Here is a 54738-nt window from a genome sequence, read left to right as displayed (position 1 = left end):
ACCCGCCCCTCAAACTGGGCGGATACCAGCTCAAGCCCCTCCACGTCTGCCAACTTCTTCGTCAGAAGAGCTCGCCACGACGCGGGCGGTTCGGATTCAAATTCGACGATCACCGCGGTATCACCGCACTCCAGCGGCATGATTTCGACGCGAAGGGCGTGGGGCGACGCTGCCGGCAAATCGGGGGCGGATCGGGCCATAGTGGGAGTGTCCAGGCGGGAGGGGTGGGGATTGAGTATCCAGCCCTCGCGGCAAAACCGCGTCAAGGCGCGACGGCGCCCTCGCCTTCCCGTGATTGCCGTCATCACAGGGATGCACCAGCGCTTTACTCCCAGTCCTGCATGATTCCTCGAATTTTTGATCAACCAGGTTTGCTATGACTGCCTCTCGTACCCTCGCATCCTTCTTGTAGAGCACGACGTCGCCATCCGCGAATCGATGCAGGACGTTCTCAAAGACAGCGGCTATGACATCACTGCGGTCGGAGACGCTGAAGCGGCTGTGGAGCGCTTGGCGCAGCAACCCGCCTTCGATCTCCTCATCTCCGACGTGGGCCTGCCGGGGATGAACGGGCACGATCTCGCCAAGCACGCCATGGCACGCCACCCTTCCGTGACGGTCCTGCTGGTCACCGGTCACGGGGGCGTTCCCGGCGCAGACCCACACTTCCTCGAAAACGACGTTATGCTGCTCAAGGAGCTTTCACGCTGCTGGAGTTGCTGGGAACGGTTCGTTCGACGCTTTGACGGCTTCCAGCAACAACTCGGTCACTCTTCTTTCCAACTCCCCCGCGGCGAACGGCTTGGTGAGTATCTCCATGCCAGACTCAAGCTGGCCGGCTCCTACCGCGACGCTTGCTGCATAGCCGGTGATGAATAACACCGGCGTGTCGGACGGCGCTGCCGGCCCGCGTCCGCCACCTGCCGCCCATTGAGCGAGCCCGTCAGGCCCACGTCCGTAATCAGCAAATCAAAGTGCTTTTCGCTGGCATGCACAGTGAGGGCGTCGCTGCCGTTTGCAGCCGCCTTCACGCGGTGGCCCAAACTGCTCAGCACCTCTTTCACCAGCGTGCGCATGGCGGTCTCGTCTTCTACCAGAAGGACCGAGCGACCAGGCGACGTGGCTGGGGGAAGCGCGGGCGTTTCCTGGATTCGGTCATCGGTATCAGCCGTGCTTTGCGGCAAATAAAGGTGCATCGTGGTTCCCACCCCAGGGATGGAGTCAACCGCCACCTGACCGCCGGATTGGCGCGTGAATACGTAGATCGGCAAGCCCCACCCCGTGCCCTACCCGATCGGCTTGGTCGTGAAGAAGGGCTCGAACACCTTTTCAACAACGCTCGCGTCCATGCCGGTTCCCGTGTCTCGGACCGACAAGCGAACATAGGGTCCAGGCGTCAGCACCAAACGCTCCGCCAGTCCGCCATCGACGTGTGAGAGCTCGGCCTCAATCGAGATGCGCCCTCCATCCGGCGTCGCATCGCGCTCGTTGATGCAAAGGTTGAGAAGGGCGTTTTCCAGCTGCGGAGCATCCACCCGCACGACGTCCTCCACTTGATCCGACCGCGTCTCGATCTCAATGGAGGGCCCGATGGAGCGGGCCAGGATGTGGAGCGTCCTGTTCACCATGGCCGACACGTGGATGGCCGACGGTGCCAACGTCTGCCGGCGAAAGAACGCCAACAGTCGTTGGGTTAACGCTGCAGCTCGGTCGGCCCCCGTTCGAGCCATCTCCACGTAGCGACCCAGGTCCTCCAAACGGCCTTGGCCAACGCGCATCTCCAACAGCTCCAAGCCCATGGAGACCCCGGTGAGCATGTTGTTGAAGTCGTGGGCAATGCCGCTGGCCAGTTGGCCGGGGGACTCCATCTTCTGGCCCTGTCTCAGCCGTTCCTCCATCGCCATCAGTTCGTCAGTGCCGGCCTGCACCCGCTCTTCAAGCGTTGCGGTCAACTGCTGCAAACGCTCTTGAGCCACGCGGCGATCGGTGATGCCGGAGGCTGCACCGAACCACTCGCTCACGTTGCCTTCGCTGTCCATCAACGGGACTGCCCGCAACTGTATCCAGCGGACGGAGCCGTCTGGCAACAAGGCGCGGTGTTCTACCTCCAACGGCGACGCCAACTCCGCGGCATGAGCAATGGCCAATTCCACCGCGGGCCTGTCCTCGGGGTGGATCAGCTGTTGACGCCAGTTGCCCCCAGTGGCCTTGAGCTCGGCCATGTCCCCTTGGCGATAAATCTGCTCCTGCTGCCAATCGGGGGAGATTGAGTAACGCGACTGGGTGGCCGCGGCCACAAATGCCCCCAGGGGCCGCTCGCTTGCGCCTAGGATTGGCACAATTGGCGCAATGGAAGCGTGCTGGCCTTGCGTTGAGCCTTTCCATCAACCTCTCCGCTCGGAATGTCGCGCGGCAAGGAATGGCCGATGAACTCGTGGCCAAAATCCACGCGCAGGGGTTGGATTGCCAGGACGTGGAGGTCGAGATCACCGAGGGAGAATGGCTGCGGGTCAACTCGCTGCCGGGCGAGCAACTCAAGCGGATGGCCTCGTCAGGCATTCGGCTCGGGGTGGATGACTTCGGCAGCGGCTACAGCAATTTCGGGTACCTGACCGAGTTGCCCATTCACACGCTCAAGCTCGACAAGTCGCTGATAGACGATATTTCCGAAGACCAACGCGCATTGCTCAAGGTCCAAGCGATCGTCGGTCTGGCCCATGATCTGGGCTACTCGACCGTCGCTGAAGGAGCCGAGACGAACGGTCAGGTCGCCAAGCTCCAAGGCCTTGGGTGTGACGAAATTCAAGGTTTCGCGCTTTCCAGACCCATCAGCGCCATTGAGTTGGCCGAGCTCCTTGCGCCCTGACCCGAGGGAGTTTGATACTCGGTCTTCCAGCCGACGAACCGTCCCGGATGGAAGCACGCGGAAGGATCCTGCAGCGTGCGTATCGCTTTCAGGAAGTCTGCGAGATCGCTGAGGCCGCTGACTGCCTCTGGCCTATTTCAGGACCCTACCCGTGGCTAATACCGGCTTTTATTTTGCTTCGCTTTGTCAATGGAGAACTGACCTCCGACGGCGCTCTGGCGCGTCTGCATGCTGTTGAGGCCACTTGTAGCAGCTGTGGTCTCACCTCGCTGCTAGCACCGGGCGAGGGCCTGACGGACTTGGAAGGCGCCGGTGTGATGGTGTGCCCACACTGCCAGAACCACCAAGCGGTGAGCCGGATGAGGTTGGAAGAGTTCATGAAGCGAATGGCCGGCACGAACGCTACAGCCACCGCTAACCCATCGTCTTCGGACGACGGGCAGGTCTTGTCAGAGTGAGGCCCTTGGCCTGCCAATCTGAACGCCTCGGATTTCTTAGGGCATGAATTGCCACGGTGGACACATTAAGGGCATGATGCGATCGCCCTTTGGTCTTTGCCCACAGAAACCATGACCGTTCCCCTGCCTTATGATCCATTTCTGCAGGCCTCATCAGAGCCATTGCTGGAGCTGGTGATTGTGCGTGTGGGCTGCGATTTGTTCGGTGTGGATGTCGAGTCGGCCGTGGAAATACGCGGACCAGAGACGCTGACCCGAACCCGGGACCGCCAGTTTGTAGTCTCGATCAGAGGGCAAGACGTCCCTGTGGTTGATCTGGGCTTGATCACCGGAGGCGATGCAGTCGGGACGGGTTGTCCAGCAATGCTGTTGGTTCAATCCGCGGTTCAGCTGTTCGCCCTTGCAGTGGACGAAGTCTTGGTCATCGAGAGCCTGTCTGCCTGGCGTGCCGAGCCTGCCGCTCACAGCGACCGATTCGCTGAGCTCTGCCCGCAGGGCGTGCAGCTGGGAAACGGCAAACGCGTCGCCGTCATTGACCCTGGTCGTGCCCTATCCATTCAGCAACGGCTGGAGATCGATTCAGGTTGATTGCCCAATGCTGCACGGTGCTGCCGCTTTCAGTTGCAACCGATTCGCGCGCGTTCCAAGTTCCACGCTTTGCGGTAATCTCTGGCTGACACCGCGATTCCGTGCATGAGGCGCTCGATGGAGAAATTCGACGGAGCAACGTGGTTCCCACTGGACAGGTTTGAAGTCGGCATTGACGCCGAAACAGCAGTGGTTGCACTCGGGCTTTACCAAGTTCGCAACGCGGCCGGTGACTCGACCATGTGCGGCTCGACGATGACTCCGACGCAAGCGGAGCGAACTGGCAATGCCCTTTTGATCGCCGCCAACCGTGCTCGCCTGACGATCCCGGGCTCAAGCAGCAGCCACTGATCCTCTTCTGTGTTGATGTGCCTGCTCGCGGAGGGCTTGGTGAACGACGAGGTCAGGGACGCATTTTTGCGTCTTCAAGAAGCAATGAATCGCATGCATATACGTGTTGCGGCGCTGGAAGCGGCCACAGTGCTCCTGCTTCGCACGAACGCCGGCAACGCCAACGTCGCAGACGAGTTTGAGCGCAGCATTCGGCACTACCTCCAAGGGATGGACCAGCACCGGGACCATGTCTTCGCGTTCGAGGAGATCGTCGAGCCATGGCTGGGCATCCTGAGGGAACCATTGGCTGGCATTCCCCCGTCTCCGAGCCGCTGAACTGCCAAAGCGGAGCGGCCATCGGGCGGCCGTAACCTCGGCCAATGCCATTGCCGCCTCGCCGCCTCACGGCGCAAGGCGCCGAGCTTTCGGCGCGCTTGCGGGTCTGAGGCCGCCATCCAGGCGGCCTCACCCACGGTGACTTCAGCGGCAACTTCGGTCAACCATGCCCTGCGAGCGACCATGCGTTCGCACTGGCCTTGGAAGGGCGGTTAGAACTCCTGCCAGTGCGCTGCGTCCGCAGATACCTGCCGTGCGGGACGAGCTGGCAATGCCTTCGGCGGGGTTGGCTTGCCCGCGTAGGCGGTTTGAGAAAGGCGGGAGCCGTCCACAGCACCTGGCTTGGTCAAGCTTGCACTGGCCGTGGCTGGCGTCTTTCCCTGCGCGCGTTCATTCACCTTGAAGACCGCGACGGCGGTTGCCAGCTGTACCGACTGGTCTTCCATGGATCGGGCAGCGGCGGTCGCTTCTTCCACCAACGCGGCGTTCTGCTGGGTCGTTTCGTCCATCTGAGAAACAGCCTGGTTCACTTGCTCGATGCCCGACGCCTGCTCCTGAGAGGCGGCAGATATCTCACCAATGACGTTGGACACGCGCTCAACCGAGCTGACAATCTCAGACATCGTCTGGCCAGCCTGGTCAACCAGCGCCGATCCTTGAGCGACCTTGGCCACAGAGTCCTCGATTAGCCCCTTGATCTCCTTGGCTGCAGAGGCAGAGCACTGTGCCAACGTGCGCACCTCGGAGGCCACCACGGCGAACCCTCGACCCTGGTCCCCGGCTCGAGCCGCCTCCACGGCCGCATTGAGTGCGAGGATGTTGGTCTGGAAAGCAATGCCATCGATCACGGAGATGATGTCCCCGATGCGGCGCGACGAGGCTTCGATACCCCCCATCGTCTCCACTACTTTCCCGACCACTCCACCGCCCTGCCCGGCCACGCGCGAGGCCCCACTCTGGCCAACTCGCTGGCCTGGCGTGCATGCTCGGCGTTTTGGCGCACGGTGGAGGTAAGCTCCTCCATGGACGCCGCCGTCTCTTCCAAGTTGGCCGCTTGTTGTTCGGTGCGTCGCGACAAGTCGCCATTGCCCGCGGCAATTTCCGTCGACGCGGTATTGATTGCCGTGGATGCCTGCTGGATGCGGGAGACGATATCGGTCAGCTGAGCCACGGTCGCGTTAGCGTCTTCGCTCATCGTCGCAAAGACGCCGCGGAAGTCGCCTTCCATGCGGTGGGTCAAGTCGCCAGAGGCAATGGCCTGAAGCAAGGTGGAGACGGCGCTGAGGCTGTGGTCAGCTGTCTCCATCAGACGGTTGAGGTCCGAAACCATCAATTCAAAGTCGTGCTGGAACGCAGACGTGTTACCGCGGGCGGAGAAGTCGCCGTCGGCAGCCGACACTGCCAACCGCTTGATCTCCGTGTTGATCGCCAGCAGACTTGCTTTGGCAGCGTCCATCGATTCGTGGAGCACGCCCGGGAGCCGGGCAGGCGTCGCGCGTCACGCCGCAGGTCACCGGCCGCATACTCGTTGAGCACTTGGATGGCATCCAGGATGGCCTCAAGGTGCTCGAACACCATTGTGTTCATGCCCTTGGCCAGCTCGCCGTAGACACCGGGCAGGTCCTCCGGAATCCGGTGCGAGATGTCTTCGGCCTCGTGAAGCTTGACCATGACCTTGGTGTCGTTCGAAAAACGCTCCAAGGTGGCAACCATTTGACGGAGGGAGAGCAGCATCTGGCGCGCCTCATCGCGGCTCTGGTAGTCGGTTCGCACGTTGAGGTCGCCATTGGCCACGCTGCGGATAGCGGGCAACGCCTCACCAATGGGCCGGGTGACCGAACGGCTGATCGCCCACCCCAGCACGCTTGCGACCAAGTACAGCACCGCCAAGACCAAGCCTGTGATCGACATCAGGTTGTTGAGGCTTGCTGCGTTGGTTGCGAGTTCAGCCTTCATGCCGCGAAGGTTGTATTCGCTGACTTTCTCCATGGCGTCGAACAGCGCCACGCGCTTTGCCCTGGATTCTGTCACCGAGATCGTCTGCGCGGCCTCGGCATCGCCAGCGAGGAGCGCAGCGTGAAGCTGATCGTGGATGACAAAGTAATCGCTCAACGCAGCGCTGACCGGCTTGAACAACGCGGCATCTTCGCCATCGGCGAAGGACCGCAGGTATTGCTTCACCAGCTCGTTGATCTTGGCCTTGCCCGCCACGATCCGCTGTTCGTATTGCTTGACGGCCTCAGCGGAAGTGGCTTCGCTGACCTGGGAGGTTTCGTAGATGCGGAGATCGCCGAACTGCGCACGCATCTCTCCGATGGCATAGCTGCCAGGCGCCCAGACGGACTCAATCCTGGACAACTCCTGCTTCGAATGTGACGCGCGGACAATAGTGAAGATGCCCAACGCCAAGGTCATGCTGGTCGTTATGGCGAATGCCAGCATCAGTTTTTTGGAGATGCTTCCGACGTGGCTTCTTCGGCGCACAGGAAGAACACGGCGTCGCCGTGGCTTGAAGCACTCAACGCGCTATGAATGGAGATAAGCGCGGCGAAAGGAGACCTGACGAAGGCCTCCTGGTAACTGTGGCCTTTGATCTCGCTCGCCGTGGCCAACAGCGCGCTTGGCCTGCTCCGCTCGATCAGAAAGCGGCCGATTGCTGGAGTCGGGAAATCCAATGGCGAACGACGTATTCAGGAGCCAGTTCTTGAACGCTGTCTGCAGGACAACGATCTGGTCGCCGTCTTGAAAGTGACGGTGCTGAACGACAGTGCTTCTGATGATGCAAGTAGCGCGCATTGATGGGCAGCAGCGACGTTCGCTTCCAGCGTATCCACTGTAAAGAGGAAGGCTTGCGGTCCAATGCACTCCAAAGGGCGGATGCATGTTGCCAGTCAGCTAGCGCACGTGCGCGCCTGCCGGTTCGCCTCTGCAATCTTTGCCAAGCGCCTCGATCCAGGAAGCGATCTGTTTGACGCCGTAGGGCTTGGACAAAACACCCCGATCCCGGTGCCGGCTGATCACATCGTTCGGATGAAGCGTGGAGGTAAAGAAGACAGCGATGCCATCGCGCCGAAGTTCGTCTGCCAACTTGTATGCACTGCGCCGGGCGTCAGGGCTGGCGGGCACATCCAGAATGACGACGTCGACGTGCCCCGCTTGCGCTGCGCGCAAGGCTCCTGAGCTGAATTCCAAGCATTCGACGTCATAGCCGAGCTCTCTTAGTTCGACTCCAACCACCTCACAGATGGAGGTTTCAATGTCCACGAAGAGAACGTTCATGTGGATTGCCGTTCCACAAGGTCGGGTCAAATTTTCCACACGGTCAGCAGCTGGTTCAAGCTAGTTGGGACGACTTCTGCTTTCGGCAGACGGAATCTGCTCAGCTTTGCCAACGCTTCATCGGGAGCGCGAGAGGAGCTCCCAGCATCCTTCCGCCGGGTGACAGACCAGTCGCCACGATGTTCATTTCGCCTCCCCTTCGCTGAGTGGTTTCGAGAGGGGCCCCACGTAGACTGAGGCAGACGGCCCTCCCGTGAAGCGCACAAGGAGATCCATCGCCGTTGCATTCATTGCGTCCGCATCGCCCCGCTGAGAGAAGCTGGCCCAGTCTGCCATCGCGATGCTCTGCAGCTGGCCCTCCTTGGCCAAAAACAGCCGCATAGGCCACCGCGGCAGCCGACGTTGCGAGACACGCCCGCGTGCCAACTCGATGAAGTTCAGGTGGCTGCGCGCTTCGGATGCCCTGGCGTAGGCAACGCGAAGGCCATCCGGTGGACCCTCCAGGTAGGACAGGAACCGGGCCCCGTCGTACAAGGTCACCCCGGTCACGCCGGCCTGTCTGTTGAACCGCTCCGCGTCGGCTATCAACTCAACCAGCCGCCCAAGGCTAAGGTAGGGGCTGGCCTCACTCACAAAAACCACCGCACGGTTTGGCATGACACGCTCCTAAGATTGCTTCAGACCCAACAACCTGACGGGTCGGGAAGAGCAACAAGTGCTACACGGCAACCTTTGATTTTGCCTTCCAGGCGCCTGTTTCCAGATCCTTCCGCAGCACCCAGTCCTTCGCCGGAATCTTTGCCCCACGGGCGGTCAGGTAGTCCGGCATGAATAGCATGATCTCCCCCCCTTGAATCAGACAGCTGGTCGAGAGGACCACGCCGTCACTGAGCTCGACCAAGCAGGTGGCTCTCTCGCCCAGTTCAGCCTGCTCGCCTGTCAGGGACGCGGTGGCCCCTGGGTAGATGTGGCTGTGAGTAAATTCCAACCGCATGGCATGCCCCTGTCGAATGCCTCAAATTCATGACTCCCCTGCTTCCACTGTGCAACGTGAATCGGGCGGCCTACAGAGGAAATCCGTTACCCATCACTGCGGAACGTCATCGAGACGATTGCCGACCAATGCGGCAAGCCGCTCCATCCCCGTTTCTGGGATGAATTTCCCTCCGAAGCGTTGGGAGAAATTCACCCAGTTCGACCTCATCAGTGCTTTGAGCTCGGCTTCTGAAATCCGCAGGAAGAGCAATGCATGCGCAGGGAACCGCAACTGCTGGATGGATCCCCGCGCCAGCTCAACGATTTCGGTATGCAGGGTGAAGGACTGGGTGTAAACGGAGCTCGCAGCCACCGCACTCGCTGTGCCTTCCAAATATGTTAAAAACCTGCTGCCGTCGAAGCATACAACTGCACGCGAGCCGCACTTGGCATTGAACTCTCGGCCTGCACGCATGACTTCGGGCAAGCGCTCCTCACCGATCTCTTCCACAGCCGCGCTTACGAACACCACCGCACACTTAGACATTACGGGCTACCTTTCACTCGGCACCAGTGCAAGCCGGCCAACGTGGATCAGCTGTGTACAAAACGCAGGCCAGCTTGAATTTCAGTTTTCAGTTGCGCTATTCCTGAACCTTTAAGAGTGCACCATGGCTAGCCCCGTCCCCGACTCAAGTTGGCTGCAAGAGCGATGACCTCGCTAGGGATCACGGCCCCGAGGTGCGCGAGAACCGCGGCTTGGACGACCTCTGTGTTGCAGAGGAAGAATATCCCGTCTCGCGGCCCAGCCGACGTCAGAGACCGGTTGACACTGATCACCGAAGCTGGCACATCGCTCACGAACACTTCGTGAAACTTCGACCCCGCAAAGCGCGCTTCGAGGGCTCTCCGACTTGCTTTCGTGTCCTGCCGTAGCGCCACACCGTATTTTCCAGACAATCCGATGCCACTGGCGGTAAATACGTAATGATCTTTAAACGAGGTCAACCACACCAGAATCGGTCCGCCCTCGGCGAGAACGCGTCTGTGAGCAAGCTTGCTACGTATCATCGGGCTGCTCGTTGTTGGCCTGATTGATCGATTCGCCCCTCTTGTGGCTCCGTGGGCGGCGCGAATTGCGAGCTACGAACGATGGACAGGATCAGTATCCGACAGCGGCAGAGGTGAGGGCAACGCCTGCGCGCCGCCCTTCATTTCGGCCGTCCGGGTAGATGGGCTCACCGCACCACAAACGGCCGATCTGTAAGCGAAACAAACCGAGCGGGCTGTGTAGGGCTTAAATCCTTTGGCGGCCCGCCAGGCTCAGCCGAAGCGCTCATTGCTCCGCCGATTCATCCCCCCCCGGTGCACGCGAGACAAACGCCATCCACGTGCGACCTGAAATAGCCGGTGTCGCCCGTCAACGAATAGCGGACTCCGGCCCAAATCGATGTCGCTGTGGGGCTGTGCCAAGCGCGAGTCCTCTGGCAGGCGTGGCGAAACGAACGTATCATTTCGCTCTCCTGCGGCGCAACCATTCCCGGCAGGACAGCGCCTTGAAGAGCGCGATTACAAGTTGGAGCAGCGCCAGACCAGTTGCGCAGGCCAAGATAACCATAGCAAGAGGCAAAAGTAGCTCCATGATGGGATCCTACAGGCCCGCGGGTTGGCAGCAAGTCAAGGCGCCCGGGCCATTGGCGCTCAGCAATCTCCTGTTCGCTTGGGGTGAGATCACCACAACCGCGTGACAGTGGCGTGAAAGTCGTGTGGCGATCGCAAGTAGCTGGCGCATAGCGAGCTGCCGTCCGAACGCAGGTTGGCTCCCGTGTGCGCCGCCATGACGGCAGCCCCCAACAGGTGCACCTGGGTGCGCCCGTTGTCCTGCCACCCTTTGGGCAGCGATTCAATGGCCGCCAAGGCTTCTTGCCCTGACAGGCATTGGATGCAGGTCAGGTAGGACCATTGAAGGCCCACTTCCTCGCGCAAGCGCCTGCCGGCGGCCTTCTCGTCCAATCGGCCCTCGGCACTGTCCAGCAGCACGTGGGCGGCCGCAATGGCTTTGCCTTGGGGCGAGAGCCGGCTCTTCTTCTTGGGGAACAGGCCGCGCATGATCAGGCCTTCTTGCTGGCCTTCTTGGCGACGGCATTCTTCGCAAGTTTCTTGACGGCCTTCTGGGCGGCCTTCTTCACCGGCTTGCCCGTCTTCTTGGCCACCCTGGCGGGAGCTTTCTTCACCGTCCCATCAGCCGACGGGAACTTCGCTCCGGGGTTGGCCTGAGCCCACGCCTTGCCCTCGGTGGACTTGGCCCACGCGGTGAAGACCTTGGGGGCCAAACCCCGACCGGCCCACGTCTCACCGGTTGGGAGGCGATACTTCGGCGCCACCTTGCCAAGCTTGCGGCCCTTTCGGGGTCCCGGGGCAGCCTTGGCGGCACGCGCCGGCTTGGCGTCGATCGTTTCCCCGATGAGCTTGGCCACCTGCCGCCGCTGGGCCGGACTGAGGACCTTCGCATACTTCTGCAGGACCGCCAGGGCTTTGGGCACCTCGCCGTCGCGCTTCTCCACCAGCTTCTTCTGGGCTTCGAGCTGTTTGATTTCGGCGTTAAGGGATTTCAGGGTAGTCAGGGCCAAAGGAGCACTCCGGTCGGGAATCCAACGGTTATAGCCCATCGCTCCGGGCATGGCCACCCGAATGGGCCCCATCTTGACACCCACCAGCCTGGGGCGCGATAACTCCCTTGCCGCGAGGGGAAATGCCCCCGGCGTATTGCCTGCTTAGCTCAAGGCAACAGGTCCCGATTCGATCGCACAAGCGACGACGGGATGGTTTTTCCTGTCTTTTGAGATCTAAGCATGCCCAACCTCCAACGGTTGAGAACCGAGGCTTTCCTCGCCCAGAAGGGCCGGTGCTGCTATTGCAGCGTGCCGATGTGGAACGCCTCTCCCGATGAACTAAAGCCGTTCGGCCTGCGCGCCAAAACGGCCACGCCGCTTCGCTGCACCGCCGAGCACCTGGTGGCCCAGCAAGAGGGCGGAAAGGACGTGGCCGGCAACATTGCTGCCGCCTGCTGGCTCTGCAACACACGCCGGCACAAACGCAAATCGCCGCCCTCCCCCGAGGCTTACCGCGCCTTCGTGCAGAATCGCCTGGCGAAGGGGAAGTGGCACCCGCCGAGCGTGGCCAAGTTGCGCCTCAGAACGTGTGGAACGCAACCACCCGACGGATGAGTTCCGCCACGCTCACATGCTGCCGCTGCGCCTCGTGGCGGGCGCGGTCGGCCAGGTCTCGGGAAGCCCGGATAGGCGGCAAGCGGTCGTCCCTGCGGCCGGCAACGGGAGAGCGCAGCAGCGGGGGGCGCGCAAGGTAGGCGGTGAGCCATTGGCGCACGGCTTCGCTCTCGCTCACCCCGGCTGCTCTAGCGCGTGCGGCCAATGCCTGGCGCAAGGTTGAAGAAAGGGACACTTTCGGCAGCACGGCCGTCAAGGGAGGCTTGGACGTCAGCGTCACAGCCTCTGCCTCAGTCGGCCCACGGGGGCTGGGCGGAAGAAGCGCTCCAATCGTTTGGTCTCCAGCAACGCTTCCATGAAGGCCCCCATGGCGTGGGTATAAGCGTCCTCGCTGGCCGCCAACCGCAAGCTCAGCGCAAGCCGTTCCCACTTTCCGTTCGGTGCGCATGCGATGGCGAACAACCAGTGGTGCGTCCAGTCATCCTCCAACCGATCGGATGCAACGAAGAGCACCCGGTGATCACGCTGGAACGGCAGGGACGACAGCGCCTGGTCAACCGCATGGCGGTGGGCAGCCTGTAGCCGTGCCCTCTCCTCGCCGTCGGTATCCAGCAGCGCGGCGAACCCTTTTGGCAGGCGCAACGAAACGCGGTAGCCCGCCGCCCGGGCGTGGTGGCCCTCGCCTTCCCACAACCGCGGCTGCCCATCGAAATCCTGGCCCATAGCGAAGCGCCGCATGGCCTCCTCGGTCACTGGCCCACCGGGCTTCAACTGGGTCAACCACGCACCACCCCAGCGCAACGCGGCCAAGGGCGCCTCCAGCAGTTCTGCGAAGGCGAACCCATCGGCGAACACGTCCTCCCGGCAGAGGCAGGTGAGTTGCAGGTTCATGGGATCACCCTCATAACCGTGCCCTACTATTCGGAACGGCTTTCGTTGCGCCAGGGAGAGTCGCATCCAAACGCAGGGCCTCTTGTTCCGTTTCCCATCTCCATAGGCGATCGCGTATTTGCGGACGTTGCTGTTCGAGCCACGCATCGGGACGTGGCTCTGCATTGACAAACTGCAACCAAGCCTTCGAACGCGGATTGGCCCCTGCCTGCAACAACAGGTCGAGCAGCTCCACGTTGCCCGCCAGATAGGCGAAATAGATTGGTGACCGCCTTATCTCGCCACAGTCGTAATCCGCGTCCGGATCTGCGCCAGCTTCGAGCAGCACGCGACAAACCTCGAGCCACCTTCGCCCATTTTCTTCCCATGGACTGTCCTGCATAACAGCAAAAATAAGTGGCGTTTTTCCATCTTTTCGCTCCCGAGCGTTCACATCAGCGCCATCTGCAATCAACTGCTCAAGCTCCCTCAGCTGGAACCCTCCTTCGCGCTCGAATAGCTGAAAGATGGGTGGCATCCGGCGATGTCTCCTCCATTTACCCATGCGTTTCTCAATGACATAGCGGGGGATCAGGATTGGAGACAGCAGCGTCAATACAAGGAACTCCACGCGAACCTTCCAGATCGGCTCTTGAAATAGATTTGGTGGGTCACGCAAATTCTTTAACCATCCCCGCACACCCTTTTTGATACTTGCCACGAAATTCATGTCAGCCCCCATGGAATACATTTGTATCCCTTCAGATCCATGCAAGCAGAAAGGGACATTCTGTCCAGAGGGCTTTACTGACTAAAGCGAAAAAATGCTGGGGTTGCACGACAGTTTGCCAAACTGTCACCCTCCCCTTGCGCGTTTCCGCTACAGCGGAAAATCAGTGGGTCAGGAGGACGCATGGCCAACACCGACTTACTCGCTGCAATTCGACAGCGCAACCCCGCCCAGGTGGACCTGGCGATCGGGCGCGGGGCCCAACCCAACGCGCACGACGCCCGTGGCTACTCGCCGTTCCACGTCGCCCTGCTGACCGCTGACGCACCAACGGTTCGGGCGTTGCTGGACAGCGGAGCTGATCGGTTGGTGAGCACGAAGTTGGCCCAGGCCCGGAACATGGGCGCCAAGACCTTGGTCGCGTATCGTCACGTGCAAGCGCGGCCGCGGGAGGCTGCGTGGTAGCAGGAAGCTGGACTAAGATGAGTCCATGCCCGTATCACCCGACAAAGCCTATCGGCTATTGAAAGCCTTCGGAATGCTTGAGTTCCAGCTTAAGCAGACTAGCGAATTCTTTCAGACCAAGACCCCAAAACCGCCCATCTGGAAGGTGTTCAAGATCGGCTCATTCGAGATCGATGTGCGTCTCAGCGCCTTGCCAGCACCTGCCCCCGTTCCCGTGGTAGACGTGGACTGGAACAAGGTGGATCGAGCGGTGGCGCGCTTGGGGCAAGCATTCGTCGCACTCGTTCCCCTTCCCACTCAGAGAAAGCTGCTTGCTCCACCACGCAATCGGCCGAAAAGGGAGCGCATTGAGTTTGACCAGACGGGCCGACCACGGGCGACCTACCAGCCCGTCAACCTGCCCCATAACGACGCCGAAGCCTTGGTCGTTGCGATGCGACGCGTTAGAAACAACCTTTTCCATGGCGGCAAGGAAGACCCGCTGGAGGAGACGTATTTCGGAGAAGACAACGATTGGGCGGTGGCCGCCGCAGATGTTGCGGATGCTCTGTTGGATCTTCTCGACCGCCAGTTGCTCCGACCCGTTCAAGCGCCCTGACCCACTTCAGTCTTCCTTGGTCGGTGGGCAACGTGGGAACCTGCTACAGGAGTGGAACACCTCCTTGGTCGCACGATTGACGCGCTCCACCAGCACGCCCTGACCACACACCGGGCAGGCTTCCGCAGGCTCCCCTTCCGTCCTTACGATTTCCACGCCGTGATCTGCCTGGAGCTCCACCAGGAACTGGGAAGGTTGGTGCTGGGTGGTGTAAACCACTACCGAACGCTTCGCACGGGTGAGGGCCACGTAGAACAGTCGTCGCTCTTCGCCGAACTCGAACATCTCCGGCTCGGGCATGGCCAGTTGGAGAATGGGATCGTCCTGGACCTGGCTGGGGAAGCCCAGGGTGTCTTGCACCACGTTGAGCAATGCCACGAAATCGGCTTCCAGCCCCTTGGCCCGGTGGATGGTTAGGAACCGGAGGTCGATCTTGTCCCCGAACCGCTGACGCCACGCTTCCAGCTCCTTGGGTTTGTCGTTTCTGTAGCGCCCCAGAACGAGCATGGAGCGCAGCGGCTTCCCGTCGGTAGGCTCCGGCAGTTTGTCGTAGAGAGACTGGATGTTGGACTTCAAACGTCCGGGGATGTCTTCCACAGTTGGCAGCGCAACCACGCTCACCCGGGGGCCCTTCAATGGGTTTCTGGTGAAGACCTTCTTGACCAACTGCATCGGGTTCCTGGACACGAACTCCGACGTGAGATCGCACAACGACTGCGGGCACCGAAACGTCTGGGAAAGGTGTCGGATGGCGGCATGGGGGTGGGACATCTGGAACCCCGACATGATCGCCAAGTCGGCGCCGGCGAACCGATAGATGCTCTGCCAGTCATCGCCTACTGCCGTGAACTGCGCACCGCTGGCGTCAACGATCGCCTGGAGCAGCCTCATTCGTGCGCGGGAAGTGTCCTGGAACTCGTCGGCCAAGACCATTTTGACGCCGCAGGGAAAACGGCCAGCAACGATGTGGTCGGCGGACTGGTTGAGCATGTCGTCGAAGTCCACCAGCCCCTCCGCGGCCAAACGGTCTTCCCAGCGCAGGGCAACGGCCTCGTAGAGGTCGAGGAACAACTCCATGCGCGGCACGAAGGCGCCCGGCAATGTGCCGATGCGTTCACGGGCCTGCTCGACCGTCTGCCGCGAGCCCTTCATGTGCTGCTGGAACACGCGCATGACTTTCGCGATGGCTTGTGGCGACACCGGGTCATTGTCCGGAGGGACGCGGTCAGGATCGAACACCAGGTCGATGCCCCTGGACTTGAACAGGTCCTTGAGCGCGGCCAGGGCGGCCCCGGTGCGCAGACCATGGGCGGTGGTTTCGAACAGCCGGGTGCCCTGGTCGCGGTGGAGTTGCCGCTTCCAATGCACGCCCTCCAGGTAATCCTTGAAGGCTGGAGGCGCCTCGCCCTTGGCGTTGAGCGCGAAGTGTTCGTGGAAGACGTCGATGTCGGGGTAGTAGAAGTCGGGGCGGTATTGCCGCTTGGTGGCCGTGCGGGTGTCGTGGGGATACGGTTCTTCGTAGCGGTAGTTCACGCCGTGGAGGAACAACCAGTCCGCGATCAGGCGCTCCGATTTGCTCTTGACGATCTCCCCGCGCAGCGTGCGAAAGCCACGCTTTCGCTGGCTCTCCGGGTCGTAGTCCTCCGGCTCTTCTCGCGCGTCCCACCGCCCCACGTCCTTGAAGTAGAGCAATCGGAAGAGATCCCACTGCGCCGCGAACGTCGGATTCTCGGCACAAAGTTCATCGACCAAGTGGCCGATGAAAGCCTCGTCCTTGCCATTGCTCAACCAAGGCGCCGGGGTGGGCATTTTCCCCGTCGCCGCGCCGATGACTTCCAGTCCGAACGCATGGAAGGTCTTGGCAGCGATGCGATCAGCCCCATCGAGGTGGCCCAACCGCTTGGCGATGCGCTGACGCAACTCCTCTGCCGCGTCGGCGTTGAACGCCAACAGCAGGATGTCTTCCGGCGCGCACAATCCCTGTTCCAGCGCGTAGCCAGCCTTGGCCACGATGGTGGAGGACTTGCCCGAGCCCGCGGCGGCCACGACCAGCAGCTCGTCGTCCATGCAGACCACTGCCTTGGCCTGCTCCTCGGTCAGGGGGTTGGACTCCACCCGCTCGAAGAACGAGCGTTTGGCCTCCATCTGGTGCGCCTCAAAAGCGGCGTTGTGCGCCGCTACTGAGGCTTCAAGCCATGCTTCCGCGGACGGCTGATATTCGGGCGGGGCAACATCTCGCCATGCGCGAGCCGGCCACTGGGGAACCATGCTCCCCTTCAACATCGCTGCCGCCGTTCGACGGCCGATCCAGCCTCGGCTCTCCAACTGATTTCTCAACGCGCTTGACCAGCGCTGGAGCGCCCTATCGAAGACTTGGCGATTGTGCCGCTCTACCGTTTGGTCCACGTAGGACGATGGCGTGATTCCCAGCAAGGGAAAGCTTGAGTTGAATCGCTCCCTCGCTGGACTCAACTGGGGGTGGTTGAACAGCGCCCCCCATGTCGGGAGTCCAGCAATGATGGGGGAAGGAATGCTGTCCCTAACCTTCTCTACGGTGGCCGGCTCAATAAAGCCATCCGTCTCCAGGCGCCGATTAAGTCCGCGCTGCCATTCGTTGAGTGCCTTCTGTCCCCTTAGGGCGTGCGCGGCGATGCTCTCTGGAACATGCTGGTCGAGAAAGCGTTTTAGCTCCTCCGCTTGGTCCGGCTTTAAGCCGCCGAGCAGTTGATCTCTTCGCTCCCCTGAAATGACGAACTTACACTCCCCCGTGGCGGGAAATGCATTCTTCCGGCGGTAGGCGAACGCCTGTAAGAGAACAAGTGACCCCTTGAAAGGGACGTGCCCGCGGGCAGAGAGGGTAAATGTTTCTCCATCCGACGAGAACAACCAGTCGTCCCCCTTGAACAGGGCACTTCGCAATCGCGATGGCTTCCATGTCGGCATGCTTACCCTTACTAGCTGAATTCACCCATGAAGCGGGCACTCAGCGGCGCTGCTTCCGCCACTCCCAAGGCGGAACAAAGTCATCTCGCCACATTCCTGCCCGCGTGGCCTCTGCATGTTGCTCGGCCGCCACGTAATCCGCGGAATATTGCCTGTAGGCCAACGCCCACCCGTTGCTCACCAACCATGCCTGCAAGTCGTCATTACCGACGAAACAACGGGCCAAGACCCGTTGGTATCGATCCGCGCCCTTTGGATGACAGGTCACTGGACGACCTGCAATCCAATCGCTAAGGGCCATGGCCGCTTCTTGGCCACAGGCCCAATCTTGCGATTCCGACCCACACCGTTGGTTGGCCTCGGGAGCATCAACGCCTTCCAAGCGGATCCGCGTGCCATGAATTTCCAACGTGTCAGCGTCAATAACCGAGCTGCGGCCCACCAGGATATTGGCTGCTGCCGGCAGAGAAGCGGGAGGCGCTGTATCCGATATTTCCGCGACCTCCGGAGGCGCCCGCCACCACTGCGATGCTTTCTTTAGGCCGGTAAGGGTGGCCGCAGCAAGAATCGCCACGGCAATCACTTGGACGAACCGTTTGGCATTGGAGTGAACAACGACCTTGCGGGTCATGGTTCAGCGCGAGAAGAGCACGAAAAAGACGACTGCAATGACGACCAATCCCACGATCCAGACGGTGTTGTTGTTCTTCGTCACCTTGATCCGCGTTTCACCGCTGGCGGTCTTGTAAGAATTTTCCATCGTGAAATCCGAGCCGATAGCATTCAAATCCTTGGCAGTTTGGACATCTCGTTGCATTTCCACGGACGACGCGTTGAATCGGCGCACCGCATCGGCATCAGACTTATCCAGATCCAACTGCTCCTGCCCGGCCTTTAAGGCCAGCTCCTTGCGCTGCTCGGGTGTCAGCTGGTTGATCAAGTCCTGGCGGAATCGCCCACTCTCGGTGCTCAATCCCGTGCCGCTCTGCTTTTTCGTCAAATCGTTGCTCATTGTCATCCCAACCAATTCGTGAACTTCTTCCACATCGACACTTTCGGAATGGCGATGTGCACCTGGATGCTTCCCTGGGGCAATTCGATGGCGTGGGTCACCGCCGTCTGGTATTCGCCGAGCTGGGCGATGATCGCGTCCAGCCGCTGAAACTCCACTTTCAGATAGGCCAGCCGGCTCAACGATTCTTCGCGAATGGCCTCGGACATCAACGCCTCGGCTGCGGCAACGTCCCCGTTGGCCAACCATGAAACCCGGCCTTTCAAGCGATCGGAAAGGCTGGCGGTTTCCCCGTGCGCGACCACCTCTTCGATCGCGGGTCGCAAATCCTCCCTCCACCGCTCCTGGGTGGTGCGAACATGACGGGTCATGGGCCGGAAGTTCGCATTCCGAAGCTTCTTGACCAGATCGTAGCGCACCGAATACGGCAGCCGCGGTGGAAGCAGGTTGAGCAACCGCTCGGCCACCTCGCCGCTCATTCGGACCGCTCCCGATTGCCAGTTCGGGTAGGTCTTTCGGGCGTAAGCACCGGCCGACCCGCCGTAGTGGCTGGCGTATGCCTGGAACAACAATTCGAGCGAATAAGGATCCAGCGCCAGGAACAGGCGCTCCACATCCCGGTCGATGCCACCGAACGCCGTGGTCAGCTCCCTGCGCTGGGAGACGACATAGTTGCCGTAGCTGCTGTAGTGCCGCCTCCCGCGGCCCTTACGCCTTGCCATAGATTCCCCGATTTACCCCGCCGAAGGAGCATACCCGAGGCGGTCCAGTCCTGCGCGTGGAACCGCCCGCGACCGGCGCCACATCGGTTTCACGCCTTGCCCCACCCTCGCAGTGACAAGGGGTTGGGCCCGTTCAGCGAAATACTAAATGACGAGGGTCTGGAGGCGGAGCTAGCCTGTCTCCCCGGTGCGTCTCACCGGGTGATTCTGACTTGTAGAGACTTCCGCCATGCTCGACACCACGCTTCCGCCCGGTTACCTGGGCCCCGCCAACCTCCACGCGACTCCCCTGCCGCTGCTCCTGCTGCCGGTGCGGGCCACGTGTGGCTTCCCCTCGCCTGCTGAAGACTTCTACGGCTCGCAGGACGTGCTGGACATCAACCAGCGGGTCGTTCGAAACCCGGTGGCCACGTTCTACGTTGAAGCGGACACGGGCACGTCTATGGTCGAGTTCGGGATCTTCCCGGGCGACACCCTGGTGGTGGATCGCTCCCTGACCGCCCGCCATGGGGACATCGTCATGGTGTGTTGGGAAGGCGGCTTCACGGTCAAGCAATTGCGGCTGCGCGCCGGGCGCTACGAGCTCCATTCGGGCAATCCTGCCAACGCCCCCATCGTCGTCCCGGAGGACGTGGAGCTCGACGTGTGGGGCGTGGTGACCTGGTCTTTCCGCAAGCAATGGAGGCGCTGACATGGACGATGCAAGCCGCTGGAGCCAGCTCAAACCGATGGAAGGGCCCCGCTGGCCGATCCGGTGTGGCCATGCCTTCACCGCCGACGATCTGGCGCGCCTGCGCGAGGGCCTCTGGCCGCGCGACATGGACGACCGGTGGGCGGTGTGGCTGGACGGGGAAACGCTGCGCTGCTGGCGCTCCTGGACCGGCACCTGCATCTACGAAAGTCAGGTGACCCTGGCCGAGGACGGCACCGGCGTGGCGGTTGTCGTGGACGTGCTCGACGACGGGGACACCTACCGGCGGGCCGCCACCGATGAGGGCGAACTGGAACGGTTCGAGGGGGTGCTCTCCCAGGTGCGGCGCCGCGAAAACGACGGCGACGCACTGGCTGGGGTGTCGATCGTCCAAGAGGCGTGATGCGCCATTGGCACTCCATGGATCAGAGGGAACGTTGACGTGTTCGGCTTGGTGGACGGGAACAACTTCTACGCGTCTTGCGAGCGGGTTTTCAACCCGTCGTTGCGCGGCCAGCCGGTGTGCATCTTGTCTAACAACGACGGCTGCGCGATCGCCCGCAGCCAAGAGTGCAAGGATCTGGGCGTGAAGATGGGCCAGCCCATCCACGAGGTGCCGCCCCACATCCGGCGGCAGCTGCGAATCTTCTCGGCCAACTTCGGTCTCTACGGTGATCTGTCAGGTCGCGTGGTGTCGGTGCTGCGGGAGTGGTTCCCGCGCGTGGAGGTCTACTCCATTGACGAATCGTTCGTGACGTTCGACGGTGTGCCGGCGGAACAACGTGAGGCGATGGCCCGGCAAGCGCGTGCCCAGATCCTCCAATGGGTGGGCATTCCGTGTTGCGTGGGCATCGGTCCTACGAAGACGTTGGCAAAGCTCGCCAACAAGCTGGCCAAGAAGACGTCGCACGGGGTGGTCACCGCCCTCCCCGGTTCGCCCGAGCTGGAAACTTATCCGGTGGAAGACGTGTGGGGCGTGGGGCGCAAGCTCACGGCCAAGCTGGGCGCCGAAGGCATCCTCACCGCGGCCGACCTGGCCCGCGCCGATCCCGACACCCTGCGGGCCCGTTACGGGGTCACGCTGGCCCGAACCCAGCGGGAGCTGCAGGGGGTGGTGTGCAGCGACCTGGAGGAAGTGGAACCGGAGCGGCAGCAGATCGTTGTGTCGCGCTCTTTCGGCCAAGAGGTCACTTCGCTGGATGACCTCCAGCAAGCCGTGTCCACGTTCGCCCAGCGGGCGTGTGAAAAGCTGCGGTCGCGCTCGCTCCAGGCGAGTGGGGTGTGGGTGTGGCTCAACACCAACCCCTTCAAGCCCGGCGCGGCGCAGTATCACCCCAGCAAGGCCTTCAACTTCATCGGGCCGACGAGTGACACCCGCGAAGTGCTGTTGGTGGCGCAAGGGTTAGCCAACGCCATGTGGAAGGACGGCTACCGCTACAAGAAAGCCGGCGTGGGATTGCTCGACCTCACGCACGGCGACGTCCATCAGGGCGACCTGTTCGCCGGCATCGACCCCCGCTCGCAAGCGCTCATGAAGGTCATGGACCAGGCCAACGCGAAGTTCGGCCGGGGCACCATGGGCATGGCGTCCTCGGCTTGGCGATCGAAGGGGCCAGCGCTGGCCAAGCCCGTGTGGGCGATGAACCAGAAAAACTTGTCGCCGGCTTACACCACTCGCTGGGATCAACTTGTGCGGGTGCGGTAGCAACTCGCCAGACGACTAAAACGGGATCTCCAAGTCCTCGGCAGCAGCCGCTTCTTCTTGCTGCCGTGCGAGCTTCCACTTCTCCTCGCAGGCCTTGATGAAGCGCACCGTGCTGGCGACGTTGCTGGCGATCAGAAGTGCCTCGTCGTATGCCAGCACCGGATTGTCATGGGCCATCGTGTGGTTGTTCCGCACGTAGTCGTATTGACCGAAGATCGTGGTCGCGCCTTTCAGGATGTGCTCTGCCATCTGGGAAGTCAGAAGACCTTCTTCCTTGACGCGCTTCACGTAGGCGCCCATAAGGCCACCCAATGGCACCGACCGGTCCCTGGGGATGCCGTGCTCCTCGCAAAGCTTGCGAAGGAACTTGACCAGGAACGTATGTAGCCGATCCAAGCCTTGCTCTGGCTCGTTACGCTCGAAGCACTCCCTGGCGGCTTTAGCCACCTTCTGGAAGTCTTCTGTGTCGCCATCGATGGCCTCGATGTCCTCCACCGGCTTGGCTTGCGCCAGTCGCGCTGCAATGGCTTCGCAATCCCTGAAGAGTGCCTGCCGCTCCAATGCCGAATGCCCGGTGTCCCGGCAGTGCTCTAGCAGTCCGTGGATGACCCGCCCCACCAACGAGTCATCTTCTCTGGTCCAGAAGCTGCGCAGGTGGTTGGCTTTGGACGAGCCATTGCCACTGTATGCCCCGCCATAGATGTCTCGATTAACCTCCTCTTCGAAGAACCGAGCAAAAGAATTGTTCGAAAAATCGAGGACGTAACCACTGCTCATGCCGAACAGATCTTCAAGTTTCCGTTTCTCGCGAGGACTCAAACTGGACATGGGTGGCTTCGCAAGGCTCTAGGAAAGGTCCCGACGATTCGGCGAATGATCACCATGGGATATCGTCCTCCTCAACCGCCGACTCCGCATCAGCACCCTCTGCGGGGCTCATCATTTCAATAAGGCGCTCGCCTTGAGCCAGCAGATGGTCGTAGGTCATTACAGAGATGCCGTGGAGACGGCGATTGAGCCCATGAAGTGCACGCTGCTGTTCGTCGGTCCATCCGTGCGATCGGCCAATCACAATCGTGGCGCGGGGGTGATAGGCCACCACCTCTTTGTGGTCTAGAAGCCCATCTTTCGCAGCTTGGTGGAGGATGTCCAGATACCGGTGGCATTGGCCGATGGCCCGGGAAACGTCTGCCGAAAAGTAATAATTCTTGTGAGCGGCGTCGTAGAGCAGAACCTCTTTGTCCGGCCGTTTCAACTCAACGATGTCCCGATAGCCGGCGATCACGTTCGGCAACAACAGGTCAAGGTTGTCTCCAGTCGAAATGGCCCTGACTTCGTCACGGACCACATAGGCATTTCCGAACGCCCAACAGTGCTTCTCACACCAGGCCTGATAGGTCTGCTCCCCTGCCTCACCGCTTCCCAGATTGGAGCGCAGTTCGGCCACGGCTGATCGCATCTCGCTCAGACGGATTGACCCACGCAGCGCCGTGCTCAACTCATGCGTGAGTTCAGTGCTGGACAAATGGCCCAGCAACTCCGACTGCGACAGGACCTTTGTCAGGGCACCCACCAGTTCTTGAGGATCGTGGCCCGTCAGGTTGGCCTCGCCGTTGGCCACCCGAATTAAGATGAACTCACCTGTTTCCGACTGAGCGGCAAGGGGCAGATGTGTCTGTAGGTATTTGAGCAGCTGGAGGGACGAAGTTTCCGACAACGTGAGGGTCTTGGCCTTGTCCTCGATCCAAGGCTGATCCTTCGCCTTCACGAAACCTTCGAGCTTCAGCGAAAATGTGGTTCGACCATCGCTATGTGGAATGAACCAAGCCAGGGCGTGCAGCTTGCTCTTGCTGGTCTCATTGAGCACAACTGGTGGTGCGTAGTCCACCTTGCCACTGCTGGCCGTCTTCCTGACGACCTTCTGGACTTGTCCTGGCTTTTCCATATCGCCTCCCCGCTTAAGCCCCGATTGCCGCCTTCAACTGCTCGGTGACGCTGTTGCCCTTCTCGTCCTTCAGCTGGGCCATTAGGTAGATCCCCTTGCCCTTGCTCTTGGTCGCCCAGAGCTCGCCCACCATCCGCTTTTCCTTCTCGGTGTCGGATGAGTAACGGTCCCCGCCCTTGTATTCCACAACCAATAGGCGCCCGTCCTTGAGACGAGCGACGAAGTCCGGATAGGTGCGTTGCTTGGCCGTGGGCATCCAGAACTGGCTGCGATCCACCAAGTTGCGCACCCAGAACTCCACCTCGTCCAGCTGGTCGATGGCCTGGGCGCAGAGGAACTCCTCGCCCACCTTACCGCCAGCGGTCTTCCACTGAAGGTCGCCCACGAAGGGGTAGTAGTGCTTGCGGAACCGGTAGGTGCCGCCCTGGTAGTAGGAGTGCGCCGGATACAGGGTCATGTCCGCCGGGTAGGTGAACATCGCGTCGGGCTCGTCGCTGACCACGACCTCGGCGGCATCGCCGAACAGGGCCTGCTGGAAGCCGTCCTTCAGTGCCTCGACCTTGGCGAGCTGGAGCTGCTCACTCAGCTTGCGCCGGAGGACGAACTGGCCATTGAGCAGTTGCGATAGGGAGAAGCCCCGGTCCTGGGACAGACCGCTGATGGCCCGGCGCACCCACTCCCGCAACACGGGTTGCTTCACGGCTGGGTCGCGGATCTTCTGGTCCAACCACCCCACCAGGTCCGCCTCGGTCCGGTCCTTGGCAAAGCCCGGAAGGTAGGTGTTCACGTCGTCGTCGATCTTGGTGTAGGTGACCTTTTCATCCACCAGATCGACTTCGAAGGTCTGGCTGTCGGCGTTGAACTTGAGGCTGGACAGATCCGGCGGGTAAGCCAGCAGATCCCACATGAACCCGGGCGGCACCGCGCCGCTTTCGATGAACTCCAGTTCGCCCTGCTCCATGACGCAAAGGCGGGGAACACTGAAAACGGCCCCGTTCTGGCTGGGAGCCTTGACGGCCTTGGAAGCGATCTGGTGACGCTCGATGGTGGCCGCAACTTCCTCGCGTTCCTTTGCAGGGGCGGCCAGAGTGATCGCCTCCACCGTGGAATCATCCACCTCCCCCGTGATCTCGACCGTTCCGCCCTTGCCTTCCCCGTAGGGCACGAACACCACGTTGCCTTGGTCGCGCTCGGGCACGTTGGTCAGGTCCGGTGGCTTGCTGACCGCCACGGTCGTCTTGGGCGGTGTGGGGACAGGATTCGCTCCGCCTTGCAGGCCCAAGCCAGGCCCAGGTGTCGGTTCACGCTGGACGGCGCCCACGGCTTCCAACGGATTGAAGCCAATGTCAATGAGCGACTTGGTCAGCTCTGCCGCCGCCACGTTGAAGTGGGTGGTGGTGACGTGGGCGTAGGCCTTGTTCATGGCCTCCTGCTTGCGCCGGGTGGCATACGGCATCCGCAGCACACGGCCCAACAGCTGCTGGATGTCCTTGTCGCTCTTGACCTGGGCCACCGAGCAGAAGACGTAGGCGAACGAACAGTCCCAGCCCTCCTTGAGGGCCTGCTTGGTGATGATGACCTCGATGGGGCAGTCCTTGGCGAACAGGTCGACGCCGTCGATTTCCCGTTGGTCGCCGGTGGCGATGGCGATGGCATTCTCTGGGACTTTCTCGATATCGATGAGGTGCCGATTGACCTCTTCCACAGTGGCCGTTCCTTTGGCGTTCTCAGCCTGGATCAGCAGGATGGGGCGGATGTAGTCCGGCTGCTCATTAAGCGCGGTCTTGCCCAGCTCGTTGCGACGGGCTACAGCGCTGCCTACCGCCGCTTCCCATTGCCCCACATGCTCCTTGAGCACGACTGGGAACTTGATCATGTTGGCCACCTTCAGCTCGAAGGCACTGACGCTGACCAGCACGTTGCTCTTGCTAGCTTCCGGCGTGGCGGTCAACTCCACCACTAGCTTTGCACCCAGACGTTGGTAGACCTCGTAGGACAGCGGGGTGTTGGCGTTGTGCGCCTCGTCGGTGATGACCAACGGACCGTGAAGCTTAAGCAGGTTGGCGAACGAGGCGATGGCCTTGCCCGCTGCGTTCTGCTCCAGATAAGGCAGATCGGACACGCTTCCGGCGAAGTGTGTCTCCAAGTCCTCGTGATGCTCGTAGACCTTGCGGCCGTCCTGGTTCTCCACGCGAAGGGCAGCCATCGTGGAAATCACCACGCAAACCTTCGTGCCCAGATCGGCGGGGCGAATGTGAGTGAAGTCTTCGACATCGAACACCGCCACCTTGCCACCGAAAGCCTCATCAAGCTCCTGGCGGTAGGGGTGACGGGGATCCTTGAACGCTTCCAGCGTCTGGGTCTTGATCTGGGTGGTGGGCACCATCCACATGACCAGCGGATACGTCCGTTCCAGGTAAGTATCCCCTGCCGCTTGAATGATGTGCGCACCCATCACGGTCTTTCCACCACCCGTGGGTATGCGCAGGCACACGTAAGGGGTGGCTTCCATTCCCGGCATGGGCTTGTAGTTCGTGACCAGACCCGGATCCACGTTCCTCTCGAACGCAGATTCGGGACCACTCAACCGTGCGTCTTCCAAGAACTGAGCAAGGCTGGACAGGGCCCGCTGCTGATACACCTTCAGGGAGAGAGCCATCGTCAACGCGCCTTTATGTCATAGGGAGTCTGTTTGAAGGTGATCTGGAGCTCTTCCAGCTGCTCCTTCGGCAAGTCGCAGGACTCACCGTAAATCACCTTGGGTCCGTCGAACGGCTCCAGTCCTCGCAACACCCTTTTGGTCAGCACGTTGCCACCGGCCTTGCTTTCGTCGCCAAGGATTCCGTTGAACAGCAGGTAGTAGCCCACACCATGGTGCTCGCCCAGGAATGCCGTCTTGGGCGCACGGGTGGAGCGCGCGGCGCCGGTCTCAGCAAACCACACGTGTGCGGCCAAGTGTTCGAAGCGGATGCCCTCTCGGATGTGACCACTCTCATCGAACACGGGAACCCCCAACTTGTAGAAGCGGAAACCACCTCCCCCGTCCCAGCTGAGTTCTTTCGATACTCCGCCTTGTTCGCCGTCCACCACCTTCAAAAGCCTCGGCTGGCAGTGCGTGCGTGCGTGCTCACCCATCTCAATGCCGATCCACTGCCGGCCCATCTTGTGGGCCACTGCCGCCGTGGTGCCTGAACCTAAAAAACTATCCAGGACTAGATCGCCGGGCTTCGTCGCTATTTCCATAACACGCCGAATTAGCGCTTCTGGCTTGGGCGTTGAAAAGTGATCATCGCCAAATAGCGCAACCACTTCTTTTTTCGCGTCCTGCGTGTGACCGACCTCAGCATAAGGCCAAATAGTTTGCGGAACGCGCCCTTGCTTTACCTCAGACAGAAACCTTTTGATTGCCGGGACATTATTCCCACCCTTTCCCCACCAGATCCGGTTATCTGCATCCATCTCAGCCAGCTTGGCTTGCGAAACTCGCCAATACATACCATTCGGCGGACCCGGGATCACTCGACCCGATGGAGTGGTAATGGGATAGGTGCCAGCACCATAGAAATTACGTGCCGAAAGATCACCTGCCTTCCACGGCCCCCTAGGATCACCATCTTTATTAGTGTATGCCTTATCCTGCTTTTCCGTCCTCGGCATAGGATTCGGAAACCACTTTTCTGCATTCTTTGCGTAAATGAACACGTGGTCATGATCTACCGAGAAATGGCGTGCCGAGTTCTTCGGGGAATATATTTTGTTCCAAATTACATTCGCAATGAAGTTTTTCCGCTGAAATACTTCGTCAGCTATGACCTTGAAGTAGTGGGCTTCGTTGTCGTCCAGTGTGATCCAAATGGAGCCCTCTTCGGCCAAGAGATCCTTCAACAGTTCAAGGCGGGGATACATCATCGACAACCATTGAGAGTGTTCAATGTTATCGTCGTAGTGATCGCTGACCGCCGACTGGGTGTTGTAGGGCGGATCGATAAAGATGCATTTCACCTGACCTGCATAGTAAGGAAGCAGAGCCTTGAGCGCATCGAGGTTGTCCCCCTCGATGAGCATGTTCGGGGAATCTTCGTCCCCATAGGAAAGCTTGGCGACCGGCTCCAGCAACCGGTAAGGCGTCAAGGCGGCGCGAGTAAGGTCCGCATCGCGATTGAACCAAGAAAGCAGTGGCATCCAATGATCCCCTTAGACAGGCCCACAGTATCGTTCAGCCAAAGGATGCAGGGCCAGTGTCGCAAGGCCTGAGACAGCTCAAACCTTTGTTTTCCAAGGGTTGGAGGATCACTGGCAGGCCAGCGACACCACCGTTTGCGCAGAGCCAAGGTCTGCCGGCAACCGGGCCCTGCAGACCCCCGCCACCTCGACCACCTGCCCCGGCTCCGGGTGCTCCAGGTAGAGCACCCCGTCGAACCCCACCTGGGTGGTCTCGGTCGCCGTCTTGGCCACCGTGCCCGCTTCGATGGCCGGGCCAGTGAGGCGGAAGGTTCGTGCAGTCTCGGTCAGGACTGGGAAGGTGAGGTGCATGCCGGCTTGGCGGCCAGCGGTGGCGGTTTGCTCGATCTCGGCCAACTGGGTGCCCAGTGGCAGCGCCCGATCGTCTACGCGGACCTCGGTGGGCACCATTGGGGTCACCTCGCCCACCACCAGGCGGCCCTGGGCGTTGGTCTTCCCTACCAATCTGCCGCCCACCCTCACCGGCACCCCGGCTTGGCCGGGCACGTCCACCACGGCGAAGGATTCGGCCGGACCCAGGAACGTCACGCCTTGGCGGTCAAGGTGGACGGCACCGGCCATCGAACCGGAAGCCCAGATGCCACTGGGCCCGTGCTCGGCGTTGACTTGGGCCCACCCTGCCCGGGTGGTCCAGTTGGCGTTGGCCCTGGCCGTCTGGCCAGCCGCTCCCTCGTCCACCGAAGCGGACAAGCCCACCGGGGTTCCCAACACCATGGGGCGGGCGCGTCCTTGAACGGCCCAGGCGGTGGCATCGGGGGCTTGCCGGGCCCTAACGCTCACGCCCTTGCCCCGGCCGAAATCGTAGCTGTAGCCCACCTCCACCCGGGTTTCCTTGCGCTCCAGATCGCGCAAAGCGGAGACGGCCACGGTGTGCCCGTTGCCACGCCAGGTCAGCCCGGCGTCGGCGTAAGCGGTGCGAAAGCGCGGTGTGCGCACGTCGGAGAACCCTGCTCGGAGAGACCACTGGGGAGTGGGCCGCCAGAAGACCGAGCCCCGGGTGCGCTGCTCCACCTCCACCGCACCGGGGGCGCGCAGGCGCCAATAGTCCTGCTGGCGCTCGTGCTCCAGGCGCACGCCAAACCTCGGGCCGCGGTAGTCGTAGGCCACGGCCTGCCGTTGGCCGCCTCGCGTGGAAGTGCCCAATTCCAGATCCAACGTGCCGTAAGTGCCAAGAGCCGTCGTGGCCCCCAACGCCACGTTGGCCTTCCCGTCCGTTGAGGTTTGGGCGGTGCCGCGCAGGGTCCACCGGTCGTTGAGGCCCCGAGCCACCGACCCGGTCGCGCCCAACGTCCCGTAATCGCTCTCTCCTTGGCGCACCCGGCCGGCCGCGACCTCCCAAGTGGTGAGCCCTTGGCGAAGCAACGTGGGGGCGACGTAGAAACGCTGATCGCTCACCACCGTTTCGCGGCCGTAAGGGTCTCGCACCACCACTTGGGTTTGCTGCGCACCGGTGCCCAAGGCGCTGCCATCGGCGGTGAACGGGCCTTTCCCCACCCGGCCTTGCAGCACGCGGGCGCGGTTGGCCAGGACTTCGACCGTCGCCGGATCGAGCGCCACGCCGCCGAGCACCGGGACCGGATACGTGGGCGTCAACGGGTCCAACGCCCGCGGGTCCTTGGCCACGCGCACCCCGCCCAAGTTGACCAGCGAGGACGACGGACCAGCGAACACATCGCCTGCCTGGTAAGTCACCAAGCGGTTGGGATCATCTTTCTGCCAGCGCGTCACGCCGCGAACGTAGCCGGTGCCGGCCGTGTCGGTGTTGACCTGCCCGCTGGTGCTGATCACGCCCCAACGCCCCGCCTTGCGGACCTCGTGGCCCAGCGAGAGCGCCTGCTGTTGCTCGGACACCATGCCTGCCACGCTGTAGTTCACCAGCACCCCGGGAGCGGGCGGCGCGATGGGCCCGCGCTCGGTGCGATCACGGGCCACGCGTTGGGCCTTGAGCCGATCGGCCGGCAGATCCAGGGCGACCGTCGCGGTGGCCTCGTCCACAACAAAGCCCACGCCCAACGCTTGGGCACTCATCGGCTCCGTTTGACCCGGGGGAAGTTGGAGCCCGACCTCGCGCCACGTGGCCGGCTCGGCGAACCACTGACCGCCTTGCTGCCAGAACGTGAGCGGATCCGCCTTGGCCTTGCCGCCGATGACCGGCACCAGGAACGCGGGTGCCACGCCGTCGGGCACCGCTGCGCTGGCCGACGATGCAGCCAGCAACAACAACGCCAAGGCTTGGCCACGCATCGATCACCGCCCCACGGGGACCGTGACGGGCTGGCCGTTGACGGTGATCGAAAGCACTTCGGCACGCTGGCCAGGCTGGGTCTCGTAAGTCATCGAGGCCCCCGGTAGCGTCCAACCCAATGCACCGTCGCGCCACGGCTTCCCACCGGCCGGGCCAATGGACGACACGCGGGCCGCGGTCTGCCCGTGATTCGTCAAGCGGTATCCATTGGGCACCGCTTGGACGGTCACCTGGGGGACGGGCGCGTTGGCGGCTTCAAAGGCCACGGGCAAGTCCTGGTTGACCAGCAACTGGACGCCCTGGGCGTTGGGGTCTTTGAGCTGCATCAGCAGCACGCGGTAGTAGCGCCGCTCGCCCAGCGCGCCCACCCGCATCAACCGGGCGGTGCGCTTGGATTGGGGCGGGACGTCCACGAAGGTAGGCGCCCCCACGATCTCAGTGGTGGGTGAAAACACGTTCTGCCCCGTGGCCTGATTCCACCCCACGGCTTTCACCTGGTAACGCACCGAGGTGTCCCCGCTGTTGTGCAGCGTCACGGCGACGTGCTTGGCCGAGGTATCGGCCATCAGGGTGGTGGGGCCAACGGAGATGGAACCGGCGGACGCCGAAAAGGACAGCAAGGACGCGGCGGCCACGGCCAAAAAACGTTGGGAATGGGTCATGGGGTCTCCTTTGGGGGTGTCTCCATTCAAGCTAGATCGGAATACCATTCCGTCAACCCATACCTACTCATCTTTGCAGCAACAAAAAGCCCCCGGGGCAAGCCGGGGGCGTCGGGACAACCGATGGGAATCAGTTGTAAGTAGCGGTGACGGTGACCGTGTCGGTGTAGTTGCCGCCCACGGCCTGCTTGAGGGCCAGGAAGCGCACCGCGTAGTTGTAACTTTGGACGGTGCCGTCGCCAACGCCGGTGAACGCGTCGGTGTCATCCCCCCAGACTTGGCTTCCCTGCGGGTCCTTGAAGAAGCCGTAGGGGATGTAAGCCCCGGCGCCGTTGGTCACAGCCCGGTAGGTCTCATACCCGGACAGCAGGCCGAAGTTCTGCCCCTGGCCCGGCGAAATGGAGTAAGTCGTGCCCGCGTTGCACACGATGCTCAGCCCGGAGGTGCGGGCGGCAGCTTCAGAGATGCCCGACCAGTCCATGCCTTCGATGGAGGTCACGGACAGCTGGCAGGTGTTGGTCAAGGTGCCCTGAATCGTCAGATCCGCGGTGGTGTCGGCGGCGAACGCGGGCACTGCCAGCGAAGCCAGGGCGATGGGCAGAAGGGCGCGAAGGAAGGTCTTGCGTGTCATGGGTATCGTCTCCTTGAGAGGGATTGAGTGGGGATGAGTAGCCCCAGAAAGGGCCATCCCCTTACCGATACCTCGAATCTGAAAACGCGCAAGGGGGGGGGGCATTGAGCCAGCCGTCAGAGCCTGGGACGTTTGCCACCTGCGGTGGCTGACTGTTCCCATACCCGATCCAGCTCACGCGCCCGGTGCTGAGCCATTGCCTCCTGAATCATGCGCTGAAGGACGAACGCAAAAGCGCCAGTAACAAAAACGCCCACGCCGATCCCGCAATCATCCGGCAGGCTCGAAATCTCTCTTATCGATGGCTGGTAAATGACCTCGTCGAGCTCAGGGGGCAACGGATCAACGCACGTCTCAATATACGCGTTCACCTCGATTTCGGCTGCCTTGCAGAGCTCGGCGTCAGCGAGCAGCGCCCGCAAGTCGGCAAGCGTGGGAAGCCACACCGTATTGAACAGCGGGCCACCCACCGAGGGACTGATGAAATGGATGCCATGAAGCACGGTCGCCCTCTCACTCTTTCCGAGCTCTCCGTCTCCCCAATGTCCGTTCATCCGGAGGGACCCATTACCCATCCCGGTGGCCGCGTCCCCGCCAATCACTCTAAATATCCCAACGAGCGATATTTTTCCGCCCTTGCTGCTCTCCATTGAGCAATTTCGTTTCGCCTCCGCTGCTCTTCTTGCCAGCACTTGAGCAAATGCTTGTAACTAGGCTTGGCTCGCGTGACTTGGAAGGATCGGCCATTGACGTGGATCTTCCCGCCGTTGTGCAGCTTCACGGCATGAACTGCGCTCCACGTGGTCGCCCATCCGAGGCTGCCTTCTTCTTCAAAGCTCACGGGCTCCAGTGAAACCTCTGCATAGTCTTCCAACAAATCTGGGTTCATCCCTAGTTGGATCATCGTGAATTCGTTGGATGCGACGGTCGTGCTCATGTGACACCTCTTGTTTTGGTCGGCGGCATTGCCTACCCATGACTTCAAGGTAGATCGACATATGATTTTGTCCACTGGTGGCGTGGACAAATCTTTGACTAAAAGCAAAAAGTGCGAAGCGAAGGCCGCAATTTTTCACCTCACCCCTTTGCGCGCCAAAGGCGATTTTGCTTTCCATCCACGCTCCTGCTCTTTTGGATGCCGGCGCGCAGCGGTCGGCGGCGGCTTCCGCCGCAGGTCTTTGCTTTAAAGGGGGTGGTCACACCCACCCTCGTGAAGCCATCGACACGTGCGAGGTGCCCGCGATCACAAGGTGATCCAGCACTCGAATGTCGAAAAGGGCAAGGGCCTGCTTGAGGCGGTCGGTGATGGCGCGGTCGGCAACGCTGGGCTCGGGGTTTCCGCTGGGGTGGTTGTGAAAGAAGATGACCGCGGCGGCGTTGTGGTCCAACGCCTTCTTGGCGACGATGCGGGGATGGACTTCGCACCCATCGATGGTGCCTTGAAAGAGGTGCTCGGTGGCAAGGATGCGGTGGCGGGCGTCCAGGAACACCGTGCCAAACACTTCGTGATCCAGGTGCGCGCAGCGGGCAGTGAGGTAGTTGCTGGCACTGGAGGGGTCGGTGATGGCCTCGTGGCGCTGCAGGCGACGCTCCAAGATGTGCGAGGCGGCCAAGAGGATGCCCTCATCGTCCATGGCCAGCTGGTATTGGGCCCGAATGTCGTTGGCTCGCTTCACTTGCTTTCTCCACCGGCGCGGGATTAGCCACGGGCGGGCGTGGTGTCTGCGGCGGAGGCGGTCAGTGGGAGCAGGCCGACAAGGGCCAGAGAAAGAACCAAGACGCGCATGAGGCCTCCTTTCATGAATGGGTTGCACTACCCATAACAAAAGGTTTGGTTTGCGCAACGGGATCTAGAAAAGAAAAAGGCGGCTTTCGCCGCCTTTCCCTTGGGCTTAGAAGCGCGCTCGCAAGCGAGGGGCTTCCTGGGTTTGGCTGTCCTGCCCGTGGGCCTTCATGGCCGCACCAACCTGGCGTTTGGCATCGGCCCCAAACCCGCCTTCCGGTGGCTTCCAAGCGTTGGCGGGCGGGAGCAGGCTGACCAGGAGCTTGGCCCTCTCTTGAGCCCGCAAGTCGTTGAAAAATGGCTTGCCGCTGTTGATCGGCGCTTCGCCCTTTTGGTTTTGGATGTGGGGATCTGCGCCCGCCTCAATCAGCGCACTCCAGACAGTGGCATCGCGGCCCGCATGAAGAGAGGTATTCCCGTTGTTGTCTTGGGCGTTCATATCCGCCCCTGCCTTGGCGAGCGCTTCAATCGTCTCTGGAAAAATCGCACGGTGGATCGGCGCCTGGCCGTCCATTCGCCGTGCAATGACGTCTGCGCCTGCACGGGTGAGCAAGGCCACCGCCTCGGGGTCCCTGGCTATATGCAGCGGTTGATTCCCCTGGTCATCGCTCGCCGCGGGATCAAGGCCTGCTTTCAGAAGTTCCTTAAGCGCGCCCGTGTTCGCCTCGAAGAGAGGGGTTCGCCCTCGGTTATCCCGGGCTAGGATGTCTGCCCCGGCCGCAATCAAGGCGCGGGCCTCCGTCTGCCCGGTTGCTCGGAAGAGAGGGGTTTGCCCTTCATTATTCCTCGCGCTGACATCCGCTCCCGCCTTCAGCAACGCTTTGAGACTGTCGTTGTGTGCGCCAAACAACGGGGTGTTCCCTTGGGTGTCGCGAGCGTTGATGTCAGCGCCAGCCTTCACGAGCTCCCTTAAAGCCCCTTCGCTCGCTCCGAAAAGGGGCGTTTTCCCTCGGTTATCGCGCGCATGAATGTCTGCCCCGGCCGCAATCAACGCCCTGGCATCCCCTTGCCCTCTCGCGTTAAAAAGCGGTGTTTCCCCTTGGTTATTCTGCGCATTGATGTCTGCCCCGGCCTTGATCAGTTCAATCACGGCTCCCTCGCTTGTCACAGAATGAAGCGGCGTATTTCCAAGGCCATCCCTCGCTTCGATGTCAGCCCCAGCATCCAACAGCCTCCGAACTTCGCGCGGGTGATGCGCATCATGAAGTGGCGTTTGATCCAGCCAATCTTCATCCCTTGCGTTCACATCAGCGGGGATTTTGGTAAGCCCGATTTGCTTCAGAAGAACGTCTTTGAGATTCGAAATATTCAACCCACACCTCCACAATAGTATTTTGACCTCCCACCATTAGCAGAAAATCAGAACCTCGCAAGGGAATTAAATAGAAGAAGACGGCTCTTGCCGCCTTTCTTTTTCCATGTCAAAACCGTTGTCGGATTCGAGGCTTCTGGCTTCCCTTTCCTCACCCTGGGCTTTCATGGCCGCACCGACTTGACGTTTGGCGTCGGCCCCAAATCCGCCTTCCGGTGGCTTCCAAGCATTGGCAGCGGGAAGGAGCTCGTCAAAAAGCTTGGATCGGTTGTGGGCACGAATGACCTGATCGGATTGATCATTACCTGGCCGCCCCAGAAGATCCGTGGGCGTTGTTCCTTCTAAATCGGGATCCTGAGGCGTGCGTCCAGCCTTGAGCAGGTCACCGGCCCATTCTGCATCGCCGCATGCAACAGCGAAGTGGAGCGGATACTCGGTCGCGGCCGTCAGGAAGGCCTCGTAGTCTTGCCGCTGTCGATGCGGGCGTCCTCCTTCCACTCATCTTAATTTGTCTCGTCGTCCCAATGCTCGTCAAAAGCGGCCTGGCGGAGCTCGTCGGGTAATCCCCCCATTTTTAGCAGCGGCCAAAAGTAGAAATAGGGATGGTCTGATCAATTCACACTGAGTCGTGGGTTTTCAGCGCCGGAGTCATCCTGGGCCTTCAGACGCGGCGGACTGCCATGTTTTCCGCTCTCGAAGTGCCCTTGCGGGCACCTCAAGACGGAGTTACCCCTGTGCCGCCAACAGCTTCCGGCGCACCATCCACAGGTTGGACAGCGCGAACAGGGTGAGCACCTGTGCCGTGTTCTTGATCAAGCCGAGATAGCGCACCTTGGTGTAGCCGAACTGCCGCTTGATCACCCGGAACGGATGCTCGACCTTCGCGCGCAGACTAGCCTTGCAGCGCTCCCAGCGCTCAACCTGTTCGAGCTCACGCGCGTTGCCAATGGGGAATTCAACCGGAGGATTGAAGAACGGGCTTGAAGGCTTGAGGATGAGCTACCTGGACCCGCAAACCGTCACGAGACCCCGATGGACTACCCTGACCTTGCCCCCCTGGAGGAAATCTCCGGTCCGTTCGCCCTTCTTTCGAAGGGCCCAAAATTCATCGCCGCCTGGCTTGCCAAGCGCACTGAGGAGCGCTACCGGGAGTTCACCCGTGCCGCGCTTGAGGGTCAGGTGTTCCCCGAGAACGCGGAGGCCATGACCTCGGAAGATTTTCTGGCCATGCTGCGGGCATTGGAGATGGACATCGAGGCCGAGAAGGCCACCGTCTATGGCCGCCTTGCCTGTTCAATCGCTACCGGCAAAACCGCAGGCCATCTCAAGCGCCACTTCATTAAGGCGCTGAGCGACCTGTCGTTTGGCCAGGTCGATCTTCTGCGACGCGCTTTAATCACCGAGCGTCACCACGTGTTTCCTGGCACCGGCGGGGGTAACCTGGACCCAAAAGAATTCCTTGGACTGCAGTCGAAAAGCAGCATCAATCGCCAGACCTTTGAACGCTGGGGCCTGATCGAAGAGAAAGGACTGAGCCTCGCAGGCCGACGGTTCGTGGAGGCTTGTTTTACCAGCGATGAGTTGGCGCCCTCCTCAGTGGGCTTTCAGGAATGGGCCAAGGGTCGCATCCACATCGTTTGCAACGAGATGGGCGCGCCGAGCTGCCACAGCGTCCTGGTCCAACTGACCGAAGATGGGCACCGCCGGGCCATCCATGTCCACAACAGCGCAGCACTTCGGGGACGCTCCAACCGCCTGCTGACACCCGGCCCCGTCATGGTGGTCCTTCTCACCGATAAACCCCAGCGTCTCGCCGACGAATGGACCACGGTGGAAGACACCATCCGAGGAAGAGTCCTGGCCGTGGTGGCCACGACCGATCCGAATGCGCCGTTGCCCGTCGCCATGACGGGCTTGGAACGCATAGATGCGTCACCGGACCGTGCCGCAGAAGCCGTGACGGCGATACTGGAGCGCTTTGAAGCAAAAGGGTTACGGGGCACCTGAGACCGCGATGTTAAACCCGATTCGACCGGTCATTGGAAGTGGCCGCCAACTTTATGGCGGCCAACGAGCACTACTTACAGACCAAACGAGGCTTCACGGACAGCGACTTGCATGCCGGACAGAAGAGCCCCAAGTTGATCTTCCGCTGAAAGTGATGACTGCACTTCTCGCAAACAAAAAGGTAAGGCGCCCCTGGAACGAAGCCGGGCATCACTTTCCTTCCTTGCGCTTGAAAATGACCTTTCCGCCAGCCTCGTATTCCACATCGTAGCCTTTGTAGATTGCGAGGATCAAAGAGAGACCAAGGCTTGCGGCGGTGATGATGCCGATGATCTCGACTCCAGTGACTGTCGCGACCGCCCCCAGGCTGAGCGTGCTGAGCCCAGCCGTTACTGGAGCGAGCCCAACTGCAGCAACGATTGCTGCAACACCGACGGCACCAAGCTTGGCGAACTTGCGCGTCTTCTTCAGGTCGTCTGCCAACTTGCCCACAACCACAATCTGCTGCGCCTTTGCATTCTTGGCCGCTTCCAGCTCATCCCGCGTCCTTACTGTCACGCTTGCCATAACGCCCCCTGTTGTTAGCAATACCAGTGATGGATACCCTGGGCAGGATAGCCGAAGGGAACACCGTGTTCCTAGCAGCAATGATGGTGCCCAACTGTCTCTCCAGCTGAGACACGAACTCAACGCATCCGCTGCCACGGGTCGTCCTTGGGAGCCTCCACCGTAACCTCGGCAACGTCGTCTTCAGCGCGCCATGCCTTCCCTTCGAGCACCATGGTGGGACCCCTGGAACGTGCGATGGCGGCCTCTTTGGCGGTCGGCGGGTTCCATGACCGATGCTCCTCTAGGTAGCGCTCCGTGGACGGCCTCAACGGCAGGCCACCGCTCGGCAATGGCAACGTCCGATCATGGCGTTCGTCTTGCTGACGGGCATAGGCGACTTGCTCGGGCTCCCCAAACGCCTCCCGGTGGGCATCCAGCAAGCGATCGACAGCGTCCACGTCCCCGCGGGCATGGAGCGATTCGGTGTAAAGCGCTTGAAGCAACGGGTCACGCTCTTCGTGAATCTCTTCGCCTGTGTCTTCGCCTTGGAACAGCCCATCGTGGCGTGGGCGGGCGTCGACGGGGTCTGGGCGCAACCGACCGTGACTCGTTCTCATGCCCGCCTCCGCGCCAGCCCGCTGCCGTGAAGCAGCCCGCATGCGATCGAATAAACGACAAGAGCCAGCGTGGATGACAGGTATAGGTTGGAAGGATCCAACCAGACTTGGCTCACCACGTGCTGTAGCTGGTAAGCCAGCAGTGCCAAGCACGCGTAGAACACGGCCAAATGCCACATCAACGCAACCACGGATGGGGCGTCCTCTTGGCCGGCTTGGAACGCCTCCCAGCCCCTGCGTGCGCTGCGGGCTTTGGACGCGCACAGCCACGCGATTCCGAAGGTGATCGCAAACATGGCGAGCTCAAACAGCACGACCACCAGAATAACGGTCATGGGATCCTCCTCTGGGTTGGGAGCAGGCCATGGGCCTGCAGGTAAGCGTGGACTGCCTGTCGGGTCACGCCCAGGCGCTTGGCAATTGCAGGGCCGTTGTTCCCCTGCTCCAGGAGGCGCACCACCAGAGCGTGTTGGTCAGCCAGTGGGCGCCGGGGCTTTTGACGCAACCCCAGGTGGGCCAGATCGGCGCTCACCACGGGCGATGGAACGCCCAGGGCTTGGGCGATGGCGGCGCGGCCGTGTCCCTCTCGGACCATCCGGGCGACTTCGGAGCGGCGGTGGGCAACGGATGGCCGCTTCATGAGCTCAACCAGAAGCCCGCAAGCCGTGCCTTCGCAATACACGCCTCCACCAACGTGTTCGCTTTTGTGCATCCTTACGGCCCCACGCGCACGCGAGCGCTGTTGTTGTCCGACCGGGCATTGATGCCAATGGCACAAGGGCTTCCGCACGAATAATCGCCAATGCGCACCGGCGAAGCATCAAGCGGCACCACCCGGGTCTTCTTACCCTTCCCCACCAAGAAGACCCGATCACCTTCGCGCACATCCACATCGGCGTCTTGGACCACCGCGAGGACGCGCTGGCGGCGATCGGACAGATCGCGCACGTAGATCTCCACCGCACGCCGGCCGCTGAGGCCCTTTTGAACCGCGGTTCCGGCAGCCGCACCGATGACGCCACCGGTCACCCGGGCTGCATTGCGGTATTCCCGGTTCTTGACCTGGTTAGCAGCCCCATAACCAACGGCCGCCCCGATGGCGGAGCCGGCGTTCAGACGCTGGTCGGACGTCAGTTGAACCGTGCGAACCATCAGGACCTCGCCCAGTCGGGCGTCCTGGACGGATAGGGCCTCGGACGAACCGTAACGGCGAGCGGAGGTGGAATCGGCGGCAAAGGCGGCCGGAGCAGACAACGCCAATGCAAGGGCCAGAACGATGGGTTTCAAGGTGCACCTCCATTTCGTGAGTAGGTTCACCTATGCATAGATCGATTCTGGGAATGCGCAAGGGGGGGGGCTTCGGAGCGCGGTTACACAGACTGCAGTCCGCGTCATTAAATTGACGGAAAAGCGACAAAATGAAGCATATGGACAGAGATTGATGCTCAGGCGATGATTCTGCCCACAACTCAAAACCAACAGGGAAATGTATGGCAAGGAAGAAGAGTTCATCGGCCGCAGGTGCCGCGATTTCGACCGGCGGCGGAGCCGTCGCTGGCGCAACTTCTGCGATCCTCGGCGTAACCAGTGGTGCAGCGGCCGGGACCGCCGGTGCAGCCGCCGTGACCTCCGGCTTGGCAACCGTCGGGAGCGTTGTGGGCGGTGGCATGCTTGCTGGACTGGGGGTGGTCGCGGCTGCACCAATTGCGGGTGGTGCGGCGATGTTCGGCGTCTACAAGCTCTACCAGCGCATGGCATCCAAGAAGTAACCGCTCTGCCTGGCCCACTGCCACAAGCGGTTTCCCTCTACGTCGCGCAGGCTTCGTCAATGTCTGCAAGTGGCCATCCAAGCTAGCAACCTTGGTGGCCGCTCTTACCAACTTGTGGCTCAAGCCCTTGGACCAAAAGGCCACGTTGACCTCAATGCCCCGCTGGCGCAGCCAGAGTGCGGCGTGACGCTCAAACCCGAGCGCACTGAGGCCGTTCATGCAGGGCTAGCAGCCGGCGGAGTGCGGTGCAGTCCGCGCCTACACGTTGGGATGCACGATGGGTTCGCGCATGCTCGATAGCACACGGATCGGAATTTCTGTTACTGCACGTAGATCAGACTGGCCATTTCTTCCCCTTTCTCTCTCGCCCCTCCGCGTCTGGCAAGGAATCTGAAACCGGCAAGCTCTCCTGTCGTGCAATGTTCCTGATCGACATTCAACCTGTGATGATGTGGGAACGCTCTCCCTCAACCTGCCAAACCGTCTACGGAACTGGCAAAATTGCAGGATCACTCACAGGGGGAAATTGGATGTCCGACACAACCTACAGCCACCGCATCCTCAAGACTTATGGCCTGCTGGTGGACTTCGAAGGTAAACCACGCCTCAAGAACGTTCCGTCGCCTCTAACCGGTCAAAAGAAGGCAAAGGAGACGATGGAAAAGTGGACGCAGCGAGTGCTGGGGGATGAGGTCAGCAAGGTCCGCGTCTACCGACCGGCACGCGTTAAAAGTGACACACTCATTGCCAGCCTTACAGACACGCACGACGCCAAGCTGGTGCGTGACATTGTTCGCGGCGCCGTTCGCAAGAAGAGCAAATCAGCGAAAGCAAAGATTGAAGAGATCAAGGTGGAGCACGCCGCCGAGCTTAGAAAGCGCGGAGCCACCGCGAGAGAACTTCGGAAGGCACACGAAGAAGACCTGTCGGGAAAGCTCGATGATATCTTGGCTGCGACGGCCTATCTGCCGTTAGACGACCTTCAGGACTTGGTGGTGGAACTGGGAGAGGACTTGAGCCCATCGGTCCGCAACTGGGCACTTGCCCTGGCTCCGGCCAAGGATGCTGACGAGGTTTCCGTCATCGACGTTCTCAAGCAGATGCTCCTGCGCATGGACGTGCTGTCGAAGAATAAATAACCAGAATTTGTCAGCCACTGTCGCGCACCCTGCTGCCTCCCGACAGGCGGGTGCGCGTTCAGTCGCTTGTTCACGAATCAAACTGCCAAGTTCAGGCGCGCCCCTCTTGCCTTGAAGCGCGATCGAGACCGGTCGTTGGCGGCATGTTTTTCGATCTCATGCAGATTGGCCGCCACGGACTGCCGCTGCTGCTCAACCTTCTGGAGCGGCTCTCGAACCAACTCGGGCACCTTCAGGAACTCCACCACCCGCTCGGCCGCCGCCGCGGCTCGGAAGAGCTCCCGGGGATCGTCCCGGAGGATTTGGATCCACGACTTCACGTAAGCCGCGTGCTGGGTGGGATCGTGGCCAATGCCCAGGCGTTCGCCCATCAGCATGGATGACACCTCCGCGACCAGTTCTTCCTTGGCGTAGTCGATGCTCCCAAAAGCCCCTTTCTGATCGCGGTTGAGGCGGGTGGGAAAGCCGGTCCAGTGGCCCAGTTCGTGCAACGCGGTGGCGTAGTAGCCGCTGGCCGAGTGAAAGGTGTTGCGCTGGGGCAAGTGGATGCTGTCGGTCATCGGACGGTAGAACGCTTGGTTGCCCCCGTCGTGGTGGATCTCGGCTCCGCTGTCTCTCAGCACCGCTTCGCAGGCCTGGTGAATGTCGGGCTCTGGGCGCGCGGCTGGCAGGACCAGTGCCGGCAACCCATCGATCTGCATCGCGTTGAACACGCGTGGGAAGAAGACCTTGGGGTGGGCCTTGGCGATGAGGTCGGGGTCCCCGCTCTTCTTGGCCTCCTCCACCCGCGACCAATCCCAATACTCAATCACGCTGGCCTTCTCGCCCTTGCGCACCTGAGCGCCCACGGCCGCGGCTTGCTTGTAAGTCATCCACCGGTTGTCCTGGGTGTCCCAGGCGCTCTGAAGGGCCCACAGGTGGAGCAGGTTTCCGCCCCGGTAGCTCTTGCCAGTCGTGGGGTTCATGGGCAACCCGAGGTCCACGCGGGCGTCCCAGGGTTTGAGAAAGGGACCGGTGCCCTCCTCCATCTGGCGGATCAAGCGCTCGACGACGTCGCGGGAATGACGCTGAAGGAAGCTTTCGTTGGGGGTGGCATCGGACACGGGCAGGCTCTCCTGGAAGGCAAGGAAAGGCGCCTGTCGGCAACGCCAAGGGGGTTAGGCTGGAAACTTCAATCGTGAATGGTGACGGCGCGTCCCTGCTCCAACAGGTTCTCCAGCAAAGCCAAGGCCCGTTCGATGGTCAAAGCGGTGCCGGGGCCCCCGTCGCCCTCCTGGAGCTGCACGCGGATGCCCTCGGGGGTTCGTTGCACGGTGAAACGGGGGGACGCCGCCAGGGAGTCCTGGCGGTCCATGCTGTCGTCTACAAAGGCATCGGAAGGGGTCATGGTTTCAGCATGCGACAGGATACGGATTTGGCAAGTCCGGGCTGGACCGTTAGCGTCACCGACCAATCCATTGGCTAGAGCTGATACGGAAGATGGGAACACGGATTTGGCCCCGCCTTTACGACCGCCGTTGGCGCGCATCCCCATCTCCCACCTTTCCGCCACCTTGGGTTTCGCTGCTTTCTCGGCCCGCCAACGGCTCACCGAACAGCGCACGAATCTCCAGTTCATTGATACGTTCCTGCAGCTGGAGTTGGATTGCCTTGGCTCTGGTGCGCCCTGCCTCCTCCCTCAACGCATCGGCATGGAGAGCTCCCATCTCAGCCGCCTGCTGCTGAGCGCTCAAGCGGTCGAATCGACGCTCCATCTCTTCCTGCCGAGCCCCTTGCTGTTCGAGGGTGGGCGTCACATCGGTTTCCCAAGGCTCCAAAGACTGAGAGCGCTCCTGCGCCACGCGCAGTGCTGTCACGGTCGCCGATGATCTCAACGGCAGATCGCCACAGGCCTCGCCGACGGTGGCTGCTCCGTTGATTCGCAGGCGCACGCATTCTTCCTGTTTGCCATTGATGCGACGGTTCGAGCGGGCGCCGTCGTCCAGGCCCATCTCTTTCAAGCCTCGCCAGAACTGGCGACCGGTGAGGAGATCGATGTCCGCCAGCCCTTGTCGGTAGCCCCAGTTTTTGTAGTTCTCGTAGACCTGCCGCATGGAAAGCGTGCACTCATCCGTCTCAATGCGCACCACGCGCTCGGCTTGAGCCCAAGCCATGACCTGGTCGCTGCCATGGCGGGCGGCCAGCTTCGCTGCGCGCACGGCTTCGGGCATGTCGGCGTCGGTGTCGGACAACGCCCTACCACGGGCCACGATGCGTCGGGCGCCTTCGAGCATCCAGTCCAGCACAAGCTGGCCTTCCTCTGCCAGGATGTTCTTGACCAGATCAGGGTCGTGCTGGTTGACCGGTACCGCCTTCTTCCAGTGCACGACGGTGAGGCGGCGCCACACCCCGTTGCTCTTGTCGCGGATGAAGGGGGCCGAATTGGACGTGATGATCCACTTGGCCGTGGAATGGTAGCTCGCCAGCTGCTTCTGGTTCTTCCGGTCGATGCCAATGCCATTGCCAGAGACCATCGTCTTGAACCGACCTTCGGCCCACTTCTCGCACTCCACTTCGTCCACCAGGATCAGGCTGGCGCCAATCATGGGTTCCAGGCTGAAGCGGTCGCCCAAAGTTTCAAGGTTGCAGCGGGCCACCTGACGGTGCATCGCTTCCACGATTTCCGCCAGGGTGGATTTGCCAGAACCTGCGACGCCGTGCCACCAGGCGGCCTGGCTGTAGACACCCGGCAACAGGGTCATGCCGCACTGCTCCTGGAGCAGGTCGATGACGCGCGGGTCGTCGTGGGCTTGGCGGAGGAACTTGGCGAATCGCGAGTCAGCCGGCAAAGGCTGGGGCTTGTATGCATGGCCCTGCCTGCCACCACAGGCCACCCTGACCGCGTGGGTCATGCCCAAGGCGGGATCAGGAGCGAGCACATGGAAACCGCCGGGAAGGATTTCCACGTAGCCGTCTGCCACCGGCACGATGGCCCGCTTGGCTTGGGCTGGCATGGGGTTTTTCTGGCGCAGCCGAAGGGAAGCCATGTCCCAGCAGTCCTTGGCGAGCTTGGGGCTGCCCGCGAAATCGGCGTTGCGGTCGATCCAATCGGATGCCACACCCACACCTTCCGCGTCGCTGATCGCTTGCCAGTAGGTACCGTTCTAATGGTGTACGATCTCGCCGGTGCCGCTGGTGGCTTGGCACGCCCACAAGCGATCGACGCATTCGGTGGTGCGGCGGGCAAACAGGATGGGGAGCGACGGTGGCTTGCGCTGGCCCTCTCGATCAACCGAGTGGCGGTAGAGCTGCTTGTGCTCCTCTGCCTCCAGGTTGACCTTGCGGGCGGAGGCTTCCGCACCCAGGAAACGCGACGCTTCGAATGGCACGATGTTGCTTGGCTCTTCCGTCGTCGGGTTGACAGCCTTCCCTTTTGGGGACACATTGGTTGTAGACATTGTTGTTGGCTCCTCTCAAACCCTCGCCCTGGCCGGTGGGGGTTTGTCGTTGTGGGGGGACAGGCTTGCTCAGGCAGCGCGCGGGAGAGCGGTTTCCAAGGCGCGGCGAATGAACTCGCTCTCTGTCATCTCGTTTTCGGCCGCGGCGAGACGAAGGCGTTCGGCCAAGGGGCGTTTGATCCGAACGTGCTTTTTCACGCTGGCGCGGATGCTGTAAGTCGGCGGCGACGAGGGATGGGTGGCGGCGTTCACGGTGGCAACTCCGAAGGTGAAAGGTTTGGTGTGTCCCACATGGGGGACACTTCCACTCAACCACTCCAGGAGCTTTCCGCAACCCACGGTTTTTGACTAAACACGAAAACTGCGGAATCTCTCGCACTTTTTCCGGAAGCCCTGTTCTGCTGGCTTTCCCTTCCCTGCTGGTCTTCCATTAGCCAGCAGAAAGAGAAGACCAGCAGGAAGACCAGCAGCTACAAACCCTTGATTCCAAAAGCTTTGCATTCATAGAAAACCGTTCCGCTGGTCTGCTGGGTCAAAAAAGAATCGGTTTTGAAATTTGAGATACCAACACTTTCCATGCGATTTGGACGCATTTGCACAGGGGAGTTGAATCGAAAGCCAGCAAGCCAGCAGCGCACTTTTAGTCGCAGAAATCCCTTGGGATTCAACGACCTTGCACTACTGGTCTTCCTGCTGGCCTTCGATCGCTGCTGGCTAGTGGAAGACCAGCAGCCGGAAGTTCCTACTCATTTTCGGCCAAACACTCCAGTTGCTCGCGCTTGCGATCGGTCAAGAACGGATGCTGAAACTCCCTCCCGCTTTCCACCTCCGTCACCACCACGTGTTCTTCAATCGTAAGGGCGCCATGGTGCCAATCGATGGCATCCAACTCCGCCAAGGACAGTCGCGCGAATGCCTCCATTGCCTCGGACTGGGTCTGGGCAAAGACCTCAATCACCTTGCTCACCAAGTAGTCACCCCGGACGACGAATTCGTAAGTTCCCATCGGCTCCTCCTAATAGTTGAGGTGGTGGCGCATGGTTGGACAAGGCCAGTTGAGATCTTCGCGTTCGGAACCATCGGGGCTGATGACCTCCACAAAGCCGTAGATCTCCTCCAACTCGGTACGCCAGCCACCGGCATGAATGTCAGCCACTCCCATCGAGTTCAGAATCTCCAAGGCTGCCGCCTCTGAGTCCGCGTCGATTCGGATTTCCAATTCGGCCGTCGCGCGGCCCAAGACAACAACGTTCCAGCGATCAGCCATTGGAGCTCTCCTGGTTCGCCGTGGCCACCTGCCCTACCCGCTGGATGGCAAAGAACTTCCCGTGCAACGCACCGCTCGCCTGCGCTTGCTGAAGGTGATCGGCGGCGCGCTTGCCGTAAGTCACCACCAACGATCCCGACGGCGCTGCCGTGCCGGTGGTTCCGTCGGGACGCACAAACCTCAGCCTCCCACGGGTGAACAGGATCGCCGTCGCGTTGGGGTGGGAAAGCACGCAGTCGTGCATCCATCCCGTCTCCATGTTGACCGGCACCAGGGCGATACCGCCGCCGGGGTGGTTGGCCAGCTTGCTCAACCACTTCTCAATCCCTTTTCCGTAAGGCGGATTCATCCACACGAATGCCTGCTTGGGCCACGGCGTAGCCAAGCCGTCCTGGCTCGGCGGGATCATCCGGCTGGCCGTGGGTGCGGGCAGCCGCGACGGGTCTTCGGGCGTGCAAGGATCGAGGTCAAAGCCGCGCCTTCCCCCCAGCGCCCTGACGATGGCAGGCGGGGTATACCAATCGACGCTCGTGTGGGCCTTGTCGCTTGCCTTGTAGCAAACGGAGGTGAGCCGGGTGGGTTTAGCCGCTACGAGGCGCTTGGAGCGGGTTGCTGCGTTGAACGGCAGAACGTTGGACTTGGGCTGCATGAGGATTCTCCAGGCAAGGCTCCGTCAGCACGGCTGCGTTGCCGCGTTGAAGAATGGGTTTTGGGAGTTGGGCTTGAACCAGCCCGAGAGGCGCTGCTGGCGGCGGGTTACCACCAAGAGTTGTAGAACACGTCCCAACCGTCGTTGATCAATGCGCGGGCCTGCGCAATGAAGTCCAGATCTTCTTCAGCTCGATCGGGATCCGATTCACCGAAGAAGAAGCCTTGGGTATAAGGCAAATCATCGTTCAGCACAGCCTGTTCCAACGCATCAAGATCGTCCAATCCAAGGAATACGGGAACTTGGTTGAAATCGAAGGGATCAACCTGCCCCGTCCTAGCACTGTGCAACTTGAACATCCAACCATGAAGGTTCGGATGCTTTCGCCAGTAGAAAAATAGTTCTTGAGTGCGATCTCGCACATCAGTGCGGGTCTTGACCGCATACATATCGAGGCCCATCGGCTTGCTCCATCGCCCCGACCACCGAGGCGTTGGAGTAATCATCCGAACTGAGAGCCTCCATCGATACGGATATTGGAGGCCTCCAATATCCGTTAGCAGCCGTTACATTCGCCCATTGCGCTTGTCGGGCATCTTTGGAGGCGCCGGCTGCAGGCGTTCGTGCAGCGCTTGTTCGATCACCCCAGCTCGCGAGGCGTCGAGCTGCTGAGCCAGGTCCCGCAGACGGCTGGCCTGGGCTTGGGCTGCGTTGTTGAATGCGTCCACCCACTGGCGCTTGACGTCAGGGTTTTGCCAAGGCTGGGCGAAGGCCTCGGTCAGCGTGCAGACCCGAATCCCAAGCCCTATTTGCACGCCCAATGCTTGGAGCTGGCGAATTAACGCATCGCTGATGGGTTGGTCAGTCAGTGGCTCCAGGAAGAACTGCTTAGCCTTGGACCCTTTGGCCACCAGAAACGGCAGTTCTGCAGTTAGGAGGGTGTCGATCGCAACGCCCCGTTCGCTCAACGGCTTCCACAGGCCCTTAGCCTTGAGCTCGGCTGCCCAGGCCATCAACGGAACAAGGGTGGTCGAGCGCTTGCGAGTTCCCTTCACCGTGAACAGCGTCCCTTTTGGGGAGTGTTCCTTCAAGAGGTGTTGCAATTGGGCCGTGCTGATCGCCAACACCCCAGCGGCCTCATTGAAGCTCAACGCCACGTCCACCTTGGGCCGCTGTTTCGCTAGGCGCAAATGGTCTGCGATCTTCTTCTCCATCTGGCCCACGTTTTCGGTGCCAGAGAGCTTGCCGAGAAAGCGATCGATGGCGCGGCGGTAAGCATCAGCAGCAGTAAGGGCCATTAGTTCGGCTCGCTCCCCTTACGGCCGACCTTTGAAGAGCGCGCGGCAGCATTGCTGCTTCGCCGCCCGACCTTGCGCGCCGGCAGGGTGCGCAGCGCCTCCAGGTCGATTCCGTAATCTAGGACACCCAAAGCTGGCGTTCCTCCGGCACCGTTGAGCTTCTCACTCACCGTAAAGGGCCTGCTGTAAGTCGCGTGGTGTTCGTCGTCCAATTCGTGGCCGACGATTTGGGCTCGCATCTCAGAGGCCACACCGCTGCCCTGCATCTCCTGAATCACGGTCTTTCGGAGACTATGGAAACCACGTTTCGCTTTCGACCACCCACCACTGTGCTTTTGGAGGTAGTAGCTGAACGCCTTCGATATCCAGTTCCCCGCACCATTCTTCGCCTTACTGTCAGCCTGCGGAAACAATCGCCAGTCCCCGCTCTCCCTTCGTTCGGCGACGTAGTCCAAGAAACCAAGCTTGATCAGGTCGGGATGCAACGGGACGACCCGATTGGAAACATCGGTCTTCAATCGCTGATCCTCCCCCTCATCGGTAAACCGTATGCACGGGATTCCCTCCTCTTCCTTGACGTCCAGGGTAAACAGCTGCCCCACCTCACCTGCCCGGGCGCCCGTATACAGGCCCAACAAAGCCGCCCAGCGCGCTCCCGTTGAAAGCTGCTTGAAGCTATCAGGCGCGAAGAGTTGATGAACCTGATCCAAGGTAAAGGCCTGGAAGCCAAATTTTCTGCGCTTGCGCTTCTCCGCCATCGAAACGCTGACGTGACCTGCGGCGACATTGTCTCCCTTGAGCACGTAGCCTGAAGCCATTGCCCAAGTGAAGAATCCTCTCTTTCCTGCGAGGTAGCTCTGGCGATTGTTGAGCGTAGAACGCGTTAACCCGCGCTTGGCCAAATGGTCGTAGAAGCGGGCCATCTCAGGCCGCGTGATGGTGTGCAGCTCGCGCTCGGCGCCCAAGAACTCGATCAGCTCTGTCACGGGAAGCAGTTTGATGCCGACCGTTTTGACCTCGATGTCCTCGGCGGCGACTTTATCCTGCCAGATTCGCTTCGCATCGATCAGGCTGATGGTCTCAGATGGCAGGGGCTGCGCCGCCGCTGATTCCAACGGGTTTGGCCCAGCCGCCGCCGGAACTGCACCCGTATCACGGAAGTGGAACTTGCCGATTTCTTCCAGCGCCTCCATTGCTCGAGCATGGTCGGCCGCATCCGTGGTCCGAAGACGGAAGCCCGGCAAGTCAATTTCATAACGCCGGGAGCCGTTCTCCGCGACGCTGCGCAGAACATCCTCAACCGTGAGTCCCTTCTTGGTCATGCACCCATCCCTGATGGCATCGAATGCTTGAGCATAACGCTGCGCGATGGCCAAGGCAGCCACTCTTGCGCTATGCAGTTGGATGCCCAAGGGATGCTTGACGAAAGGTTTGCCGACGATACCGCGCATGTCCGTCGGAACGCGCATGCGAAACTGGTAACGACCTGTGGAAGAGCGAGTGAGATAGCTTGGTAATCGCATCGGAGTTGTGCCCCGATTTGTGCCCCAAGCCGCCCTTCAAGACCTTAAAAAATGTCGTTTAAAAACAAACACTTACTAAGGATTGGCGGAGAGAGTGGGATTCGAACCCACGGAAGGTTTAACCCTTCGCCGGTTTTCAAGACCGGTGCCTTAAACCGCTCGGCCATCTCTCCAATCGGGTCCCGGTCGCCCGGGCAGCGCCGTATTCTCGCACGTGAAGGCCATTTGCCCAAGACCACCCTTGCCCCCGCCCCTCGCATCCGGCACGGTGGAGGCTCGACTGCATCCGGAGCCCCCATGGCCCACCTCGACCTGGCCAACCTGCGCACCACCCTGCTGGACGACACCCAGTTGGCTGCGGTGGCCCTGCATCGCACTCTGGCCGGCCACCTGCCGGTCAGCAGCGGGCAGTTGGTGGTCTGCGATCCGCTGGTCCAGGCCGAGGCGCCGGCGCTGGCCGACTACACCGCTCCGGCCGGCCGTCATCCGGTGGAGATCATCGTGCACAGCGGCCGCCCGGCGCTGGCCGTGGCCTGGTTCAAGCCTCGCCAGGCTCTCACTGCATCGGCCCTGCATTGGCAGATGGCGCGCTGGACCACGCAGGACCTGACCGGCCTGGATGAGGACAGCTTCATCGGCTATCCGGTCGACGCCGGCATCGGCTGCTTCATGGATACCGACACCCAGCAGGCGTTGCTGGCCCTGATCGAGCAGACCGCCGGCGAGGAAAACAGCGCGTGGTCCGATGCGCTGATCGATCATGACGGCCTCGACGAAGGGGCCGAGTACCGACCCTGGGGCGAGGACTCGACGCATGGGCTGGTGGTATTCACCAGTGGCTGGGGCGACGGCGTGTATCCCAGCTATTGGGCGCTGGATACCTCGGGCCATCCGGTGGCGCTGGTCACTGATTTCCTGTGCATCCAGAACGGTGACGGACGCGACGAGCGTGAGATCGCCGACCAGGCCTATCGCGACAGCCTGCCACCGGAAGAAGCCGAGGCGCTGGCGCGACTGGTGGCCGCCGTCGAGCGCGATGATGCCGACGCATTGCGTGCACTGCTGAAGGACGCACCGCAGCGCGCCAATCAGATCGAGCCCGGCTGCGGTGGCACCGCGCTGTTCGAGGCGATCCGCCTGGATCGACCGCAGGCGCTGCGGGTGCTGCTGCAGGGTGCTGCGCTGCCGGCGATGCCCGAGCGCCTGCACATGAGCAGGGTCACCAGCTATCTGGAGTACGCGCGTTTCCTGAAAAAGCCGCGCAGCGCCGAACTGATGGCGGTGTTGGAAGCGCCGGTCATCGCGGATCGGCCAGAACCGGTGGCAGCGCCGCGACGCAGCTTCTGGGTCCGGCTGTTCGGGCGGAAGTGATCGGCGCCGGATACAGCAACGCCGGGCATGGCCCGGCGTTACCGTTCATCCGTTTCAGCCGGCATCCACCGCCAGCGCGCCCAGCGCACTGGCCTTGATCCGCTCCTTGGCCTTCTCGCACGCACCATCGCAATGCAGGCGCGAGGCCTCCAGCTGCGGCGGCAGGTGCTCGGCCAGGAAGTCGATGAACACGCGCACCGCCGGCAGCAGGCCGCGACGCGAGGCGAACACGGCATGGCACACGCCCTGCGGCAGCGACCAGTCCGGCAGCACCACTTCCAGTTCGCCATTGCGCACGGCATCGGCGCACACGGTTTCCGGCAGCATGGTGATGCCGAAGCCATCTTTGACCATGCTCTGCAGCAGCGGGAAATCGAAGCCGGCCACGCGCGGCTGCAGGTCGACCCGACGCACCTCGCCTTCCGGGCCATGCAGCTCCCAGCGCTGGCGCGCTTCGTCTTCGCTGATGCTGAGGGTGACGTGCTGGGCCAGCTCCTCCGGGTCCTTCGGGCGACCGGCGCGGTCCAGATACTTCGGGCTGGCCACCAGCAGTTCCTGCACCTGGCCGAAGCTGCGCATCACCAGGCTGCCGTCGTCGTCCAGCCGCGAGCGCACGCGCAGGGCCACGTCGTAGCCTTCATTGATGATGTCCACGCGGCGGTTGCTGATGTTCAGCTGCAGGCGCACCTTCGGGTACTGCTCAAGGAACTTGGGCAGCAGCTTGGGCAGCTGCATCTGCGCCAGCGACACCGGCACGCTGGCACGCACCACGCCACGCGGTTCCGCACTGAGGCGGTCCACAACTTCGCGCGCAGCCTGCGCCTCGGCCAGCATGGTCTGGGCGTGGCGGTGCACGCTGGTGCCGACGTCGGTGACCGCGAAGCGACGCGTGGAGCGCTGCAGCAGACGCACGCCCAGGTCGGTCTCCAGCTGGCTGATGCGGCGGCTCAGGCGCGACTTGGGGATGCCCAGGGCGCGCTCGGCGGCGGCGAATCCGCCGTGGTCGACCACCATCGCGAAGTAGTACAGATCATTCAGGTCATGCATGCCCGAGTTCCATATCTAGAACAATACGTGGCATTCAACCACCTTTATCCCGCCTTTGCAACAACCTATCGTTCTCTTCGTCGGCGGGACCTACCCGCTTCTTCCTTCCAGAACATAGGTGACTGCCATGAAGCTTCTGCATCTCGACGCCAGCGTGCTTGGCGAGAACTCCGTCTCCCGCCACCTGACCGCCGCCGTGGTGGCCCGGCTCAAGCAGCAGATCGAAGGCCTGCAGGTCGATTATCGCGATCTTGACGCCAATCCGGTACCGCATCTGCGCAGCAGCTCGCTGGCCAAGGCCGACGCGGCCGAAGCCGCCGATGCTGAACAGGTACTCGAGCAGTTCCTGGCAGCAGACGTCGTGGTGATCGGTGCGCCGATGTACAACTTCAGCATTCCCTCCACCCTGAAGGCCTGGATCGACCGCGTGGCCGTGGCCGGCCGCACCTTCAAATACACCGAGAACGGCCCGGTCGGCTTGGCCGGCGGCAAGCGCGTGATCGTGGTCAGCAGCCGCGGCGGCATCTACACCGATTCGCCGGCCGACTTCCAGGAGCCGTTCCTGCGCCAGACGTTCGCCTTCTGGGGCATCAATGACATCGAGTTCGTGCGTGCCGAGGGCATCGCCTACTCGCCGCAGCACCGTGAAGACGCCATCGCCGGGGCGCTGGCGGCCCTGCCGTCGCATGAAGCGGCTGAAGCCGTCGCTGCATAAGCGTTCCAGCGTTCGGCGCCGCTCTCTCCTCGTCGAGGCGCTGAACGCGGGCCGGGATCCCCTCCCCCATCCCGGCCCACCCTGGCGGCCCCGCTCTGCGGGGCCGTTTTTTTTGTGGACCGATTCCCGCCCGCCGGGCCATGCCCGGCGGGAACGGTACAGTGGGTCATGGACTACATCGTGACGGCTGCACACCGCAGCGAATTTCCGCACCCGATCACCCTGCGCCGAGGCCAGGCGCTGGTGGTGGGCGAGCGCTACGCAGGCCCGGAGGGCTGGGAGGATTGGTTCCTGTGCCAGACCGAGGGGCAGCAACCCGGGTTCGTGCCGGCACCGGTGATCGGTCGTGATGCGCAGGGTGACGCGTATGCCACCGAGGCTTACTGCGCGCGGGAGCTGGATGTGGATCCGGGGCAGAGGCTGCGCGGGCTGCGCACACTCAATGGTTGGGCGTGGTGCGTGCCCGAGGCGGGCGAACCTGGATGGGTGCCGCTGGAGAAGCTGCGGGTCGTGGGGTGATCGCGGGGTTCATCCACGCATGGCGTGGATGTAGCCCGCATTGTAGATCCATGTCATGCGTGGATTCGGTGCCATGCAAGCATGGCACCCACCCGAGCCGGTTGTCAGGCGATGGTTTCCAGGCCGCCCATGTACGGGCGCAGAGCCTCCGGCACGGTGATGCTGCCGTCGGCGTTCTGGTAGTTCTCCATCACCGCGATCATCGCGCGGCCGACCGCCACGCCCGAGCCGTTCAGGGTGTGCGCCAGTTCCGGCTTGCCGGTGGCCGGGTTACGCCAGCGCGCCTGCATGCGGCGGGCCTGGAAGTCACCACAGTTCGAGCACGAGGAGATCTCGCGGTAGGTTTCCTGCGACGGCAGCCAGACTTCCAGGTCGTAGGTCTTGATCGCCGAGAAGCCCATGTCGCCGGTGCACAGCAGCACCTTGCGGTACGGCAGACCCAGCTTTTCCAGCACCACTTCGGCACAGCGGGTCATGCGCTGGTGCTCGGCGTCGCTGTCTTCCGGGCGGCTGATCGACACCAGCTCGACCTTCTCGAACTGGTGCTGGCGGATCATGCCGCGCACGTCGCGGCCACCGCTGCCGGCCTCGGCACGGAAGCACATCGAATGGGCGGTCATGCGCAGCGGCAGCTGCTCGGCATCAACGATCTCGTCGCGCACGATGTTGGTCAGCGGCACTTCCGAGGTCGGAATCAGGTAGCGCGTGGAGTCACCCACCGCAGTCTTGAACAGGTCGTCCTCGAACTTCGGCAGCTGGCTGGTACCACGCAGCGAATCGGCGTTGACCAGCAACGGCACGTTGGTTTCCTGATAACCGTGCTCGCCGGTATGCAGGTCGACCATGAACTGGGCCAGGGCGCGGTGCAGGCGCGCGATCGGGCCGCGCAGCACGGTGAAACGCGAACCGGACAGCTTGGCCGCGGTCTCGCCGTCCAGCCAGCCGTTACGCGCGCCGAGCTCAACGTGGTCCAGCACCTTGAAATCGAACTGGCGCGGGGTGCCCCAGCGCGACTGCTCGACGTTGTCGTTCTCGTCGGCACCGGCCGGCACGTCATCGGCCGGCAGGTTCGGGATGCCCATCGAGATCGCTTCGATCTTCTCGCGCAGCTCGTCCAGCGCCACTTCCGAGGCCTTCAGCTCATCGGCAAAGGCGGCGACCTCGGCCATGATGGCCGAGACGTCCTCGCCCTTGGCCTTGGCCTGGCCGATCGCCTTTGAACGGCTGTTGCGCAGGCTCTGCAGCTCCTGGGTCCGCACCTGGATGCGCTTGCGATCAGCCTCCAGGGACTCCAGGGCAGACACGTCGAGCTCGAAGCCGCGGCTGGTGCGCAGGCGTTCGGCGAGGTCGGCGGGCTGGTGGCGGAGCAGGGCTGGATCAAGCATGGCAGGTGTCGTGGTGGGTATCAGGGATGGGATTATCGCCTGTTATACGGATTTCTGCCGCCCGGTTCATTCCCGGCGTGGCAGAATCGGGGCATTCCGTACTGGTCCGGTCCATGTCTGCACCCCGCTCGTCGTCCGCCAAGTCGTTCACTGTGCATATCCCGCGCAACGCGCTGAAGATCGCCGGCATCGCCTTCGGCGTCGGCGTGCTGCTGTTCGTGGTGGTCTGGCTGACCGGCCGCGACAAGGAGTTCTTCCGCGCCGACCCGGCCGCTCAGACCCCACAGGAGACCGCCCAGGTGGAACCGCTGCCGGAACCGCTGGCCGCCGCCGCCGGGTCCAGCGACATGCCCGATGCCAAACCGGCGCCAGTGGAAGAAGAAGCGCCGAAGCTGGTGGAAACCGCCCCGCCGCCGCCGGCCCCCGTGGCCGAGGCAGCCCCGGCCGCTACGGGTCCGGCGCCTGCCGTGGCCGCCAACAGCCAGCCGATGCCGATTGCCGGCCAGTCGCCACCGCCGACCTACCCTGCCGCTGCCCTGCGCGCCGGTGAGACGGGCAGCGTGGTTGTACGCGTGGATGTGGACGCCACCGGCTATCCCAACAACGCCACCGTCATCCAGCGCAGCGGTTCACGCGAGCTCGACCGTGCCGCCACCGATGCGGTGCGCCGCTGGCGCTTCACGCCGGCACACAGCAATGGCCAGCCCGTTCCGGGCAGCATTGAAGTGCCATTCGACTTCAAGACCCAGTAACTGAATGTAGTCCGGCAGGCAAACTGAACCCTGCCGGTGGTGTTGACGCAGCACTGACACTTCCGCACGGCGACTC

Annotated in this window: 62 protein-coding genes, 1 tRNA gene and 2 pseudogenes; 19 read left to right on the top strand and 46 right to left on the bottom strand. The window is 61.8% G+C overall.

Going from position 1 to position 54738, the window contains the following annotated elements; all coding sequences use genetic code 11:
• The first annotated feature begins 357 nt into the window (after positions 1–357).
• Positions 358–879, top strand: coding sequence for a response regulator (locus LZ605_RS02065; protein ID WP_050559897.1), 522 nt, complete (start codon positions 358–360; stop codon positions 877–879).
• On the opposite strand, the gene LZ605_RS02060 is transcribed toward LZ605_RS02065, so the two are convergent.
• Both LZ605_RS02060 and LZ605_RS02055 read right to left on the bottom strand, forming a co-directional pair.
• Entirely contained in the window at positions 843–1271 is a 429-nt protein-coding gene (locus LZ605_RS02060) for a response regulator (protein WP_065427813.1), read from the bottom strand. The genes LZ605_RS02065 and LZ605_RS02060 overlap by 37 nt on opposite strands.
• 15 nt (positions 1272–1286) lie before the next feature.
• The gene (locus LZ605_RS02055; RefSeq protein ID WP_139338728.1) at positions 1287–2222 is read right to left on the bottom strand and encodes a sensor histidine kinase; all 936 of its coding nucleotides are present in this window, start codon (positions 2220–2222) and stop codon (positions 1287–1289) included.
• 119 nt (positions 2223–2341) lie between these two features.
• Between LZ605_RS02055 and LZ605_RS02050 the strand changes: the two genes are divergently transcribed.
• The 4 genes from LZ605_RS02050 to LZ605_RS02035 all read left to right on the top strand — a co-directional run bounded on the left by LZ605_RS02050 (position 2342) and on the right by LZ605_RS02035 (position 4581).
• Positions 2342–2866 (top strand): EAL domain-containing protein, encoded by a 525-nt coding sequence (locus LZ605_RS02050; RefSeq protein WP_032971133.1) that lies wholly within the window; start codon positions 2342–2344, stop codon positions 2864–2866.
• Positions 2867–3435: 569 nt separating this feature from the next.
• On the top strand, positions 3436–3912 hold the full coding sequence (locus tag LZ605_RS02045; RefSeq protein ID WP_046272126.1) for a chemotaxis protein CheW: 477 nt from the start codon (positions 3436–3438) through the stop codon (positions 3910–3912).
• Positions 3913–4029: 117 nt separating this feature from the next.
• The gene (locus tag LZ605_RS02040; protein WP_032971135.1) at positions 4030–4263 is read left to right on the top strand and encodes a hypothetical protein; all 234 of its coding nucleotides are present in this window, start codon (positions 4030–4032) and stop codon (positions 4261–4263) included.
• A gap of 39 nt (positions 4264–4302) precedes the next feature.
• Positions 4303–4581 carry a hypothetical protein gene (locus LZ605_RS02035; protein ID WP_125892001.1) on the top strand — a complete coding sequence of 93 codons (279 nt, stop codon included), beginning with the start codon at positions 4303–4305 and terminating at the stop codon, positions 4579–4581.
• A gap of 212 nt (positions 4582–4793) precedes the next feature.
• Here LZ605_RS02035 and LZ605_RS23065 read toward each other — a convergent pair.
• A pseudogene (locus LZ605_RS23065) lies at positions 4794–7023 on the bottom strand (methyl-accepting chemotaxis protein).
• Between the two features lie 147 nt (positions 7024–7170).
• Between LZ605_RS23065 and LZ605_RS02020 the strand changes: the two are divergent.
• Positions 7171–7380, top strand: a complete 210-nt coding sequence (locus LZ605_RS02020; protein WP_139338727.1) for a hypothetical protein — start codon at positions 7171–7173, stop codon at positions 7378–7380.
• A 96-nt stretch (positions 7381–7476) separates the two neighbouring features.
• Here LZ605_RS02020 and LZ605_RS02015 read toward each other — a convergent pair whose 3' ends face one another.
• The 6 genes from LZ605_RS02015 to LZ605_RS01990 form a co-directional block, all read right to left on the bottom strand.
• Complete coding sequence (locus LZ605_RS02015) at positions 7477–7860, bottom strand: response regulator (RefSeq protein ID WP_032971140.1); 384 nt, start codon at positions 7858–7860, stop codon at positions 7477–7479.
• Between the two features lie 183 nt (positions 7861–8043).
• Entirely contained in the window at positions 8044–8517 is a 474-nt protein-coding gene (locus tag LZ605_RS02010) for a BLUF domain-containing protein (RefSeq protein WP_006375647.1), read from the bottom strand.
• A gap of 61 nt (positions 8518–8578) precedes the next feature.
• Positions 8579–8854: a hypothetical protein gene (locus LZ605_RS02005; RefSeq protein ID WP_032971143.1), complete on the bottom strand. Its 276-nt coding sequence runs from the start codon at positions 8852–8854 to the stop codon at positions 8579–8581.
• A 93-nt stretch (positions 8855–8947) separates the two neighbouring features.
• Positions 8948–9382 carry a BLUF domain-containing protein gene (locus tag LZ605_RS02000; RefSeq protein ID WP_006375649.1) on the bottom strand — a complete coding sequence of 145 codons (435 nt, stop codon included), beginning with the start codon at positions 9380–9382 and terminating at the stop codon, positions 8948–8950.
• Positions 9383–10566: 1184 nt separating this feature from the next.
• Positions 10567–10944 (bottom strand): hypothetical protein, encoded by a 378-nt coding sequence (locus tag LZ605_RS01995; protein WP_006375651.1) that lies wholly within the window; start codon positions 10942–10944, stop codon positions 10567–10569.
• Between the two features lie 2 nt (positions 10945–10946).
• A complete protein-coding gene (locus LZ605_RS01990; RefSeq protein ID WP_032971149.1) occupies positions 10947–11465 on the bottom strand; it encodes an H-NS family nucleoid-associated regulatory protein in 519 nt (172 codons plus the stop codon).
• A 222-nt stretch (positions 11466–11687) separates the two neighbouring features.
• Here LZ605_RS01990 and LZ605_RS01985 point away from each other — a divergent pair, with 222 nt between their 5' ends.
• Positions 11688–12062, top strand: coding sequence for an HNH endonuclease (locus tag LZ605_RS01985; protein WP_076739360.1), 375 nt, complete (start codon positions 11688–11690; stop codon positions 12060–12062).
• A 276-nt stretch (positions 12063–12338) separates the two neighbouring features.
• Here the strand turns inward: LZ605_RS01985 and LZ605_RS01980 are convergent, their stop codons facing one another.
• Both LZ605_RS01980 and LZ605_RS01975 read right to left on the bottom strand, forming a co-directional pair.
• Positions 12339–12953 (bottom strand): relaxase domain-containing protein, encoded by a 615-nt coding sequence (locus LZ605_RS01980; RefSeq protein ID WP_006375655.1) that lies wholly within the window; start codon positions 12951–12953, stop codon positions 12339–12341.
• Between the two features lie 10 nt (positions 12954–12963).
• Complete coding sequence (locus LZ605_RS01975) at positions 12964–13662, bottom strand: ankyrin repeat domain-containing protein (RefSeq protein WP_158229329.1); 699 nt, start codon at positions 13660–13662, stop codon at positions 12964–12966.
• A 183-nt stretch (positions 13663–13845) separates the two neighbouring features.
• On the opposite strand from LZ605_RS01975, the gene LZ605_RS01970 reads away from it, so the two are divergent.
• Together LZ605_RS01970 and LZ605_RS01965 are read left to right on the top strand one after the other, a co-directional pair.
• The gene (locus LZ605_RS01970; protein WP_032971158.1) at positions 13846–14127 is read left to right on the top strand and encodes an ankyrin repeat domain-containing protein; all 282 of its coding nucleotides are present in this window, start codon (positions 13846–13848) and stop codon (positions 14125–14127) included.
• A 25-nt stretch (positions 14128–14152) separates the two neighbouring features.
• Positions 14153–14725, top strand: coding sequence for a hypothetical protein (locus LZ605_RS01965; RefSeq protein ID WP_006375657.1), 573 nt, complete (start codon positions 14153–14155; stop codon positions 14723–14725).
• 6 nt (positions 14726–14731) lie between these two features.
• Here LZ605_RS01965 and LZ605_RS01960 read toward each other — a convergent pair whose 3' ends face one another.
• The 4 genes from LZ605_RS01960 to LZ605_RS01945 form a co-directional block, all read right to left on the bottom strand.
• Positions 14732–17644, bottom strand: coding sequence for a UvrD-helicase domain-containing protein (locus tag LZ605_RS01960; protein WP_049400616.1), 2913 nt, complete (start codon positions 17642–17644; stop codon positions 14732–14734).
• A gap of 64 nt (positions 17645–17708) precedes the next feature.
• Positions 17709–18299 carry a thermonuclease family protein gene (locus LZ605_RS01955; protein WP_080103076.1) on the bottom strand — a complete coding sequence of 197 codons (591 nt, stop codon included), beginning with the start codon at positions 18297–18299 and terminating at the stop codon, positions 17709–17711.
• A gap of 3 nt (positions 18300–18302) precedes the next feature.
• Positions 18303–18680, bottom strand: coding sequence for a hypothetical protein (locus LZ605_RS01950; protein WP_032971159.1), 378 nt, complete (start codon positions 18678–18680; stop codon positions 18303–18305).
• Positions 18681–18682: 2 nt separating this feature from the next.
• On the bottom strand, positions 18683–19402 hold the full coding sequence (locus LZ605_RS01945; protein ID WP_049400617.1) for a hypothetical protein: 720 nt from the start codon (positions 19400–19402) through the stop codon (positions 18683–18685).
• A 229-nt stretch (positions 19403–19631) separates the two neighbouring features.
• Between LZ605_RS01945 and LZ605_RS01940 the strand changes: the two genes are divergently transcribed.
• The 3 genes from LZ605_RS01940 to LZ605_RS01930 are packed head-to-tail and all read left to right on the top strand — an operon-like array spanning position 19632 to position 21798.
• Positions 19632–20093 carry a LexA family protein gene (locus LZ605_RS01940; protein ID WP_006375705.1) on the top strand — a complete coding sequence of 154 codons (462 nt, stop codon included), beginning with the start codon at positions 19632–19634 and terminating at the stop codon, positions 20091–20093.
• A 1-nt stretch (position 20094) separates the two neighbouring features.
• Positions 20095–20496: a hypothetical protein gene (locus LZ605_RS01935; protein WP_006375707.1), complete on the top strand. Its 402-nt coding sequence runs from the start codon at positions 20095–20097 to the stop codon at positions 20494–20496.
• Positions 20497–20535: 39 nt separating this feature from the next.
• Positions 20536–21798, top strand: coding sequence for a Y-family DNA polymerase (locus tag LZ605_RS01930; RefSeq protein ID WP_049400618.1), 1263 nt, complete (start codon positions 20536–20538; stop codon positions 21796–21798).
• 15 nt (positions 21799–21813) lie between these two features.
• Here LZ605_RS01930 and LZ605_RS01925 read toward each other — a convergent pair whose 3' ends face one another.
• The 13 genes and pseudogenes from LZ605_RS01925 to LZ605_RS01865 all read right to left on the bottom strand — a co-directional run.
• Positions 21814–22626 (bottom strand): abortive infection family protein, encoded by an 813-nt coding sequence (locus LZ605_RS01925; RefSeq protein ID WP_006375711.1) that lies wholly within the window; start codon positions 22624–22626, stop codon positions 21814–21816.
• Between the two features lie 49 nt (positions 22627–22675).
• Positions 22676–23743: a Shedu anti-phage system protein SduA domain-containing protein gene (locus LZ605_RS01920; RefSeq protein ID WP_006375713.1), complete on the bottom strand. Its 1068-nt coding sequence runs from the start codon at positions 23741–23743 to the stop codon at positions 22676–22678.
• A gap of 13 nt (positions 23744–23756) precedes the next feature.
• On the bottom strand, positions 23757–26402 hold the full coding sequence (locus LZ605_RS01915; protein ID WP_006375715.1) for a DEAD/DEAH box helicase: 2646 nt from the start codon (positions 26400–26402) through the stop codon (positions 23757–23759).
• Positions 26403–26404: 2 nt separating this feature from the next.
• A complete protein-coding gene (locus LZ605_RS01910) occupies positions 26405–27925 on the bottom strand; it encodes a site-specific DNA-methyltransferase (RefSeq protein ID WP_006375717.1) in 1521 nt (506 codons plus the stop codon).
• Between the two features lie 108 nt (positions 27926–28033).
• A complete protein-coding gene (locus LZ605_RS01905; RefSeq protein WP_006375719.1) occupies positions 28034–30229 on the bottom strand; it encodes a fimbria/pilus outer membrane usher protein in 2196 nt (731 codons plus the stop codon).
• Between the two features lie 3 nt (positions 30230–30232).
• Positions 30233–30892 carry a fimbrial biogenesis chaperone gene (locus LZ605_RS01900; RefSeq protein WP_006375721.1) on the bottom strand — a complete coding sequence of 220 codons (660 nt, stop codon included), beginning with the start codon at positions 30890–30892 and terminating at the stop codon, positions 30233–30235.
• Positions 30893–31022: 130 nt separating this feature from the next.
• Positions 31023–31523 (bottom strand): Csu type fimbrial protein, encoded by a 501-nt coding sequence (locus LZ605_RS01895; RefSeq protein WP_006375771.1) that lies wholly within the window; start codon positions 31521–31523, stop codon positions 31023–31025.
• Positions 31524–31639: 116 nt separating this feature from the next.
• Positions 31640–32077, bottom strand: a complete 438-nt coding sequence (locus LZ605_RS01890; RefSeq protein WP_141651027.1) for a hypothetical protein — start codon at positions 32075–32077, stop codon at positions 31640–31642.
• Positions 32078–32121: 44 nt separating this feature from the next.
• Positions 32122–32460, bottom strand: coding sequence for a hypothetical protein (locus tag LZ605_RS01885; protein WP_141651028.1), 339 nt, complete (start codon positions 32458–32460; stop codon positions 32122–32124).
• Between the two features lie 259 nt (positions 32461–32719).
• Positions 32720–33199: a JAB domain-containing protein gene (locus tag LZ605_RS01880; RefSeq protein WP_006375809.1), complete on the bottom strand. Its 480-nt coding sequence runs from the start codon at positions 33197–33199 to the stop codon at positions 32720–32722.
• Positions 33200–33415: 216 nt separating this feature from the next.
• Positions 33416–34618 carry an ankyrin repeat domain-containing protein gene (locus LZ605_RS01875; RefSeq protein WP_075677511.1) on the bottom strand — a complete coding sequence of 401 codons (1203 nt, stop codon included), beginning with the start codon at positions 34616–34618 and terminating at the stop codon, positions 33416–33418.
• Positions 34619–34684: 66 nt separating this feature from the next.
• Entirely contained in the window at positions 34685–35116 is a 432-nt protein-coding gene (locus LZ605_RS01870) for a hypothetical protein (protein WP_125892011.1), read from the bottom strand.
• Positions 35117–35344: 228 nt separating this feature from the next.
• A pseudogene (locus tag LZ605_RS01865) lies at positions 35345–35566 on the bottom strand (transposase); the annotation flags it as partial.
• A gap of 84 nt (positions 35567–35650) precedes the next feature.
• Between LZ605_RS01865 and LZ605_RS01860 the strand changes: the two are divergent.
• Positions 35651–36625 carry a hypothetical protein gene (locus tag LZ605_RS01860; RefSeq protein ID WP_006375894.1) on the top strand — a complete coding sequence of 325 codons (975 nt, stop codon included), beginning with the start codon at positions 35651–35653 and terminating at the stop codon, positions 36623–36625.
• Positions 36626–36835: 210 nt separating this feature from the next.
• Here LZ605_RS01860 and LZ605_RS01855 read toward each other — a convergent pair whose 3' ends face one another.
• The 4 genes from LZ605_RS01855 to LZ605_RS01840 all read right to left on the bottom strand — a co-directional run bounded on the left by LZ605_RS01855 (position 36836) and on the right by LZ605_RS01840 (position 39078).
• A complete protein-coding gene (locus LZ605_RS01855; protein WP_006375896.1) occupies positions 36836–37192 on the bottom strand; it encodes a hypothetical protein in 357 nt (118 codons plus the stop codon).
• Between the two features lie 119 nt (positions 37193–37311).
• Positions 37312–37791 carry a hypothetical protein gene (locus tag LZ605_RS01850; RefSeq protein WP_049459047.1) on the bottom strand — a complete coding sequence of 160 codons (480 nt, stop codon included), beginning with the start codon at positions 37789–37791 and terminating at the stop codon, positions 37312–37314.
• Entirely contained in the window at positions 37788–38126 is a 339-nt protein-coding gene (locus LZ605_RS01845) for a hypothetical protein (RefSeq protein ID WP_032971199.1), read from the bottom strand. The genes LZ605_RS01850 and LZ605_RS01845 overlap by 4 nt, the downstream gene beginning before the upstream one ends.
• A 379-nt stretch (positions 38127–38505) precedes the next feature.
• Positions 38506–39078 (bottom strand): glycine zipper 2TM domain-containing protein, encoded by a 573-nt coding sequence (locus LZ605_RS01840; RefSeq protein ID WP_006375897.1) that lies wholly within the window; start codon positions 39076–39078, stop codon positions 38506–38508.
• 203 nt (positions 39079–39281) lie between these two features.
• On the opposite strand from LZ605_RS01840, the gene LZ605_RS01835 reads away from it, so the two are divergent.
• Complete coding sequence (locus tag LZ605_RS01835; RefSeq protein ID WP_006375898.1) at positions 39282–39560, top strand: hypothetical protein; 279 nt, start codon at positions 39282–39284, stop codon at positions 39558–39560.
• Between the two features lie 419 nt (positions 39561–39979).
• On the top strand, positions 39980–40699 hold the full coding sequence (locus tag LZ605_RS01830) for a hypothetical protein (RefSeq protein WP_024956731.1): 720 nt from the start codon (positions 39980–39982) through the stop codon (positions 40697–40699).
• Positions 40700–40776: 77 nt separating this feature from the next.
• On the opposite strand, the gene LZ605_RS01825 is transcribed toward LZ605_RS01830, so the two are convergent.
• The 12 genes from LZ605_RS01825 to LZ605_RS01770 all read right to left on the bottom strand — a co-directional run bounded on the left by LZ605_RS01825 (position 40777) and on the right by LZ605_RS01770 (position 49046).
• The gene (locus tag LZ605_RS01825) at positions 40777–41802 is read right to left on the bottom strand and encodes an ArdC family protein (RefSeq protein ID WP_006375900.1); all 1026 of its coding nucleotides are present in this window, start codon (positions 41800–41802) and stop codon (positions 40777–40779) included.
• A gap of 68 nt (positions 41803–41870) precedes the next feature.
• A complete protein-coding gene (locus LZ605_RS01820) occupies positions 41871–42086 on the bottom strand; it encodes a hypothetical protein (protein ID WP_024956732.1) in 216 nt (71 codons plus the stop codon).
• A 118-nt stretch (positions 42087–42204) separates the two neighbouring features.
• On the bottom strand, positions 42205–43797 hold the full coding sequence (locus LZ605_RS01815; RefSeq protein WP_249843615.1) for a DNA primase family protein: 1593 nt from the start codon (positions 43795–43797) through the stop codon (positions 42205–42207).
• Between the two features lie 45 nt (positions 43798–43842).
• Entirely contained in the window at positions 43843–44136 is a 294-nt protein-coding gene (locus tag LZ605_RS01810) for a hypothetical protein (RefSeq protein ID WP_249843614.1), read from the bottom strand.
• A gap of 69 nt (positions 44137–44205) precedes the next feature.
• On the bottom strand, positions 44206–44388 hold the full coding sequence (locus LZ605_RS01805; protein ID WP_141098938.1) for a ribbon-helix-helix protein, CopG family: 183 nt from the start codon (positions 44386–44388) through the stop codon (positions 44206–44208).
• Positions 44389–44878: 490 nt separating this feature from the next.
• Complete coding sequence (locus LZ605_RS01800; protein WP_006375902.1) at positions 44879–45142, bottom strand: hypothetical protein; 264 nt, start codon at positions 45140–45142, stop codon at positions 44879–44881.
• 9 nt (positions 45143–45151) lie between these two features.
• On the bottom strand, positions 45152–45403 hold the full coding sequence (locus tag LZ605_RS01795; RefSeq protein WP_006375905.1) for a hypothetical protein: 252 nt from the start codon (positions 45401–45403) through the stop codon (positions 45152–45154).
• A complete protein-coding gene (locus LZ605_RS01790) occupies positions 45396–46052 on the bottom strand; it encodes a DNA N-6-adenine-methyltransferase (RefSeq protein ID WP_049400621.1) in 657 nt (218 codons plus the stop codon). Before LZ605_RS01790 ends, LZ605_RS01795 begins: the two co-directional genes overlap by 8 nt.
• Positions 46053–46159: 107 nt before the next feature.
• The gene (locus tag LZ605_RS01785) at positions 46160–46513 is read right to left on the bottom strand and encodes a hypothetical protein (protein ID WP_012480712.1); all 354 of its coding nucleotides are present in this window, start codon (positions 46511–46513) and stop codon (positions 46160–46162) included.
• 105 nt (positions 46514–46618) lie between these two features.
• Positions 46619–47350 (bottom strand): hypothetical protein, encoded by a 732-nt coding sequence (locus LZ605_RS01780; protein WP_006375976.1) that lies wholly within the window; start codon positions 47348–47350, stop codon positions 46619–46621.
• Positions 47350–48819, bottom strand: coding sequence for a site-specific integrase (locus tag LZ605_RS01775; protein ID WP_065427812.1), 1470 nt, complete (start codon positions 48817–48819; stop codon positions 47350–47352). The genes LZ605_RS01780 and LZ605_RS01775 overlap by 1 nt, the downstream gene beginning before the upstream one ends.
• Positions 48820–48956: 137 nt before the next feature.
• A tRNA-Ser gene (locus tag LZ605_RS01770) sits at positions 48957–49046 on the bottom strand.
• Between the two features lie 124 nt (positions 49047–49170).
• Here LZ605_RS01770 and LZ605_RS01765 point away from each other — a divergent pair.
• Complete coding sequence (locus tag LZ605_RS01765) at positions 49171–50244, top strand: DUF4241 domain-containing protein (protein WP_249843613.1); 1074 nt, start codon at positions 49171–49173, stop codon at positions 50242–50244.
• Positions 50245–50298: 54 nt separating this feature from the next.
• Here LZ605_RS01765 and LZ605_RS01760 read toward each other — a convergent pair whose 3' ends face one another.
• Positions 50299–51291, bottom strand: coding sequence for a LysR family transcriptional regulator (locus LZ605_RS01760; protein WP_107233008.1), 993 nt, complete (start codon positions 51289–51291; stop codon positions 50299–50301).
• A 127-nt stretch (positions 51292–51418) separates the two neighbouring features.
• Between LZ605_RS01760 and LZ605_RS01755 the strand changes: the two genes are divergently transcribed.
• Both LZ605_RS01755 and LZ605_RS01750 read left to right on the top strand, forming a co-directional pair.
• Entirely contained in the window at positions 51419–52006 is a 588-nt protein-coding gene (locus LZ605_RS01755; RefSeq protein WP_249843612.1) for an FMN-dependent NADH-azoreductase, read from the top strand.
• Between the two features lie 168 nt (positions 52007–52174).
• The gene (locus LZ605_RS01750) at positions 52175–52525 is read left to right on the top strand and encodes a ligand-binding protein SH3 (RefSeq protein WP_249843611.1); all 351 of its coding nucleotides are present in this window, start codon (positions 52175–52177) and stop codon (positions 52523–52525) included.
• A 104-nt stretch (positions 52526–52629) separates the two neighbouring features.
• Here the strand turns inward: LZ605_RS01750 and serS are convergent, their stop codons facing one another.
• The gene (serS, locus tag LZ605_RS01745) at positions 52630–53910 is read right to left on the bottom strand and encodes a serine--tRNA ligase (protein ID WP_249843610.1); all 1281 of its coding nucleotides are present in this window, start codon (positions 53908–53910) and stop codon (positions 52630–52632) included.
• Positions 53911–54023: 113 nt separating this feature from the next.
• Here serS and LZ605_RS01740 point away from each other — a divergent pair, with 113 nt between their 5' ends.
• Positions 54024–54662, top strand: coding sequence for an energy transducer TonB (locus tag LZ605_RS01740; protein ID WP_107233004.1), 639 nt, complete (start codon positions 54024–54026; stop codon positions 54660–54662).
• The last annotated feature ends 76 nt before the right edge of the window (positions 54663–54738 follow it).

The organism is Stenotrophomonas maltophilia (assembly GCF_023518235.1).
GTDB lineage: Bacteria > Pseudomonadota > Gammaproteobacteria > Xanthomonadales > Xanthomonadaceae > Stenotrophomonas.
This window is presented reverse-complemented; position numbering and strand designations above follow the sequence as displayed.

Bases quoted from the DNA above. Each gene is read 5' to 3' on its own strand.
- LZ605_RS02055 (WP_139338728.1), bottom strand. From the start codon at position 2,222: ATGGCCGAGCTCAAGGCCACTGGGGGCAACTGGCGTCAACAGCTGATC.
- LZ605_RS02045 (WP_046272126.1), top strand. From the start codon at position 3,436: ATGACCGTTCCCCTGCCTTATGATCCATTTCTGCAGGCCTCATCAGAG.
- LZ605_RS02040 (WP_032971135.1), top strand. From the start codon at position 4,030: ATGGAGAAATTCGACGGAGCAACGTGGTTCCCACTGGACAGGTTTGAA.
- LZ605_RS02015 (WP_032971140.1), bottom strand. From the start codon at position 7,860: ATGAACGTTCTCTTCGTGGACATTGAAACCTCCATCTGTGAGGTGGTT.
- LZ605_RS02010 (WP_006375647.1), bottom strand. From the start codon at position 8,517: ATGCCAAACCGTGCGGTGGTTTTTGTGAGTGAGGCCAGCCCCTACCTT.
- LZ605_RS02005 (WP_032971143.1), bottom strand. From the start codon at position 8,854: ATGCGGTTGGAATTTACTCACAGCCACATCTACCCAGGGGCCACCGCG.
- LZ605_RS02000 (WP_006375649.1), bottom strand. From the start codon at position 9,382: ATGTCTAAGTGTGCGGTGGTGTTCGTAAGCGCGGCTGTGGAAGAGATC.
- LZ605_RS01995 (WP_006375651.1), bottom strand. From the start codon at position 10,944: ATGCGCGGCCTGTTCCCCAAGAAGAAGAGCCGGCTCTCGCCCCAAGGC.
- LZ605_RS01985 (WP_076739360.1), top strand. From the start codon at position 11,688: ATGCCCAACCTCCAACGGTTGAGAACCGAGGCTTTCCTCGCCCAGAAG.
- LZ605_RS01980 (WP_006375655.1), bottom strand. From the start codon at position 12,953: ATGAACCTGCAACTCACCTGCCTCTGCCGGGAGGACGTGTTCGCCGAT.
- LZ605_RS01975 (WP_158229329.1), bottom strand. From the start codon at position 13,662: ATGAATTTCGTGGCAAGTATCAAAAAGGGTGTGCGGGGATGGTTAAAG.
- LZ605_RS01970 (WP_032971158.1), top strand. From the start codon at position 13,846: ATGGCCAACACCGACTTACTCGCTGCAATTCGACAGCGCAACCCCGCC.
- LZ605_RS01965 (WP_006375657.1), top strand. From the start codon at position 14,153: ATGCCCGTATCACCCGACAAAGCCTATCGGCTATTGAAAGCCTTCGGA.
- LZ605_RS01955 (WP_080103076.1), bottom strand. From the start codon at position 18,299: ATGACCCGCAAGGTCGTTGTTCACTCCAATGCCAAACGGTTCGTCCAA.
- LZ605_RS01950 (WP_032971159.1), bottom strand. From the start codon at position 18,680: ATGAGCAACGATTTGACGAAAAAGCAGAGCGGCACGGGATTGAGCACC.
- LZ605_RS01945 (WP_049400617.1), bottom strand. From the start codon at position 19,402: ATGGCAAGGCGTAAGGGCCGCGGGAGGCGGCACTACAGCAGCTACGGC.
- LZ605_RS01940 (WP_006375705.1), top strand. From the start codon at position 19,632: ATGCTCGACACCACGCTTCCGCCCGGTTACCTGGGCCCCGCCAACCTC.
- LZ605_RS01935 (WP_006375707.1), top strand. From the start codon at position 20,095: ATGGACGATGCAAGCCGCTGGAGCCAGCTCAAACCGATGGAAGGGCCC.
- LZ605_RS01925 (WP_006375711.1), bottom strand. From the start codon at position 22,626: ATGTCCAGTTTGAGTCCTCGCGAGAAACGGAAACTTGAAGATCTGTTC.
- LZ605_RS01920 (WP_006375713.1), bottom strand. From the start codon at position 23,743: ATGGAAAAGCCAGGACAAGTCCAGAAGGTCGTCAGGAAGACGGCCAGC.
- LZ605_RS01915 (WP_006375715.1), bottom strand. From the start codon at position 26,402: ATGGCTCTCTCCCTGAAGGTGTATCAGCAGCGGGCCCTGTCCAGCCTT.
- LZ605_RS01910 (WP_006375717.1), bottom strand. From the start codon at position 27,925: ATGCCACTGCTTTCTTGGTTCAATCGCGATGCGGACCTTACTCGCGCC.
- LZ605_RS01905 (WP_006375719.1), bottom strand. From the start codon at position 30,229: ATGCGTGGCCAAGCCTTGGCGTTGTTGTTGCTGGCTGCATCGTCGGCC.
- LZ605_RS01900 (WP_006375721.1), bottom strand. From the start codon at position 30,892: ATGACCCATTCCCAACGTTTTTTGGCCGTGGCCGCCGCGTCCTTGCTG.
- LZ605_RS01895 (WP_006375771.1), bottom strand. From the start codon at position 31,523: ATGACACGCAAGACCTTCCTTCGCGCCCTTCTGCCCATCGCCCTGGCT.
- LZ605_RS01890 (WP_141651027.1), bottom strand. From the start codon at position 32,077: ATGAACGGACATTGGGGAGACGGAGAGCTCGGAAAGAGTGAGAGGGCG.
- LZ605_RS01885 (WP_141651028.1), bottom strand. From the start codon at position 32,460: ATGAGCACGACCGTCGCATCCAACGAATTCACGATGATCCAACTAGGG.
- LZ605_RS01860 (WP_006375894.1), top strand. From the start codon at position 35,651: ATGGACTACCCTGACCTTGCCCCCCTGGAGGAAATCTCCGGTCCGTTC.
- LZ605_RS01855 (WP_006375896.1), bottom strand. From the start codon at position 37,192: ATGGCAAGCGTGACAGTAAGGACGCGGGATGAGCTGGAAGCGGCCAAG.
- LZ605_RS01850 (WP_049459047.1), bottom strand. From the start codon at position 37,791: ATGAGAACGAGTCACGGTCGGTTGCGCCCAGACCCCGTCGACGCCCGC.
- LZ605_RS01845 (WP_032971199.1), bottom strand. From the start codon at position 38,126: ATGACCGTTATTCTGGTGGTCGTGCTGTTTGAGCTCGCCATGTTTGCG.
- LZ605_RS01835 (WP_006375898.1), top strand. From the start codon at position 39,282: ATGGCAAGGAAGAAGAGTTCATCGGCCGCAGGTGCCGCGATTTCGACC.
- LZ605_RS01830 (WP_024956731.1), top strand. From the start codon at position 39,980: ATGTTCCTGATCGACATTCAACCTGTGATGATGTGGGAACGCTCTCCC.
- LZ605_RS01820 (WP_024956732.1), bottom strand. From the start codon at position 42,086: ATGACCCCTTCCGATGCCTTTGTAGACGACAGCATGGACCGCCAGGAC.
- LZ605_RS01810 (WP_249843614.1), bottom strand. From the start codon at position 44,136: ATGTCTACAACCAATGTGTCCCCAAAAGGGAAGGCTGTCAACCCGACG.
- LZ605_RS01800 (WP_006375902.1), bottom strand. From the start codon at position 45,142: ATGGGAACTTACGAATTCGTCGTCCGGGGTGACTACTTGGTGAGCAAG.
- LZ605_RS01795 (WP_006375905.1), bottom strand. From the start codon at position 45,403: ATGGCTGATCGCTGGAACGTTGTTGTCTTGGGCCGCGCGACGGCCGAA.
- LZ605_RS01790 (WP_049400621.1), bottom strand. From the start codon at position 46,052: ATGCAGCCCAAGTCCAACGTTCTGCCGTTCAACGCAGCAACCCGCTCC.
- LZ605_RS01785 (WP_012480712.1), bottom strand. From the start codon at position 46,513: ATGGGCCTCGATATGTATGCGGTCAAGACCCGCACTGATGTGCGAGAT.
- LZ605_RS01780 (WP_006375976.1), bottom strand. From the start codon at position 47,350: ATGGCCCTTACTGCTGCTGATGCTTACCGCCGCGCCATCGATCGCTTT.
- LZ605_RS01775 (WP_065427812.1), bottom strand. From the start codon at position 48,819: ATGCGCGTTCCGACGGACATGCGCGGTATCGTCGGCAAACCTTTCGTC.
- LZ605_RS01765 (WP_249843613.1), top strand. From the start codon at position 49,171: ATGGCCCACCTCGACCTGGCCAACCTGCGCACCACCCTGCTGGACGAC.
- LZ605_RS01760 (WP_107233008.1), bottom strand. From the start codon at position 51,291: ATGCATGACCTGAATGATCTGTACTACTTCGCGATGGTGGTCGACCAC.
- LZ605_RS01755 (WP_249843612.1), top strand. From the start codon at position 51,419: ATGAAGCTTCTGCATCTCGACGCCAGCGTGCTTGGCGAGAACTCCGTC.
- LZ605_RS01750 (WP_249843611.1), top strand. From the start codon at position 52,175: ATGGACTACATCGTGACGGCTGCACACCGCAGCGAATTTCCGCACCCG.
- serS (WP_249843610.1), bottom strand. From the start codon at position 53,910: ATGCTTGATCCAGCCCTGCTCCGCCACCAGCCCGCCGACCTCGCCGAA.
- LZ605_RS01740 (WP_107233004.1), top strand. From the start codon at position 54,024: ATGTCTGCACCCCGCTCGTCGTCCGCCAAGTCGTTCACTGTGCATATC.